Source organism: Pseudoalteromonas luteoviolacea CPMOR-1 (assembly GCF_001625685.1).
GTDB classification, from domain to species: domain Bacteria; phylum Pseudomonadota; class Gammaproteobacteria; order Enterobacterales; family Alteromonadaceae; genus Pseudoalteromonas; species Pseudoalteromonas luteoviolacea_K.
In genome coordinates this window covers 1-57,671 of the sequence record NZ_AUYC01000021.1, presented here as the reverse complement: position 1 = coordinate 57,671, position 57,671 = coordinate 1, and the positions used below count along the sequence as shown (strand labels likewise).

Genomic DNA, 57,671 nt, shown 5'->3' with positions numbered 1-57,671 from the left:
AGGGCCACCTTGCGCTTCATTTGAGGTGTTTGCATTGATGCCAGCTTCTTGCATACCCGCAAGTAAAACTTGATTTCTGCGTGCGATCAAATTGTGCAATTGGTTAAGGAGTTGGCTTTGTGCGTCGTTTAGTTCTGTCGCATGATGATGAAAAGAGTCAGTATGTTCTTCGTGCAGCTTTAATGATTCGGTTTTCACTTCGCTATTTCCATGCGATTCTGATGGGGGAGGGGCTGTGTCACTCACCTCACCTTCAGTCAGCGTATTGGGGAGCGAAGCCATAAGCTCGTTTAGTACTGCATGCTGTGCATCGAGCTGTGCTATGCGTGTTTGCTGTTGGGCAAGTTGCGCTTCAAGTGCGGCCTGCTTACTGAGAAAAGCAGCTTCTTTACTTGAAACTTCATCTGACAGTACAAGTAAATGCGTTTTTTGTGTGAAATATTGTGAGGTTGTAAAGCCAAGCCATGCCAAAGTTGTGATTAGGCATACTATAATCGTGATTTGCACCCAAGCTGGTATAGCCAATAGGCTTACTTCGCCATTTTGACGCAGCATGACTTGTTTGGGTTGGAATAGCTTTAAAACTAGGCTTTTGATAACGCTTAACATAACACTTTAAAAATTAGATAACGACTAACTCTAACAATTTTTATACAAAAATCCAGTATAAAAGCATAAAAAAAAGGCGTGTTTATGCACGCCTTTGATTTGAATGAAATTATTTTATTCAATTATTTTGCAGGAAGCACAGTGCCTTCTACTGAACCGAAGCCGATGCGGTTGAAGCCGTCAGCTTCACACCAGCCGCGCATAATAACCTTGTCACCGTCTTCAAGGAATTTACGCTCTTCGCCGTTGCTTAAAGTAATCGATTCTTTACCGCCGCGAGACAGTTCAAGTAATGAACCTGCTTCTTCATGCTCTGGACCTGACTGTGTGCCTGAACCTAGCATATCACCTGGTAAGAAGTTACAACCGTTGACCGTGTGGTGCGTAACCATTTGTGCAACTGTCCAATAGCTGTGCTTGAAGCTTGACTCAGAAACCTTGCTTGGTGCTGCATTTTCGCTGCGCATCTTATCTGTTTCGATAAGTACGTCCATTTGAATATCAAATGAACCAGTCTCACGGTTCTGTGCAGACTCTAGGTAGCTCATTGGTTGTGGGTCGTTTTCGTCACGGTGCCACGCAGTGCGGTATGGAGCCAACGCTTCTGTTGTCACAACCCACGGTGAGACTGTTGATGCAAAGTTCTTCGCAAGGAATGGACCTAAAGGTTGGTATTCCCATGCTTGTAGGTCACGTGCTGACCAGTCATTAAATAGACAGAAACCGAATACGTGGTCTTCTGCATCTTCAATTGCAATCGCATCACCTAGTTCATTGCCTTTACCAAGGTAAATACCTAGCTCTAGTTCGTAGTCTAGACGTTTACAAGGGCCAAATGATGGTGCTTCTGCATCTGGTGCTTTAGTTTGACCTTTAGGGCGCGGGAAAGTCTGGCCTGATACATCAATTGATGAAGCACGGCCATGGTAGCCGATTGGTACCCACTTGTAGTTAGGTAGAAGAGGGTTATCTGGGCGGAACAAGCTACCTACTGCAGTTGCGTGATAGATTGATGTGTAGAAATCAGTGTAGTCACCGATGTGACACGGAAGTGCATATTCAACGTCATCTTGTGCTACAAGTGCGCTCTCAAGGGCACTTTGGTGCTCAGAGCCTTCTCGTAATGCACGAGAAAGTGCTAAACGTAAGCCTGACCAATGTGCTTTACCAAGACCCATGAATTCGTTTAGTGCTTGTGCATTTGCTGCTTCAACCGCCTCTTGCGCTACACCGTCGAAGATGTTTGCAGCTGCAACAACTGCTAAATCTAGTACTTGATCACCAATGGCTACGCCGCCACGGAATTCTTCATTGCTGCCTTTGCGACGAAATGACGCAAACGGTAAGTTTTGAATTGGGAAATCGTTACCTGCTTGGTTTGCACTTGCAACCCAGCTTTTTAAATTAATATCGTGTGTTTCATTGATAAAAGACATGGTCTTTCCTTTTTTCTACAAGCTGCATATGACTATGCATTTTTATTTGTGCTTTTGCCAGAATATGGCCAAGTTTAAATAGCAAAAGCAGCTTAGAAAAGCTGCTTTTTAATTTGTCTTTACTGGTGGATAATTAAATCACACCACGACGCTCTTGGTCACGTTCAATTGACTCAAATAGAGCCTGGAAGTTACCTTCACCAAAGCCACCGTCATCAACACGTTGGATCATCTCGATGAAGATAGGACCGAACAGGTTTTTGGTAAAGATTTGAAGTAGGTAGCAGTTTTCGCTCTGGCTATCTACTAGGATCTGGTGCTCTTTGATCTTCTGCTTATCTTCAGCAACCCAAGGAACACGGTCGAAAATTGTATCGTAGTAGTGATCAACGATATCTAAAGTCGCGATGTTTGTTTTGTCTAGCTTATCTAGAGAGCCAACAAGGTCGTTTGTTAAGAATGCAAGGTGCTGTACGCCCGGACCATTGTACTCGTCTAGGTACTCATCGATCTGGTTGTTGTTGTCATCTTTACCTTCATTGATTGGAATCGAGAAAGTACCACAAGGTGACTTAAGTGCATAAGAAAGTAGCGCAGTCTTCTGACCTTTGATGTCGAAATAACGTACTTCTTCAAAGCCAAATACGCCTTTATAGAAGTTTGCCCATGTTTCCATTGTGCCTTTGTAAACATTGTTAGTTAGGTGGTCAATGCGAATGAAACCTTTGTCTTCAACAATGTTTTGCTCTTCTAGATCTTCAAAATCATTTTCAAAGATAGAGCCTTTATCACCGAATACATCGATGAAATAAATAAGGCTGTCACCGATACCGTAAATAGCAGGGTATGGTAGGTCTTTGTTGGCAGAATCAGTGGCTGGTTTTGCACCACGCTCTACAGCAATGTCAAACGCTTTTTGTGCGTCTTCTACACGCCAGCCCATTGAACAAATAGCAGGACCGTGTGACTTGGCAAACTCGGCAGAGAAACCGTCACGCTCGTTGTTTAGAAGGAAATGGATCTCGTTCTGATTGTAATGAACGATGTCTTTACCTTTAAACTTTTTAAGTTTAGAGAAACCAAAATCAGCAAAGATTTTGTCCATGTAATCTGCGTCTGGGGTTGCGTATTCAGTAAATTCGATACCTACAAGGCCAAGAGGATTATTTACTTCACTCATTGTCATTCTCCTGCATTAAGCACTGGATTGCTTGTTGTAATTTATGCAGTGGATAATTAATCAAAATGACCTAAAGTGAAAGGTTTCAACATCAATTCACTCATGGCTGTTTTGTAAATTTGATTGCACATTTGGTGCCGTATTAAGACAAAATGAAAACAGACAATTTTTTTAGATTGAAAAGCTGTAATTAAACTGAAAACTAGGTTGTTAATTAGCACGTTTTAGAAAGAAGTTTAATTTTAAGGTTGTGATTTTATTATATTTATTGGTTTTTCATGTGATTGTTCAAGATGTCTACAGTGATACGCGTGATGTGAACCAAATAGGCAATTAAGTAGTAAGGTGTAAATTAAAGTTTACAGTTTTAGGTTGGAACATGAAAAATCCACACTCAGAAGTGCGGATTTTTCATGAATTTTATTTACGGGTTATTGTCTCTCACCAGTCACTTCGAGCTCTTTTTCTAGGTAATGTGCTTGTGTATGTGGCTCATTGTCGCCTTCTGCACCATGCATCCAATCAACTAGTTTGTTACTAAGTAAATACATGGCCAGCGCAGAAAGAAGCGCTGTTGCACCTAAGCCAATAAAGATCCCCATAGCGTTGCCCATCGCTTCTTGGCCTTCACCAATAAACGAACCGACAAAGCCTGCGATTTTGTTTGCGACTGCTGTACATAGGAACCAAATACCCATAAGCAGTGATGCAAGGCGCAGTGGTGCAAGTTTGCTCACCATGGATAGACCTATTGGAGACAAACATAATTCACCCAGAGTATGAAATAGGTAGAAAAGGACTAGCCACATCATGCTGATTTGTAGTGTGTCACCAGGTGCTGCGCCTTCGGTCATTAAAGCGAACATCATGGTTAGGAAGCCAAGCGCTAAAAACACCAAGCCGATGGCAAACTTAACTGGCGAGTTTGGCTCACGTTTGTCCAGTTTTAACCAAATCATGGCAACAATGGGTGCAAAGATGATGATGAAAATGGAGTTTAAAGATTGGAACCAAGACGCTGGGATTTCAAAGCCCATCAGCATGCGGTCTGTATAATCATTTGCGAATAAGTTCATAAGGCCACCGGCTTGTTCAAAGCCCATCCAGAAGATAATACTGAATACAGACATTGTAAAAATGACGCGAATACGGTCTTTTTCAATTTTAGTTAGTGGCTCTTTGGTGCCCGATTCTGATTGTTGCTGTGATAGTTTCGCTGATGGAATAACACCAATATCGCCTAAGTATTTCTTGCTCAGTAACATTTGCATAATTACGGAGATCACCATGCCGATACCTGCCGCCACAAAACCAGCTTGCCAGTTGATTTCAGAAGCGACATAGCCGGCAACGAGCGGGCCTAGTGCACCACCTAAGTTAATGCCCATGTAGAAGATGGTAAATGCGCCATCACGACGCTTGTCACCTTCTTCATATAAATCGCCCACCATGGTAGAGATATTTGGCTTGAATAAACCGTTACCGATACACAGTAGTGTTAGACCAATATAGAAGACATTTTCTTCTTGGCCTGCAACCACACTGTGTGGGATCCCCATGATAAAATGGCCCGCAGCCATTAAAATACCGCCAATGATGATGGCTTTGCGTTGTCCTAGTACGTTATCTGCTAGCCAGCCACCAAACAGCGGGGTCAAGTATACGGCCATGGTAAAAGTACCGTATAAGCTTAGTGCGTCGGCATTGGTCCAGCCGAAACCGCCATTTTGTACCTGAGCTACTAGATAAAGTACTAAAATTGCACGCATCCCGTAGTAGCCAAATCGCTCCCACATTTCCGTGCCGAATAGTAAGAATAGGCCTTTAGGGTGGCCTAAAAACTCACCTCGATTAGGTATTGAATTCATATTTATTACTTCCAGATTTATCACATGTGTGTTGTTTGGCCTTTATAGTAGCGGCAAACTATTTACCCATTTGAGTGTTCGTTTGGACGCGGTTTTTAATGGGAGGCCAGTTCCCAAAAGCTCTACACGCGAAGTCAGTGTTGACTAACTATGCAAGAAAAACGCGTCAGTATACCCAGCACATAGGCGATGGGGAAGCCTTACCAGCTAGGTTTAGATGCTTTGTGGTATAAAAAAACCAGCCAAGGGGCTGGTTTTTCCAGAATAATAATTATTAACGACAGTAATTATCGACAAAAGTGAGATCGTTGATATGTGCTGGACCTTCCATAATTTCAGTCGCCACTGCGGTATTTGGGTTAAGCGAGTAAATTTTTGCGTTCTGTCCGCTTTGTCGGCCTGATACATATAAAGTGCCCGTATCGGAAATCGCTAGGCCAGATGCCCAGTTTACGCCATGTTCGCCAATTTTAGTGAGGCTCATATCTGCTGTATCTAAGGTATAAAGTGCTTTACCTGTTAATACGTATAACGTGTTGTTATCCGCTGAGTATGCAATATCACCATGGCTAAAGTCATCGCCTGAATATTTCAGTTTACCTAATACCGTTTTTTCACCTGTCTGTAGATTATAGTCATACATGTAGGTCTTACTTGTAGCGCGTAGATGAATACCATCGTCGCTGACGGCTGAACGGTAGATAGGCCAGGAAGTTGCATTGGCAACTGCCGTCTCTACATTGCCATCTAAATCAAGTGACCATAGTGTAGATGCTTTGGTTTGCTTGTCATTCTGTTCCATGAAATAAAGCACACCGTCTTTGCTCGCGATATTAGATGCCGTATGAGAAACGCCAGCAACTTTACTGTAGGTCATTGTATCTAAATTGATGTTAAAGATATAACCTTCGCCGGCGTTGCCATAATTGTTGATACCAAACAAGCCGGTCACGCAATCCGCAGTGACAGACACATTATCTAGTAAAGCACCGTATGAATCTGACGTGCCACTGCCTGTAAATGCAAGCGTGCTTTGTGCGCTATTGGCTGTCACAGTAACGGTAACATGTTGCCAGCCTCGGTTAGTGCCATTTAGATTGGCGATAACTTGTCCATCCCAAGTTACCGCTGCTTGATTGGTTTGGTTGTTGTTTCTTACTCGAGGTGAGTAATAAAAGCTGACCACATAACGCTTACCGGCTTCGGTCGCAATGTTTTGGTACGCAGTGTAATTACTGGTTGAGTCTAACTCGAGATACTGAGTGCCATCTTGTGGTGCGATTAAACCTAATCTATCAGTTTGAATTTCAAAACGAGCGCCTGTGCGCTCCCAGCCAGAAAGGTTGTCGAAGAGTTTCCATGTCCCTGAAATATTTCCTGATTGTTCAAATGAACCATTGGCAATTAAATTATTGTCCGCCAGAACACTCTGGCTTGCTGTCAATGCAGTCACTAATAATACAGATGACGTGGATAACTTCATATAATACTCCCAACTTGATTACGCAACATCCATTTGTTAGTAAATTGTTAAAATAAATTGTCTTTGACTAATCTTATTTTCCTAGTTTTAAGTGTTCGGGTCAATTAAAATACAAAAAATGACTGGAATTTATTATTCCTTTAATTTGAATTTAGATTAATTTAATTAAAAAGTATTAGTTTTTTTGATTGAAACGCTTCTTTCGTTTCTGTTGTAGGGCCAGCCAACCCGGTTTCTGGCTTCGATTTAATGCTGCCAAGACTGCAATGGCCTTCTCAAGCGTGATCCGCTGTGAAGCAATGTCTTTATAAACCTGTTGTGCCGTTTTTTTGCGCTTAACAGCTGCGCCTGCATCCAAAAATGATTCGACGACTTGTAGTACAAACCGAGTTACACGGTTCTGCTTTACGTCTTTCGTCTCCTCATTTGATTTAGAATCTTTGCTTTGCAGGCGTTCTTTTAAATGCGCTATTTCAGCTTGGCTAAACTCATTTTGGGCGTGGGGTAATTTGCTTAACTTACTAAGAAAGTCATTGAAGTAGTCGTGTTCGATTACACCAATTCGAGAAGTTTGGGCGAGTTTAAGTAGGCCTTGTCTAAATTGCGCTTGACTAATGTGAGGGGTCAGCAAGTGATCACACGTTTGATGTAGATGGTGCCACTTTTGCCATGCATATACATAATTTAGTCCTGCGCCTTTTATATTTTGCATGCCAATAATGAGTTGATGTTGTCCATCCAGTCCGAGTTTTGCGATCTTTTGTGTGAGTTCATCAGCGCTGATATACGGGTTTTCAATCAGTCGAGTGCGTGTCGAAAGTAGTGAGTTTAGGTGTTCGGAGATCTCTCTTTGGTGTTTTTTTAGTTCTTCTGTCGAGATGATTCTATTGGCAATATGCCAGCTTTCAACTAAGTGATTTAAGTAACGACGTTGTCGCCCACAGCTGACATGCTGCTCAAAAAAGGCAGCCATGTGTTCTGTGTTGTGCAGGGTTTGACAATCCAAACCTGTGTCAGGTAGCAATGCGTTTAGTTTATCGCAGAGCATTTGATCTGAGACTAAGCACTTAAACTGTTCGAGTAATTTTGCAAGGTCTTCTCGATCATTATTGTCAATGATACGCGTTATACGTGCTTGCAAAGCTTGTTTAAAGTATGCGAGGAAGCCGTCAACATTTGTACCAATCACCACAATGTAATCGAACGTTAAATCCTCGATCAGTATTTGAGCAAAAACTTTGGTACGTGCAATTCTGTCGTTACGATTATTAATAAGGGCGATAGTTTGCACTTTAGGCTGCTGGCTTTGACCAAATAAGTTGAGGCGTCTCCAATTTTCTATCGTAGCGAGTCGTTCATTCGCAGACATACTGTTGACAAAAGATTGTGTCACAGCACCGATTGGCGCCTGTTCAAAATGTTGTAAAACACCTATATCAGGTACAATGCGTTCGGCTGTTTCTTTAAAAACATAATCTTTGTTAATCCCTATGTATTGCGCCATTTTGCACACCAGTGCGATATTATCAGGGTGCTCTTCATAGGGATAGAGGGCTCTAATATCGTCCGTAATTTGGAAACCTTCACCCCAGTGAACTTGAATGAGCGTCGAGTCTTTTTGCTCTGCTGATTTATTGAGTACAGGGTACATACTCTGTTCGGCAGTAAATACTTGGGTGTTTGAGCCGATAAATGAGGACATCTCAGTGGCCACGTCTAACCCCGTTGGGCCTAATATATCTTCATGATCAGGGTAGGCGTTGGTGATTGTCGCGAAGTTGTCATTCATCCAGCGGCGCAAGATTCTTACATAGCGAGGGGTTAGCCCCATACACTCCCATAGAAATACATCTGCTTTGACCGCTTTGGCAAATGCCAATACATCGCTTTGTTCCCAAATACTGGCTTTATCGAAAGGTCGAAATAACGGTAGTTCATGCTGATCGCCATTACTGGTGGTGTAGATCATCATGGCTTCACATCCCGTTGTCTTGGTGATGACCTTTAATGCAATGCTGCTAAATAGGGCGGACTTTAAGCGCTCTGTACCAGACTTTCCGCGTGTTCCCCAGCCACCAATTGAGATAGGAATATGTTTACGATTTCGCTGTATAGCTTGACTAATTTTAATATGTCGAGACCAAAAATAGGCCATAAATGTACAGACAAAAAATACCAATTGGCCGATACTATTTTGGTATATTGAGTACAAGTACTCTTTGAAGCCAAGGCCTATATTAATGAGTGCTGTGGTGATAGACGCGCGTGAAAAGAGCTGCCTAATACCAGACTCAACGGGGAATTGTGCTTTAAGTGTCGAACCATATCCGATAAATTCAATTTGAAACCCAAGCTTTCTGATTGCGTCAAGATAATTTTGTTGCTCCAGTTCCCCACCTTTTCTTAGCCTATCCAATGCCGCAAATTTTAAGGAAATATGCCAGTAGGCGCGAATACGCTGAATGAGTTTTGGTGGGCGTGTAATGACTAAAATGCCATCTGGTGTGTAGCTTTTTGCCTGCTTAGGCAGGTGGTCTTGACTCAAGATAGAAAGTAAATAGTCAGGCAGTGGTAAGTAAGGCCTTGCGCTGTGCTCTTTTAAATTGAACAACGCCTCTCCGGGGACATTGGTTTCACTGATCTCTGCTGTTGAGCAACTTGGCACATGCAGCTCTGCGGACGGTTTTTTGGCTTTGGTATGGCTATAACTTTGGCGTTTATCAGTGCTGGGAGTGAAAAACTCATGCCAAAATCGCCAAAATCTTCGGCCCTTTAATGTACCATTGTGGATCTGCCATTGCCCATCTTGCTGATAGCCATTAAAGCCAAGCTCTGACTGGGCAATATAGCTGAGTGCTCTGCCTAAGTCTTGATGATCCACATTACCCGGTACGGTAATGGTGTTTTCGAGTGCGATTTGGTCTTCAATATTAACGATAAGCTCTTGTATATAAAAGCTATTTAGTTGCTCTCGTGTTCGAGATATAAAACGTTTTACCGCAATATTGGGTTCTTGCTCAAGCTGGAGGTTAAGAATGTCAATAAATTGCTCAAAGACCGAATCTGGGTTGTCGGTGTCAAGTTGCATATTGAGCATGAGTCTTGCGCTTTGTTCTAATGTAATGCGCTTTATTTCGAAGCTTTCCTCACTTTGCAAACAAAGCTTCCAGTGTTTAAATGCAAATCCATTTTCGCTAAACCTTGCCGCGGTCAGTTGTTTAACAAGTGTAAAGCGAATGGCGTTTGCAGTTTCATCACGAAATCGGCTTTCCAACAATTTAAGGGCAAAGTTATCCTCATAATTAGGAATGCATTCAATTGTTGCTTGCCTGACCCGTTGATATGGGTGAGCACTGAGCTGTTGAAGCAGTTTAACATCTGAATCAGTTAAAGTACGTTGCTGCACAAGTACTTTGGGCATCGCGACTAAAATAAAAAGTTGGTCATTATTTTTAGGTTTATCAGCAAAGTCATTGACCGATTCAGCAACTTTTGCCCACATAAAGCTGCGAATAAATGTCGGCCTTTGATGGATCAGTATTTCTAAAATATCAATGATAGCAAGGTAGGGTGTGTTGTCAGCTTCGAGGAGTTCAATGAGCTGGGCGACCAGCTCAGCATCTAGTTCAGGATCTGCACTAAATTCATGGATCAAAGAGACTTGATTGACGAGTGCACGGATCATACCGTGACGAATATGCAGGCTATTACTGTGAGCGAGTAAATGAATAAAGAATGGCTGCAAGTCGAGTTTTTGCCAGGCGGTATTTAAATCATCTTTACTGGATCGCAGGTAGCGGTTGGTAAGCGCCCCTAATTTGGCAATTAAGAATTTTAAGTCTTGCTCAATTTCGGACACTTTTGATTGGTATCGAGCTATCACAGCCCCTTCGTCGAACCAACGTGCGAACGCCAATTTGTCTTTTTGCAAATCAAGCCGCGAGGCGCCAAGCTGTTCTGCATATTTTAAAATATGTAATTCTCTTTCTGCTTTCAATTCTGCTTTATTCAATCTCTCTATAAAGCTTTTATAATCAGCATCAATGGCTTGCAAGTTACCGTGATAACTCTCGATTTTATGTCGTAAAAAAGCGATGGTTTGTAGCAACTGCCAGTACGAAGTCTGTTCTTGCTCTGGTTTATTCCTTACTAACTCCCAGTTAGCTAATTCGTCTACGAGTTTTTGATATTTATGCTGATAAAGGTTGAGCCAAAATTGCTCTGTGTCGGCAAACAATAGGTCTTGTAGTTGTCGTTTTAATGTTTTATCTGCCATTGATGTCTTGCTCTAAGAAATGGGTCAATTGTAGAGATTCAAAAATAATTTCGTCATGAGCAAATGGGGCAAAGCCGGTATTTTGCAAGTTGCCTAAAGTGACCTCGAAGCGCACGTTATGGTTGTTTCTAAACCAATCTTGGGTCCAGTTTAAGCTGATCCAACCTGCCGTATGCTCGCTAAAATCAAACAAGGTTTGCCAGCTGATCGACGTTAAATACTGCCAAGTTGCATTTGGGCGATTTTGATCGGCAAATACATAACTACTGCTCAGTCCTAGCGTAAAAATATGCCCTTCATAGTATTGTTGCCAATTACCACTCAAAGTTGCAGTGTCAAGGCTCGTCCAATCCTCGTTAGAAGTCGTGCTGATTTGGGCACTAAACTGACTATCCACCCAAGGTTGATAACGGATACGATAACCGCTTCGCCAGCCATGCATATGGTTGGCACGATAAAAGTTATACATATCTTGGCTGATGAAAGGATCATCTAAATATTCTTGTTTCTCTATGCTGGTGTAGTAATAGTAGGGTTGCCACCACCATTGATGTCTAACAGAGACGTCATCGCGCCAAATTTGTCCGATGGTCGCGTCGATATGACTAGTTAAGTGGCTTTCTTGAGCAAGCTCAGCCTCTTGCCATCGGTTATAGATACCGATTTCACCATACCAAGGTGTATCATGGTCCAACCAATTGTATATGCCGTTTATTGCTAAAGACTCATAACGTAAATTATTGACTCTATAGGCACCCTCTAGCCGGTACCAGTGTTGTCGGTATCGATTTCTAAGCCGGATCCCAAAATCAAGTCGATGGGCTGTATCAATGGGATCATTCGTTTGAAAAATCCCATCTCTGTCATAGCCCATAAATCCTTCAATATGCGTCCAATTACCATTGGCGTTGATCAGCGGCTCATTAAAGTGCTTTGCAAGGCGCTCAAACTTTAACTTTGCTCTGTTTAATTGCAGAGGCGCTACAGGGGGAGCAACCGTCAGCTTTTGACGATTCATATTGAGTCGCCAAGTAAAGAGTCTAGCAAGGCGCGCATAGTCCCTTGGAATTTCGATGTTACCAGCTGGATAAAACCCTATCTCTTCTTGGCGTAGCTTGTTTTTAAAGCGTTCTATTTTAACCAAGGCGTCTTTATCTAGCTGCGCTAAGATTGGCTGTGATTGAGTCGTGTAATAGAATAATTGACGCTGGTCCAGCTCCATACTCTGCCAGGTTCGGCCATTTTTAACCTGTACTTCAACTTGGAGAATTTGCGATAAGTAAGGGTTTAACCAACGGACATTCACAATGCCGTTACCTAACTCATTCTGTGTTAAACCAAAAGGACTCTGCTGATCCGTGATAGGCCAAGCGACCTCGTCATTCCCTGTGTCAATGGCGACCAAAGTTGCAGCATTTGATACTAGTTCTGCATCAGAGAAGTGAAATATCAGCCGGATTTGCATTGTCTTTAGCTCATTTAAATCTAAAGACAACGTATGATATGGACGGATCGTGATCCCTTTGACATCGTCCCTTTTTGCAGTGTGTCGGCTGATCTGCTCTGCAATACTACGTGTCTCAATTGGCGAGAGGTCAATAAGTTGAGTACCTGCGTAATTCAGGTACTTTCTCAGTGGTACCCAATGGCCAAAGCTTTGTACACGGTCGTGCAGTTTCGACAGTGACGCGGGCACGTCTAATCCATTAAGCTTGGAGAATAACGCGGTGAATTCATGTTCAGCGAGCGTGCTGTTTTCAAGTCTATACAAGCTATTATTGAGTAATTTTGTGAATGCAGCAGTATTGTGTGTATTGGTGGTATGTAAGAGCTCCAAAAATGGCGTACCAAGCGCAAACTCACTCATTTGTTGTGTGGAGTAAGGGTTAAAGTGGTGCTCATCAAATATTTGAATTTGTGCAAATGTGGTTTGTTTACTGCTCAATGTCAGCGTCTCTCCCGCGCGCAATGAGATCATACTGTTAGACGCCACAGATAAAGGCGCTTCAATTGGTGTCACGACTGAAGTGGTCGATAATATATCGCTATAAATTGGCATAAAATAAAGGTGGTTGCCTTTGTCAAGGTGTAACCAAGTGAGACTACTTTCACCGGACTGCATACCCAAACTACGAGCACTGACTTGGATATTAATATCTGAATGGGCGGTGATAGATAGGGGCTGTGCACCGACTTGATAAGCTTTATAAGCAGCGGTTTCTGCGATTAATTGGGCTTGTTCGCGATGGACAATATCATATCTAGGTAGTATATCTGGTGACTGCCCGCCATAGCTCGTGTAGCCTAAACGGTCATAGAGAGTATTTGAGACATGCTGTTTATCATGATCAAGCCACAGTGTTTCAAGTAATTTGCCTTGGGATAGTAAAGTACTGCTCAGTAGCTCGGCGCACCCTTTGAGCTGTTGCTTAAGAGCGCATAAACCCTGAATATTAAAGACTTGATTAGTTTGCTGATAACGGCTTAGCAGACCTTCTGCGGCAAAGTGGCTTAGTGCAGGGTTTGGGCTTAGCAGGAGTGCACCAAGGTATCGTAGTACAGCATTGTCTCGGTCTAGTTGTGAAAGTAAGGCTAAACGCAATTGCCAAGCGCGCAGTTGCACATCAGAAAAAGGGCTACTCAATAATGCCTTGAGTTTAGGGAGTGCTTTGGTAGGCGCATGTTTTGCGAGGTATTCAACCTCACCAAGTTGGTACATCCAATGACTTTTTTTGTGTGTCGTCAAAGGAGAATTGTTTGAGCCTGTTTCTAGTTTGAAGTTGGACAAGCTATTGATGTAGCTTTTTACCTTGTCGGATTGTATTCGCGATAAAAGTGCTGAAATTGTTGGGCTTTTCTGTGTGAGTTTACCAGGCTGTGCATAGAGTAGTTCGTTATTGGGTAACGGCAATAACGTGCGAATTTGTAGGGCGATTTCTATTTTTGCATCACTGGCTGAAAAAACACGAATATGATCTGTATCCATAGCGATATCCAAGCTTATGGGGGCAAACCCGTGCCTTGGGGTAACCGCTATTTTATGGCGAACAGCGTTAATATCGAGCACAAGTTCAGCGGGTCGATTAGTTCTGATGTACAACTGCGCATTATTTGTTACCCGTTGCTCTTGACTCAAATCAAAAGTGAGTGACTTGGTTAGGCGGTTATACTGCAACATACTGTTTGTCTGGCTTTGGAATAATTGCTGTTTTGCGGTGCGCGCACTCTGATAAATCGAAACCAGTCTTTTCTGTGTTGTCAGTGGTTTCGAGCCATTGCTAAGTGGGGTTAAAAATGTCCCCGTTGAAATTGTGCTAATAAAGTCTTGGTGGCGCCTTAGTTCAAGGGTGCTGGCTTTTTCAGGTCGAAATTGTGTGAGTTGGTTGATATCATCGTCAAAATAAATTGCATGCAAAGCATTATCTAAATTATTGACCCAATAAGGGTTTAATAGTTTTTCTTGGTGCTTTATGGCAGCGTTTTGATCATAGATAGCACGGTGCATTTGCTCAAGTTTAACCCAAGTTTGAGTGTGACTTGTTAAAGTTAAATAACTATCTGCGGGGACGGCGAGATAATCGACATTACCTACACCGAGTTTGTGTTGGGTGTATTCTTGTGCTTGAGCTTCTGACACGTTGACTATGCTAACCGGTATATCATTCACTAACGCGACGACTCGGCCCCCTTTTTGTAAATCATATAAATCACGATGCACGGTAAGCTTTAATTTTTTAGCCTGTTTGAAATACACCTTGACACTTTGCTGGTTGTGCAAAGGATAGAGAGTGGTGTGCTCTTGTGCAATCGCGACGGTTTTGCCAGGTATAGGGAGTTCAACGGCACGGCGAAACGGGTCTCTATGGGTATGCTGATAGCCTCTCCAAATTTCAAACTTTCCATCTTGCTGGTGGTTGATGACTTTGAAGATGCGTGATCGATTAGAGGCACTGATCTGACACATACTCTGTTGGCATAGCCATTGTTGCTTAGAAACTTGCATTAACGCATTGACGGTTTGCCCCTGCCAAAATGACAGCGACTCAAGGGTGTCATTGGATGTTGAAAGCCATTGACCGGCAGGTAAAAATAAATATTTAGCTTGTTGGTGAGTAAGACTAATATCAGCTGCACTGCGCTCAAGTTCTAACGTCTCTATGTCATACCATTGCACATCGGCTTGCAAGTTGGCGTCTTGTGCAAGGCTGCCGGCACTGAATAAACTGAATAAACTGAATAAACTGAATATCGCAATCAACGTGAGTATGAGAGGCATAAATTAAATTGCTCCATACTGGTTGGTTGAGAGATAAGCTTTTTGCGCATCGGTTTACTGATTTCTATATGAATAAACCGGTGGGGGGCCAGTCCTACTTTATGAAGTACATTTTTTGTACCGCCAAGTTCGAAAATGTCTTTCTGATAAATAAATGTATTACTGCTTAAACCCATTAAACAGCGCTGCAATTTCGCCAGCTTGGCATTATAACTTTTACCTTGGCTGAGAATAAAATCTGCTTTTCTCCCTTCAGGTGACTTGCGCTTTTTTTGATTAAACCCATGTAGTTGAAAAATCGAAGCATTGGGGTGGGCATAGTGAAATGCCTTAACAGCTGCCACATGTATCCCTTGCTTGCGTTTAGAGTAGTCCATCGGTAAATCATCAGGGCTTTGACTATGCCTGTGGTGGGTATTGTATACCATCATACTGCATGAGCTCTCAAACAATGCCTGCCCGATCTTGAGTGTATATTTGTCATGAAATTGATGTGGAACAGAGACAAAGCATGTGGGGGCTGCCACACGGTACGTTAGCGCGCCGCCTCCATGTATAGCAGAGGCGGCAATTAATCTATGTATGGGGCTTCGTACAGTCCCTTGTTGTTGGTAGTTCCAAGGCGCAATGGCCTGAGGCTGTGCTACCCAGCTACGTATCTGCTGCCATTGTAATTGTGTCTGTGCAAAGCTGCTAAAGCTCGCAATACCAATGAGCGCCGAGATAATGTTATGTATTTTCATTTTGCCACCATAATGGAGTAAGTGGTTGCGCGCTATGTTCTTCTAAAATACTTATCCACATGTCATCTTCAGCTGAGATCGCAAATTTTTCAAGTGTTTGCATGTCTGTCCCTATTTTTATTGTAATAGAGGGGTAGCTGACAATGTCGGTTGATTGCGGATGTAACATAAATGCAGGGTTTTGTGACGGCATCAACGCATATCGTTTTGCCGCTACTGTGTATTCATTAGTGATACCAGCTTGATACTGCCCTGTCAGATGCGTATTGATGATGAGCGGGATTTGCTCACTTTTCGCAGCTGGATAAACAAAAGGTTTAATCACAATTGAGAGAGGCTTATGTTTGTCTCGATAATTCATAGATAGCACATCACCACGACTTACCTTGTATAATCTTGTCTTAATAAAGTGGCGGTTATTACCTTGGTTTATAAATAAGGTGTCTGCCATTTTTGCGCTAGCAATTATTTTGTCATCGATGACATTATTTGCCGCGTTAAACTCTATGTATTGCGGTAAATCTTGCATTAAGGCGATGACACTAGGAGGTTTAAGTGTAGAGTGCTCAGTCGGGTTTATTGAATGGATATTATCAATCTGTCGAAAGTGCACAGGAGTCGGTTCACTGAGTGGCTCAAAATAGTTAGCTGGGCTATAAACAAGTGCAGTGTTGGAAATGGGGTGTTGCTCAAACAATGACTCTGATGCGTAGTCTGTTTCTTTAATGACAGGTAATGGCGGCGCTTCAAACAAACGTACCTTAAGAATTTGTTGTAACTCAGTAAAGATAAATTCATTGGTGGCTTTTTGCGCGAACCATGCGCCAATTTCCACAAAGTCAGTTAAAGGGTTGTCACATAACTGTTCACAGACGACATTTTGGTAGTGGAAATCACGGCGTCTACTTTGTAACTTAACTGCGATGCTGCTCTGGCTTGAGATACTGAGTTTAGTTGCACTTTGAGGAAGCCTGAGATAATACTTTTCACTTTCATTGACAGTCTGACGCAGTGTTTCAGGCGTAATTAACCGATCAAATTGCGAAATACGAGACTCTAAGTTGATTTTATGACGGGCGAAAGCCTGGTTTTGTGCATCGTATAAAGTGACTAATGCGTGTGAATCTTCGGTATCTAGGTCTCTGAGGTCTAAAACTACGTCACTGCCGCCTGCCACTGTGTACATGGCAGGCGTATCTGTTGTTAGAACATAATAGTAGCTATGCAACGCCGCAATCGGTTGATCTAATTGAAACCACTGCGTAAGTGCCGGCAGGCTTGATTGAACGGTTAATAACCCTGGACGGACTTGCTCTATCTTATATAAATTGTCACCTAGACTGACGGCTTGAAGTTCAGAGGGGGCATGTTGCTGATTTAGGTCATGCCATGTAAGGCGTAATGTGCTCAGTGGTACATTGGCTGAAAAATGCAGTGGTTCAGTACTTTTAACTCTGAACGTTGCTGTTAAATTTGGTGCGCTATAAAAACTATCCAGATCCCATTGTTGCGCTGAGAAGTCATAGGTAATGACGTTATAAGGCAGGGTTTCGTATAATATGTCACTGACAAAATCAATATTAGGGATCCCCTGAGGTGCTAGCTTCTGCCAATCATAGCGAACGGCATTGGTGAGTTCCCAAGCGGTGAGGGCATTACCACCAAGTGTGTGGTAATTCAGCATTCTTTCTCGCCAATCAAGCGGCAACTTTAGCCAAATTTGTTGACTATCATCGGTATCAGTGGGGGTTTGTGCATGGAGCCGAACAACAACGCCTCTGAGCGTGTCCTCTTCAGGAATTAGCTTTAATTTAATTTGACTCGCAGTGGGGTAGCGAGAAACATCAATATAAAATGATTGCCCTGAGGCAACTGACAGAGCTTTCCTGTCTTCTATGATTTGCTTTACTTGTTGTTCTTGTGCGGCAAGTACAAGCTTAGATGCATGGTGGTAAGTGTGCTTATCTAACAGCGTTCCTTGAGTATCAAGCAGTTGGTACTCAATTGCATAATTAACCGGTTCATCAAATGCTTGTTGTCCTTCAAAGATGGCATTTGATAGCAATCTAACTGAGCGGGTTCTGGATGATGAAAAGTTAAATGCAATATATTTGTCGTTTGGTAACCAATGTACCACTGAACGCGTCTCTTCTTCGCTGCGCTCCTCTAATTGCTCTGCAGAGACAAGCCATAACGCCCCTTTAAAACTGATCCAAAGGATCACTAGAAGTAGTATCGTGGTGGCCGCTAGGCGGAGTAATTTCTTAATCCAATACATGTATTGGCCCCCCTGTAGCGTAATTGAAGTCCTTTATCGTCAATACTTTGTTGCTAGTGGGTGTATAAATCGCAAGTAATTTGTCGTGCAGCTTAATCGTGAGTGCCAATTGCTGTGACTGCTCAATTCGCACCGCTTGCAATCGACACTCAGGATACTTTTGACAAAATTCTGACAGTAGAGGTAAATGTTGGTCTTGTGAGTACTGTTCAGCAAGCTGCAAAATGGTGTGTACAGAAGGGGGACTATGTAATAACCAATCATTTGGGCTTAATACCAATGTATTTAAAGGTTTGACTTCTGGCCGCTCTGATACCGCGAGTAACCGTTGCAATAGGGCCTGCTCAGAAATTGCAAAATGCTGTTTGAAATCAGAGGCAAGCCATAATGTTGCCAGTTCACTGATCGGGCTAAACAATCGATAGCCTGATTGTGGCGAAGTGCCTATCTCTAGCCCTCGGGTCTGTACTTGCCCACCTACAACTTGGGTGTTCACACCTAGGTCATTTAATGTTTTTTGTAGCGCGTTTAATGTATTCGTGTGCTGTGTATCTGGGTGAGTAAACTGAAAAGCGATGGCACTGGGCCTAATATACGAAGGTGCACTGTGGCTGCGTACTTGAAGGCTCAGAAGAGGTTGTTCAGCGAAATATCGCAATGTACTTTGGTGCATCACGTTAAATAGACTTCTCACATTGCCTGGGGCCATTACATTGGCTTGTTCATTTGCATATGGATGTGCCCCTGCGATTAGCAGGGCTTTAGCCTCAGTGCTTGCAAAAAGCCGACCTGAGAATTTCAGCGTGTTACTTTCAAATAACGGTCGCGGAACTTGAATATTAAGCATCGCACTTGGGTGGAGGTTTATGACGTATAGACCTTGTCCCTGCTGTAGGCTTTGCTGGTTGTTTAGAGGTGCCAATATAATATACTGTGCCTGATCGTTATCAATGATTTGCAATTGATAGCCCATCATATTGGCAATGTGGTTTATTCGTGCCAAACGATTAAGCTCGTCTTGGTCAAACGCGCGATCGGTTTGCTGAGCTACCAGCTTGTAGAGCGGACCGAGAATTTCAAATTCCCACAGAGCTGCTTCATTATTAGTGAGCTCTTGATAATGGTTGCTGCCTTTTGCACTGATGTAGGGCGCAAAGCTATCGATGATTTCTTCAAGGTTAGCGTCGGTAAATGTGGCGGCGACATCATTTCCACTATTTGCGCTCAACACCACCTCTGATAGTAAGTTGGAATAACTGGCACCATCAATATACGCCTCAACCATTCTCCCGCCAAAGTCGGGGGTTGGAAGGCTACTGGCGTGTAACATACCAAATTGACCTCGCTCAAACCCCATTAAGTTCGTTAGTTGTCGTTGAGAAAGTGAGGTAGGTAGTTGATTAAAAATCCAGAATTGGCTATTCACGCCGAACGGGCTCAATTGCAGATGAACACGTGTATATTGATTGACTGAGCGTATTTGCAATACCTCTAATTCTTCAAAGACAGAGAAAAATGCACTGTAATAGGGACTTTGTTGTGATACTTGCTGTGTTGCAATAGACGGGGTGAACTGTGTTCCAAGTACGAGAGCATTGCTACCAAGCAGTTCAAATAAGAGCCCCGCTGCATCGCTCGCGACACGTTCACTGGAAGGAAAAGGGACACTGATTATATGAGATTTATCGGACTGCTTGGTTAATGCGAAAAAGCCTCTTACATTACTCGTATCTGTATCTTTGATATATAAGTACTGTTCGTCTTCAGATAGTGAAAACTGTGCCTGAGCTAAAAGGCGTCTTGCTAAGAGAATATTTTCTGGATCTTTTCGATCTCTATTGAGTACGCGAATCGCACTAACAAAATGTTGGATGGATTGCGCTTGCTGATACTGGCTAATTGATACAGGCTCAGTTTGTTGAGTATAAAGATAACTTTTATACGCGCTGATCTGCTGGCTTAAAGCAATTTCAGTATTGTCATTTGAACCAACTTGAGCAGGCTGTGTGGCAAAGATTGCAGGAATAAACATGATTAAAAAGCCGGTGGTGATTGCAATGAGCCCACCGACGATAGATGTTTGAAAAGTCGCACGTATTACTAATCCTAAGGCATTTTTTTGGTATATTTTTAACGCTAACAAGGTAGATAACATGTAGCCGAAAGCAAATGTATCTGTGACTTTCAAGGTAGGGTAATAATGGACGACCACATAGTTCAAAACGATCTTGTATAAAAAACCGATATTGAAAAAGAACAGCAGTAATCTTGCGCCTTCAAAATTTGCATGGCGCAGCCGTGTGAAAGTTAATATTGAACCACCCAGTACGAGGATCACCGCGGTTTCAGCAAATGACGTAAGTAATTTGCTCGGTTGCATCAATTGCAAGGCCAAAAGGGCAGGTAGCATAATGCCATTAAATTCCCAGCCGTATTTAATATTGGCACGAGAAGCAATGAAGGCGGTGATCACTAAGATAATATAGGCTTTTGGCGCGGCGACTATTGAGGCCGCCACCGCTTCATACATGATTGCTAAATTAGCGATGCTGAAATTGGTAAATGGCATCAAGACAAAACGAACCAACAGATATGTCACAAAGAGTTGGATGAGCGTGACACGCATTCCGTATTTAAAGCCGCCATTCCACATAACGTTTGCGGTTAGGGCGATGATCACTAATCCTAAGCTGTATAGTTGGCTAGAGTAATCAAACGTGATGTCCCATTGTGCTAGGTACATCGCTACAAGTGGCCAAAACAGGGTATCCATCACAACCCGGACTAAAATACTGATCAGAATGATGGCAAAAAATCGGTCTCGGCCAAACATTTCACTGAAACCGAAACGCTCCATCATTGTTTTTGCACTAAATAGCATCACAGCATAAACGACGATTGCCTCTATGATGATCACGACAGCGGATACGGGCGTGACAATAAATAGGGGGACTAAATAACCAGGGACGACCAAGCCTGTGAGCGGAAATCCAAACCGAAGGTTCAGCATACAAACCACGGCAATACCTACCCAGACGGTGGTGATAACAGACTGACCTAAGCCACTGCCTGTGGGAAAGAGTTGCAGTACCCACTCCATTAAGTCTGCACCTTGATTTCGTTATCTTCTGGGTCTACAGGTTGCATCATTTCAAGCTGTTTTAATAAAAGAGCTGGGTCTTCTAATTGCTTAATCAGGTAAGAAATATCAATAAATTCAAACAGTATGCCACCGACTTCAAAAGGCTCTCCGATACTGCTGGTGGAGCGAGATGCACGCAACGAGCGAATACTCAAAATAAAAGTGGCTTGACCCAACTGGGCAGGCATGTAAAGTTCGCCTTGCTGTAAGGTGATATAGCGCAACTTTCCTTTGGCTTTTTCACTGTCTAAATGAGTAACACGTTCTAACAAGTCCAATGCGGTCATTTCAAACAATGACATCTCATTGTGTTTTGCTATCTCTTCGATTTTTTGATTAGTTTGTACCACCTGCCCAAATAGGTTAAACATGATCGCGGCAGTGTGGATTTGGTTAAACACGTGTTCAAGCGTTGACAGCTTCTGTTCCATATCACCGATGGAGGATTTTACTTGTTGGCTCAAAGGTTTCTGCAATGCGAGTGTGAGTACTTTTGTTAAAGCACTGGTGTTGGCTTTTTGCTGATTTTCAAATATTCGAAAATGAAACAATAGCTCACCGATTTGATTGGCAAATCGATTGACATTCTGAACGAAACGCTCTTCATCAAAATACTCGTTGGGCTCAACGGTCATAGCCCAAAACCCCCGAATATCACCTGCATACATCAAAGGAACGACATATTGGGCTTCGGCTTCTTTTAAATCATTGAAGAAAGGTCGTGTGATATGCAGTGCGCCAAAAGCTTTGATTGCATCCGAGTAAGGTGGACGCTCGTAGTCTCTTCGCATTTCGTGGATATCAGACAAACTGCAATTTATAGCTCGAATTTCATGGAGCCGGTGGTCACCTTCAGTGCGCGCGAGAAAAATAGACCTATTGAGCGCAAGTTGCTGGTTTACCAGTGTAATAATTGCATCCCAAGGACTGCTTTGTGCACTAAACGCTTGTGGTAAATACCGACCCATCATACGTTGTTGTACGTTACCTATGATGTCATTTAGCTCTATCTCTTCCACCCATTTTCGAGAAAAGAAAATCCATAGCAAAGAAACTAGGTTCGTAAAAATAATCTGTCCGGTTGGTAAAAAGTAGTCAAAAAAGCGCACACTGATGTAAGTAGAAAACACGGAAATCAGGATGACTGCACAGGCAATAAGTAAACCAGTATTAAAGCTTGAGCGTTGATAGGTGATGATTAAGATAGTTAAAATCAATAGTTGTAATGCCGCGGCATAAGAAATGGGCATCAGGGTGACTAGAGTTTGCTCCGCAAAGTTGTCTGCAATATATGCGTGGAGGTAGATAGGGTCTTTAAAAGAGTTTATTTTGGGGGCGCGTACAGGCAACGCAAAGGCTAGCTGGCGCTGCGAAACTAAAACCACTTTGTCTTGCAGTTGAGCTAAAAATACATCATCGGAGAGCAACCGTTGGGCGCTAAATTTAGTTAATGCTTGGGGGGCGAGTGAGAAATCGAGCAATTGGCCCTTTGCACTATATGTGGGGTCAAAAATATTTTGCCAAACATTTTTGCACGTTTGTGGTATATCTTTGATGACAATTTCATAGCCTAGCCAGGACTCTAATTTGGGTAAGCAATACCTTGGATCTGCGTAAGGAAAGTAAACGTTATCAAAGGAAAGCTGCTGACTGCCCGAAACATGACTGAATATGACAATTGCCTTAGCTTGTTGTGCCCTTAACTTTGAGATTATCTCCGATTGCTCCGCTACAAGGTTGTCGGATTCAATCACGACCACTTGTGTGCTCTGTCGATTAAGGTTTTGACTAAGCTCTAGATAAATAAGTGCATTCAGTTTGTCTAAGGTCCCGCTTAGCGTGACCAATAAAATGAGTGCGCACAGCAGCATCGTAGACCAAAAAGTCTTTTGTCGTTTGATAATAAAAAATTGCTGCTTTATCGACACGTGAAATACCTAATTAAATGCCGAAAACTCAAAAGATAAAGTCACATCCTGTTGTGTGGTTACCCGTAAAAAATCCAAGCCATGAATGGATTTGTCTTGCCAAACATTGTCTGACAATGAAATATCTTTTTGCCACGATATTAAGGCTAAATCGTCTAGGATAAGTGTTGCTTCACCACTGTCGGGGGGGGAGTGTAAATACGTCAGCTTAACGGCGCGAGCAGGAAGTTGTTCTGGCCCAAGGGTATTTGTATCATCCGGCAATGAAAAGCTATATTCAAACTTACGCCAATCATATTCCCCCGGCTCTGAAATACGAATTGTCTGTTCAGAAAAGAGCAGGTTATCTTCAGATGTGGTGATTGAGAGTTCGACATCAAGTGCACCCGCATTCATCCCTTTGTTGTAACCATATAGGCTCATTTCGTGATAGGCTTCTGATGTAGACTCGTTGGGCGTAATTGGCATAGTTCTAATCGTATGCTTGAAAGGCATACGTAATGGACGATTGTCGAATTGAGTTCGCACCATGCACATCGCTTGTCTGCCGTTACGCGCGCCGGTTAAGCAAGGTGTGATGTTGTCGCTGTCATTTTCCCAACGTGAAACCTCTCCAAAAGTGTCATCGTTATCCCAATCCTCGAAATCACCAAACAACATTAAATCTCTACCTAGTTTTAGTGATACTGAACTGCTGGATGATACCTTAGTTAAAAAGGCATTGCTCGGTACAAACTCTCTTAAATCAATAATATGCTGGCCTGCACTGAGTGTGATTTGCGCTGTTTCCACTGGGTTTGGAACCTGGGTATTATAAAAGTCGATATCTGCGTATCCGTGTTTGGGGATCACAGAAACTCCCTCTTGTGAGAACTCACCGAGTCGTCTCATTAAATAGTCACTTAAAAAGCCGGTAACTAATTTAGGTTGATAGTCTTCTAGGTAAATAGGATACGCTCTAGCACGTGTGGTTTTTTGTATCGCTTTAGGAGAGACTTCGAGGAGCACGGCGACTCCAAGCAGTGTTTCGATGCGGTTTTGCTCAAATACAAAGTTGCCAAGTCCAAGTAACACAGGCGTGTTATTGAGTAAACTAAACCCCTGGGCAACATGTGGGTGATGCGCAATTAATAGGTCTGGTTGCAGGTTACTCAGTAAATTAAAGCGATTTGAAATATATCGAGTAGGTGCATATGAGTATTCATCACCACCATGCAATTGGGCTATAGCATAATCACTTTGTGCGATTGCTTGCTCGACGGCAGAGATAGCTTGCTGACTTTCTGTGAGATCTGCTGCGCCGCCTTTTTGCGCCTCAGCCACATAGTTGATGGGATTATCATCACCTGTAATAGAAGTTGCGGAAACGAGCCCGATTGACATGCCTTTGACAGCGGTGATGAGCGGTGCATAGGCCTCAGTATTGTTATTGCCGACTCCGCTGAAAAGCAACCCCGCTTCCGACACGTATTTTACGGTGTCTTGCAACCCAGGCTGCAAATAGTCATAAACGTGATTATTACCCAGTGCAACGTAATCGACGCCAATTTCGGTGAGCCCTTGGAGGGTCTCAGGCAATGAGAAGAAAGCAAACTCTTTTGTAGGGTGGACACTTGTTGGGGTATTTAAAATGGGGGTTTCTAGATTAACCGATGAAAAATCAGCATGCTCGACCAAAGGCTTGATATAACGAGTAAGCTCAATGGCGTTTTGCGCTGCCGAGGCAGCTCGGATCAGCGCGCCTTCAACATCAGGCACTGAGTTGCCCATGGTGGTTAAACTAGGATCCATATAACGTCGGCCAAACATGGTATCACCAGCAAAAAATAAAGTCAGTGAATCAGCTGGTTTTGCTGTTAATTGTAATTGGAGTTGAGGGTTATTATTTAATACTTGGATTGTGGTCAATAAAGGTTCAAACCCTTCTTTAATGACTGCAATACTATAATTACCTTGTTTTAAAGTGGGTATTGAAACAACGCCATTTGTATCACTTTGGTAGGTATTGCCGTCGATAACGATTGATGCATTCTCTACACCGTTATTCGTGGTGTCAAAAAGGCTTATTTGCCATTGTACTGACTCTGCTTGCTGCTTATCCTGTTCCGCTTGCTCGGTTTGTTGTGACTCAGTAGGGCCTGTTTCATATGGGTCTTCAACAGAACATGCACTAATAAAAATGGTTGTTAGAACTATGGCTACTATTTTTGCTTTCATTGGCTCTCCCACCATTTATTTAACATTGTTTAGTTATTTAGTATTATAAATTGTAAGATGAATGGCTTGCAATCTTTTATTTTCAATTAAATGCTATGAATATCATGTATTTATTATAGGTCATTATCATTAATTATGACTTATAAAATATCTGTCCAAAAATGTTTACAATTTGCTAGGCTGAAGACTATTCTTAGAGTATGATCCGCCCAGAGGTAAAAAACCGTTTTGAGGAACAGATGCGTTTAGAGATTCATTGCGCCGACCGTATAGGTATTGCACAAGAAATACTCAATATATTGGTGAACTATAGAGTTGATTTAAAGGGGATTGAAGTCGACTCTGTGAATTGCCGTATGTATGTGAGCTTTCCCCCCATTGAATTTGAGCAGTTTCAAAAAATCATGCCTGAAATTAGGCTTATTGATGGTGTTGAAGACGTTCGCACGACGGCTTTCCTGCCATCTGAGCGAGAGCACAATGAATTAAATACGTTATTAAGCGCGTTACCTGATGGGGTGATTTCAATTGATGCTAAAGGTGGTGTTCGGCACTGTAATGATGCGGCGTGCAGAGACTTAAACTTATCCCTTGACGAAGTCATAGGCAGTAGTATTAATTTACTGCTCAAAGGATTTAATTTTACCCGTTGGCTAGAAGGCAGCGAAGTGTTGGGACAAACAACACGGGTGGAAGTTGCGGGCGAAGATTATATTGCTGATATCCTACCGATTTCTGTGCCTCAAGGAACAGAAGGTGATGTGCTGGCAGGTGCGGTAATTAATATCAAGTCGCAAAGCCGTTTAGGGCAACAGGTCAGTGCGTTTAGACGTTATGGTCAAGAAAGTTTCGCGACTATTCACAATCAAAGTACCGCAATGCGACGTGTTGTTCGTGAAGCGCGCAAGATGGCTCAATTAGAAGCCCCAATTTTAATTACGGGTGAAACAGGCACTGGTAAAGAGTTATTAGCCAGAGCATGTCACTATGCATCAAATCGCTCTTTAAAACCTTTTATCGCTTTGTCGTGTGCCTCGCTACCAGATGACGTGGCTGAGTCGGAATTATTTGGGTACGCGAGTTTCGATGAGCAAGTCCCCTCTAAACGCGGCGTATTAGAGCAAGCAGATGGCGGTACCGTATTTCTTGACGAAGTGGGCGAGATGTCTGAACAGCTGCAAACTAAGCTGCTGCGTTTTTTACAAGACGGCACCTTTAGAAAGGTGGGTGATGAGAATGAAGTCAAAGTCAATGTGCGCATTATCGCCGCAACGCAAAAAGACTTACCGGCGATGGTGCAAGAAGGTGGTTTTAGAGAAGATCTTTACTATCGAATTAACGTACTGACGCTAGAAATTGCGCCGCTGAGAGACCGTAAAGCAGATGTCAAACCGTTGGCAGAGCATTTTATTCAGAAATATGCACAGCAAAATGGTCAAGCGGTACCTTCGTTACATCCTGAGTGTTTAGAGTTTTTAGAGCAATATCCTTGGCCTGGTAATGTACGTCAGCTTGAAAATGCCATTTATCGAGCGGTGTCATTATTGGATGATAAAGAGTTGCGCATTGAGAATATGCAGCTACCGACTTTCACGCATGATTTGGGGTATCTTGAGTCAGATTTTGAAGGGACACTTGAGCAAGCTGTGAAGCGATTTGAAGCGACTTTATTGAGAAAGCTCTATCCAGCATATCCCAGCTCTAGGCAGTTAGCTAAGCGCTTGGGTCTGAGTCATACGGCGGTCGCAAATAAACTCAGAGAATACGGCATCAACCGAAAAACCGTAAAAGTCTAGCAATACGTTTAAATGGGTACCTATTTCTTGGTACCCATACTTCTTGTAACCCCTTCCAGCCGCACATGTTTGACACCAGATTCATCAAAATGCACATCAATACTGACATTGTTGCGACTTAGAAAGTAATCAACGTTATTTAGGGTAAGCAGGTAATTTCCTTTTACTGGAACCTTAAAATCTTTTTTGGCTAATTGCAGCTTATTGGTGCCAATTTGCCATTCAAAAGATTCGATGTATCCCGCGTTAAACTCTTGGATCCAAACTCGAGACTCGTCTTTACTTAGTGTTAATGCAATAGAGTAAGACTCAGGTAACTGAGACATAGAGTAGGCTTTTTTGCCGATACGGAATTTTTTATCAGACGATTGCCAGCCAAAACCGAAGTCAAAACTTTTGGTAATCCCAGTTGGGTAAGTCACCATGCCCTTACCTGCTAAATCAAAGTTAGCGAGGGCATGATTGCTAAAGCTTAGGGCTGTGATACAGAAGCCAAGTTTGAATATGTTATTCATAAATAGATACTTATCTTGAAGATAATGAAAACTTAATTCAGTTTATAAAATAAAGCAAGTTGCTCAAAATTTAACATGTCATTAAATATATAACTGAACACGCTTGTTGCAATTAAAGGCTATGATACACTGGCGAGACAAATTACTGGTTAGACCAATTGAAACATGAATCTATACTTTCGACTACTGCTTCTATTTTGGAAAATTAAACAAAATAAAAATTACGAAGGCATGTTGGATCCAACAACGATTGACTTCAGAGCATTACCTACTGACTGCGATATTAATTTACACCTTACTAATTCTCGTTATTTGGCGATGATGGATATTGCTAGAACCTGGATGACAGAGCGATTAGGACTTTTAAATAAAATTCTAAAACGAAAATGGTTTCCAATAGTCAATGCCACGGCCATTACGTATATCCGAGATATTAAGCCGATGCAAAAGTTCTCTGTAACCACACGCGTGGTCGGGTGGGATCATAAATACTTTTACATAGAGCAGAAGTTTCATTCTGAAAAAGGCTTGCATGCGATTGCCTACGTCAGAGGCGTATTCAAAAGTCGACAGGGCATTGTAGCTGTCGAAGATTTACTTGAGTTAGCTGAGTTTAAAGGCGAGCAACCTGAACTCCCAAATGAAATTGTGCATTGGAAGGAAATGCTTGAGCAAAAAAAGGTCAATAATAAAAAGGCCACATAAGTGGCCAAGATTGAGAAAGTTATTCTTAGATTAGAATTTATATTTAGCGCCAATCATTGCAACAAATGGGTCGACCTCAACATCTGATGTTAAAGCCTTTACGCCATTTGCGTATACTGTTGCATCCGTATCAATATCCATTTTTGATACCATCACATGTAAGCCCCACTTGTCATTGATTTCATAATTCAAACCAAGCTGTAAAGCCAATCCAAAGGAGCTGTCTAAGTCAACTTTTACGTCATCAGTACCAAGTGTTTGCTTTAGTGCAGCAGTTGGCTCCTCATCGAAAAATACCGTGTAGTTTAGACCTGCACCGATAAATGGGCGTAGCTTGGCACTTTTATCAAAAAAGTGATATTGCGCTAAAAGTGTTGGTGGTAAGTGTTTAATATTTGCAATGTCATTACCAGCTAAACCACCTGCACCTTCTACGGTGTGAGAAAATGGTGTGGCTGCCACTAATTCGAATACAATGTTGTCGTTATAGTGATAATCGAACGTGATACCAAGCTGCGTGTCTGAATCGGCTGACAGGCCTAATGCCTTGTTTTCATTAATTGCAGACGCCGAGTCGATAGGGTTTACATGGATAGCACCCACGTTAACACTAAATTGTGCATGAGCAAGTGGCGCTGTTACTAATAAAGTTGAAATCAAAGCAGCTGTTAGTTTATTCATTTTCATCTCCTGAACCTAAACAAGGTGGTTCTTTTTAATGACTCCATAGTAAGGGCTTTGATGAAAAAAAAGCTGTTCTAGATCAAATTTGACTTTTCATCTTTCAGAATTTTTTGAAAGTTTGATTTGGATTAAGTTTTAGCACGCAATTATATTGCTAATTGTGCGCAAATATAATTGCGCTTGGCAGGTGAACCTAGCTTAAGTCATAAAGATGCAACTAAGCAGTCATAATCTAGACACCTAACATACGTTTAATGAGAAAAAAGTCAGATAGATGATTGCTCATGCCTTACCCACTTAAAAATAATGCTAAAAGCGTCCCCAGCGTTGCATCGATACTACAACGCTTGATTAAAGCCCGCTCAGTGACCCCAAATGATGCTGGGACAATCACATATCTTGCTGAACGGTTATCTGAACTCGAATTTAACATAGAAGTCATTGAGTCAAATGGTGTCAAAAATTTAATTGCGCATCGGAGGTTTGGTGAAGGTCCTATTTTTTCTTATTCTGGCCATGTAGATGTTGTGCCTGCCACTTCAGAGGGATGGCGAGTTGATCCGTTTTCTGGTGATATTATCGATGGTGTCATTTATGGCAGAGGGGCTGCTGATATGAAAGGTTCAGTGGCGGCTATGCTCAATGCTACAAAGGACTTTTGCAATGCAAACATAGCAAAGCAGGGGACTTTTTATTGGCTGATCACCTCTGATGAAGAAGGGGAGGCAACAGATGGCTCTGTATTGATAGCTGAGTACTTAAAGCAAAGAGGAGTGGTGCTAGACGCGTGTCTCGTTGGTGAGCCTACGTCTCACAAGCATGTCGGTGACACAATAAAAAATGGTCGTCGGGGGGCAATCTCCGGTCGTTTTACCGTGCAGGGTAAATCTGGCCATGTCGCTTATCCTGAATTTACTGTCAACGCAGCACATATTGCAGGTGAGTTAGTGACTCAGTTAGCAAACTTAGCTTGGTCAAAGGATGAACCTGGTTCTAAAACGACGCTTCAGGTTACGGGGTTAACAGTGCCTAACATCGTTGATAACTTGGTACCTGCGACTTGTGAAATCATGTTTAATGTGCGCTACAGCCATGGATATAAAAGCCATGATATTTGTCAAAGGTTGACTGAGGTTGCTCAAACCATTGATACCGATATAAAGGTGACTTGGGAGCGTCCGTGTGAGTCATTTTATACGGGTAAAAAAGTAGATAATTGCTTTTTATCTTTAGTTGAGAATGTGATTTCTCAAGAGTTAGGTCAATATCCATCACTCAGCACTGCAGGCGGAACATCTGACGGTCGCTTTTTTGCTAATGAACTAACACAGGTAGTTGAGTGCGGTGTAAAAAATGACACGATACATCAAGTTAATGAACACGTTGCGATTGCTGATTTATTGGCAATAGAACAGATTTACAAACGTGTCCTATTTAAATACTTGGGATCTGAATAACGGTCATAGCGCTAAGCGTGTTTATATCGTACTAATTCGTGATTGATCCTAAAAAAGAGCCGTGTTGAGAGACACTTAACTGCACCTCGACTTTTTTTGTGAAGTTTATCATGCAGAGCATAAACCCGTAAGTTGAGTAATGTTCAGCTTAATTACAGAGCGAAAATAGCCTAGATACGATATCCTACCTTCAGATTATATTTGACATACGCTTTATCCAAACACTTTCATGGTTAAAGCCTTTGTCAACCGGCTGATTAAATGCAATAACCGATTACAGCCTTTTCAAAGAGAGACAATTTCTTAGCTTCACGATTGGTGGCATCCACAATATGATGTTTTATATAAAATTCATGTACAAATATAGGAATGCTGGTTTTTAATTGTTTTCTTGTTGTATGAGAAATGCTCAGGTATGATCTGTGATTGAATTCGGCACAAACGCGCAATAAAGATAATAAGCAATGAAAAAAATAACGTCCGTGCTTCTCACACTGTATATCATCATTGTGGGTAAAGCATATGCTGAACCTTGGTACGATGAAGATGACTTTGAATGGCAACTCAGTGTTGGGGCCTTCTATGTGAATACTAAGCTACCAAAGTTGATTGGCGCTAAACATGAGTTTTCCTCTCTATCACCTTTGATTGATGCCAAAATCCAATATAAACAGTTTTATCTGAACACACATTCGGGCGACTTTTTTGGTGGCTCTGATTTGGGTTATCAGCTAATTCAAGAAGAAAATTGGGGGTTAGATGCAATTTTTGGCAACTATCAAATTCCATTTTCGGATAAAGGGTATTACTCCAACGAAGAGACTCCAGTTGAAGCGTTAAAAACCATTAAGCAACGTAAAGTTGATCAGTCTTTGGGTTTGGCATATTACCGAACAGTCGGTGACTTTCTAGCTGTAGCAGAATTGGTCTATGATGTATTCGGTGACTCCAATGGCTGGGTTTTCCATATCGAAGCAACGCGTAACTTTGAACTTCGTAATTGGGATCTTTGGTTAAACTTTGGCGCTAATTACTACTCACAAAACTTCAATAATTATTTTTATGGGGTATCGCCGTCTGAGGTCAATGATTATTTGTATGGTTTTACCGCAGGTGATGGCGCGACAGTTTTTGTCCAAACACAGGTTAACTATCCTATTGCACAAGATTGGGTTTACAGTGCTGGCGCTTCAGTATTGATTGGCTCTGGAGGCGTGAAGAGTAGTCCGTTAGTGGACTCGAATTATGCCCGAGTATTTTTTACTGGAGTGAAGTATGTATTTTAGATTCACTTGGGTAATTTGGGCTTCATTAGCAACTCTGGCAACAGAATCTACTGCTAATGATAAACATAAAGGAATATTGAATGCATCACCTACAAAATGTGTTGCACTGAACCAAGGACGTACCTGTTATGCTGATGTTGTTTTCGATATATCGGCACCAACAGCAGGTGATTATTGCCTTAGAGAAAGTGAATCTAAACGCATTTTGCAGTGTTGGGCTAATACTGATAGCTTTTCATATACACTTAATTTTGGCTCTATTGAAAGTGTTAGCTATGAATTGATAGCTAAGGCACGCAGTGATGTTCTCGCTGTGACAACGATAGAAGTCAACTGGGTCCATAAGGTACGCACTAAAAAACGTCGTTGGAGACTGTTTTAGTAGGAAGAACGGTCATGCATTTACGAGGCATGACCGGCAATAGTGTTAGTTACATTGTTCGATCAAACCACGCAGGTGCGTACCGATATCTTCGGTTTTAGTTTGCCCTTGCTCAAGCATTGTACTGAACTGCGTTTGCAGTTCTGCTAAATCATATGTTGACAATAGTGTTTTCAAATAGGTGACGGTTTCAGCGCCCGCTTTTAATAACTCAGGTATACTTTCTAAGCTAATTTCCTGCTCTGTTAAGCTGGCAATTGAATTTGCCAACTCAGCTACGCTAGCGCCGTCTTGAAGCGCACCTTCTACTTCAACTAATGCGCCCATCGGATCGCCATCAAGTTTGCTTGCAACACAGCTTGCCATGGTGCCTGCTTGTGCGCTTTTGGCCATGGCTTCTAGCCCTTGTTCACGGATCTGCTCGATAACGGCTTGTAGCTCTTGATTCTCAGCTAAGTACTGCGCTTCAATTTGGGCTTTGGAGTTCTCAAATACATCACAGCCTGTGGTAAAAAATGCACTTAAACCCAATAAAATAGCGATACGTTTCATAAACTCACCTAATTAACCTAATTTAGGGTCAGTCTACTGATTATGTGTTAAATTGTCATCTTTACTTCAAGAGTGACCAATTTGTTTTTTTTGTCTAATTTGGTCTAAGTAAACAATATTTGACATGCCAAATAGCTCGGCCTTGAGTACGTTTGCGACAATATGTAAAGCACGCTTCCATGCATTTCTTACCGCTAATGTAAACTGTTTACCCAAGTGAACTTTAAGCGTATCTAAAAAACAGTTGCACAGTATTCTTATATCGCAGGCCGAGGGACGGAGCGCTTTAATTGTGGTTATATTTTCAATAATATAACGGCATAACTCTTGCTGATTCGCCATGCGTATCAGGCTTTGTTGAATAAACGCTCGTAGTTGGTATTCGATGGTTAGAATTTGCGATTCACCGTCGGGAATGACCATCGACATTGGGTGCATTTTCAGACGATGGTTGAAACTCACACAGAAGCAGTGAAAGTTTGGCTTGATAGTCGCAAAAGACTGACTCAAAAGTTGATATTGATAAGGTGAAATACTCATAATCGCTCCAATTACGATCAGAGCGGATCCGTGCTCAAGTTTTTAATCAAATCTGTTTCGCCATCACTTAATCTGATACAACAAACAAAACAAAATAAACTTGGGTAACTGCCTACGATGCGACTCGAAATGTTGTATAAAAAAACCGCATCAATCCCAAGTATAGGCATGAGACTTTTATGATTGCAAACTTAATTGTAAATAATGCAGAAATAAAAAGAGTTTATTTCTGCATTAATGTATTCAATTACTTGATAGGTGATAGTAGTTTAGGATCTGTAACTAGCTGTCTAACACCGTGAGCGTGATCTTCTTCAAACACATTGTCTTCGCACCACTGTGCCAAACTATTTATGTCAACTTTGGCACAAGCTGGACGAACGCTCCAAGTCACTTGTAGAGGTGAGCACTGCTTATCATTGTAACTAGGTCCTGTTGTAGAGCCTAGAAACTCGACCGGTTTACCTGTTGTGTTAGGAATATGCTTTGGTTGATGATAGCCATTCACAACGTTTCCATCATAGCTTAAATCATTGAAGTCCAATGCATCTTCGTCATTTACAACGAGGAAAACTTGCGTTTCTACACGTAGATCTGGATTGGCGCATTGGTCATTAAGGCAGGCGCCAAGCCCTTTACCAGGCTTCACATCACACGAACTATGTGCCCAATGTACTTCGATGGTGTCACCAGGCTTAACATTTTTACATACTTTACCTTTTGGTGCTTTTAATTCAGCTGCAGTTAGGCTAGACGTTGCATTACACTGATAGCCGCCGTATTTATTGTCGCCTGCAAATACTGAGAAATCTTTTGCTTTGTGTTCTGCATTTTTATGAAAGTGAATATTACACAGGTTCATCTGTGATGAAGGAGGTGCAAGACTGAAGATACGCTTATTTTCGCCTTCAAGGTTATCTATATCGCGTGGTGTTTGAGGGCCTGCACTTGCACATGAATTTGCGATTGCGACACCACTAAAAACTAAAGTAGATAGCGCAGCAATTGTTGCTTGGAATGACCTTTTATTCATATTATTGTCTCCTAATTGTAAGAAATGTGCAGTATAGAGAAAACCAAAACGGGTACAAGTGCTGTATGTTAATGATTGTTAAAGAACTAATGGATTTAATAGAGGATTGTGTAGCGCTGTCTATTTTATCTAGTTAGCTGTTGCGTATTAATGGAACAATCTCTATAATACACGCCAATTGAGCAGCATACTGCTGCATGTGGACGCGGGATGGAGCAGCCTGGTAGCTCGTCGGGCTCATAACCCGAAGGTCGTCGGTTCAAATCCGGCTCCCGCAACCAATATTAAGAAATTTGATATTTCTTAAAGGTCGCGCATTCATGGTAATGCGCGTTTTGCGTTTAAGCGCAAGCTTAATTTAGGCTGGTACAGTCCGCAACCAAGCACGGCCTTTGGCCACACAGTTTGTTTTTGGTGTGACGCCCCGCTTGGTTCGGGGCGTTGTTGTGTCTGGTGCTAGATATTAGCAATTTAGGCCCAAGAACATGCAGCTGAATTGATGGGGCCATGAGCCCTTTTTTTGTTTGTATGGAGGTAATTTGTGTCAAAACTCGAGCAAGATTTAACCGTAATGCTAGAGCCGGCTGTTGAAGCATGCGGTTTTGAGCTACTCGGTCTAGAGTTTGTGCAAGCGGGTCGTCATTCTACACTTAGAGTGTACATTGAACATGAGAATGGTATTAATGTTGACGATTGTGCAGAAGTAAGTCGCCAAATTAGTGCGATTATGGATGTAGAAGATCCCATTACAAATGAATATAACTTAGAAGTGTCTTCACCGGGTGTGGATAGACCATTATTCAAACAAGCTCATTATGAGGACGCGCAAGGTGAAGAGGTGCGTTTGCGCACTAAACTTCCACAAGATGGTCGCCGTAATTTTAAAGGCGATCTGGTAGCAGTTAAAGGCGATATGATCACGCTGACTGTCGACGGACAAGAGCATCACATTATGCTTAGTAACGTCGAAAGAGCTAATATCATCGCCAAATTTTAAGATTAAGTGCGAAGGACCAGGGCAAGCGAGGCAAAACCTATGGCAAAAGAGATCTTGTTGGTTGCAGAAGCTGTATCCAATGAAAAAGCAGTCCCAAGAGAGAAAATTTTTGAGGCGTTAGAGTTCGCACTGGCGACTGCCACAAAGAAAAAACATGACGGTGAAATTGAAGTACGTGTTTCTATCGATAGAAAAACGGGTGAATATGACACATTCCGTCGTTGGCAGGTAGCAGAGCCGCTAGAAGATGGTTCATTAGAAAATCCATATTCTGAAATTACTATTGAAGCAGCTCAAGTAGAAGAGCCAGAATTACAACTTGGTGATTATGTAGAAGAGCAAATTGAATCTATTCAATTTGACCGCATTACAACTCAGATGGCGAAGCAAGTAATCGTACAAAAAGTACGTGAGGCTGAGCGTGCTTTAGTGGTTGATGCATATAAAGATCAAAAGGGTGAGTTGGTTACAGGTGTAGTTAAAAAGGCGTCACGAGATACTGTTGTGATTGATCTTGGTAACAACGCTGAAGCTGTTATCTACCGCGAAGATATGTTACCACGTGAAAGCTTCCGTCCAGGTGACCGTGTTCGTGGTTTACTTTATGAAGTAAAGCCTGAAGCACGTGGTGCGCAGTTATTTGTAACACGTTCTAAGCCAGAGATGCTAATGGAATTATTCCGCATCGAGGTACCTGAAATTGGTGAAGAGATGATCGAGCTTAAAGGTGCTGCTCGTGATCCTGGTTCACGTGCAAAAATTGCTGTTAAATCAAATGATAAGCGTATAGACCCTGTAGGTGCGTGTGTAGGTATGCGTGGTGCACGTGTACAGGCCGTTTCTACAGAGCTAGGCGGAGAGCGTGTTGATATAGTATTATATGACGACAACCCAGCTCAGTTTGTCATTAATGCGATGGCGCCAGCAGAAGTTGCTTCTATTGTGATGGATGAAGATTCTCGCACGATGGAAATCGCCGTTGAAGCAGACAACCTAGCACAGGCAATTGGTCGTAACGGACAAAACGTTCGTCTTGCTAGCCAGTTAACTGGTTGGGAATTGAACGTAATGACAGTTGAAGATATGGAGCGTAAAAACGCAGAAGAATCTGACAAACTGATCAGTTTATTTACGGACAATTTAGATATTGATGACGACTTTGCAGAGTTCTTAATCAACGAAGGCTTCTCAACACTTGAAGAAGTTGCATATGTTCCAGTTGCTGAATTCCTTGAAATTCAGGGATTAGACGAAGACACAGTTGAAGAGTTACGTAAACGTGCAAAAGATGCTTTAACAACTAAAGCACTTCGTGATGAAGAGTCTTTGGAAGGTGCTGAGCCTGCTCAAGACTTACTAGACCTTGAAGGTTTAGATCGTCACTTAGCGTTTGTGATGGCGAGCAAAGGCGTTATCACCCTTGAAGATTTAGCAGAACAGGGTATCGACGAATTAGTTGAGATCACTGAATTATCTGAACAGCAAGCGGGCGACTTTATTATGGCTGCACGTAACATTTGCTGGTTTAGTGAAGAGTAGTTTATTAACGGGAGGTAACGCATAGCATGGCAGAAGTGAGCATAGAGAAACTAGCCGAGAACATTGGTACAACTGTCGATAAATTACTACAGCAGTTAACAGATGCAGGGATCACCAAAGCCAAAGGCGATCAGGTAAGTGAATCTGAAAAAGCCAAGTTACTTGATCACTTGAGCAAGCAACATGGTGGTACAGGTTCAGACGGCCCTGAGCGCATGACTCTTCAGCGTAAAAGCAAGAGTACATTAAGTGTTACTGGTTCGACTGGTAAAGCTAAATCGGTTCAGGTAGAAGTACGTAAAAAGCGCACTTACGTTAAAAAGAGCGCAATCGAGCAGCAAAAAGAGCAAGAACGCTTAGCTGCAGAGGAAGCTGCGCGCAAAGAAGCAGAATTGAAAGCTCAACAAGAAGCTGAGCAACGAGCGAAAGAAGAAGCTGAACGCAACGCCCAACAGGAGGCAGAGCGAAAAGCCAAAGAGGAAGCTGAGCGCAAAGCTAAAGAAGAAGCCAAACGTAAAGCAGAAGCAGAACGTCAAGCGAAAGAACAGCAGAGTAAAGAAGTGGATAGCGCCCAACAAGAGCAAGAGAAAATCGAAGCAGAACGTCTTCGTACAGAAGCAGAAGCAGCAGCTGTGAAAAAAGCTGAAGAAGAAGCAAAACGTCAAGCAGAAGAAGCTCGTCGTCTAGCGGAAGAGAATGAAGCACGCTGGAAAGCTGAAGAAGAAGAGCGCAAACGTCGCGAAGCTTCTGCAGATCACCACATGACGACTTCTACATACGCACGTGAAGCAGAAGATGAATCTGATGCACGTGAAGAAAAAAGTGCACGTCGTAAGAAAAAGAAAAAGCCACAGGCTAAAGGCGAAAATAACGCACAGTCACGTGGTAAAAAAGGCAAGCTTAAAGCGCCTACTTCTCTTCAGCACGGTTTCCAAAAGCCTGCGGCAGAAGTTAAACAAGAAGTGCGCATCAGTGAAACAATCACCGTATCTGAGCTTGCATCACGCATGGCTGTGAAAGGTGCTGAAGTAGTTAAAACACTGATGAAGCTTGGTGAAATGGTAACGATTAACCAGGTTATTGACCAAGAAACTGCACAGTATGTTGCAGAGGAAATGGGTCATAAAGTTGTTCTTGTTAAAGAGAATGAACTTGAAGAGAAAGTACTTAATGACCGCAGTGACAACGAAAGTGTTGGTCCACGTGCACCGGTTGTTACTGTAATGGGTCACGTTGACCATGGTAAGACATCAACGCTAGATTATATTCGTAAAGCGAAAGTAGCCGATGGCGAAGCGGGCGGTATCACACAGCACATTGGTGCATACCATGTTGAAACTGACGGCAACATGATCACGTTCCTTGATACTCCGGGACACGCAGCGTTTACATCAATGCGTGCACGTGGTGCAAAAGCAACGGATATCGTTGTACTAGTTGTAGCTGCTGATGATGGTGTAATGCCGCAGACTAAAGAAGCTGTACAGCACGCAAAAGCTGCTGAAGTACCGCTTATCATCGCTGTAAATAAAATGGATAAAGAGGGCATTGACCCTGATCGTGTTAAAAACGAACTTGCTCAATTGGATGTTATTCCAGAAGAGTGGGGTGGTGACACGCAGTTTGTTCATATCTCAGCGAAAACAGGTCTAGGTATTGACGACTTACTTGAAGCGATCTTGATGCAAGCTGAGCTATTAGAGCTTACAGCGCCTCAAGAAGGCATGGCACAAGGTGTTGTAATTGAATCTCGTCTAGATAAAGGTCGTGGTCCAGTTGCTACTGTACTTGTACAGGGCGGTACGCTTGAGCAAGGTAACATCGTTCTTTGTGGTCTTGAGTACGGTCGTGTTCGTGCAATGAGAGACGAAAACGGCAAAGAAATTTCACAAGCTGGCCCTTCAATCCCTGTAGAGATCTTAGGTCTTTCAGGTGTACCTGCGGCAGGTGATGAAGCAACGGTTGTTAAAGACGAGCGTAAAGCACGTGAAGTTGCTCTATATCGTCAAGGCAAGTTCCGTGAAGTGAAGCTTGCACGTCAGCAGAAAGCGAAGCTTGAAAACATGTTCACTAACATGACTGACGGCGATATCTCTGAAGTTAACGTTGTACTTAAAGCAGACGTTCAAGGTTCAATTGAAGCAATTTCTGATTCACTAACTAAGTTGTCTACAGACGAAGTAAAAGTGAAGATTGTAGGTAGCGGTGTAGGTGGTATCACTGAAACTGATGCAACACTTGCAGCGGCTTCAAATGCTATCATCGTTGGTTTCAACGTACGTGCTGATGCATCTGCGCGTAAAGTAATTGAAGCTGAAAACCTTGACCTTCGTTACTACAGCGTTATTTACGACCTGATCGAAGAAGTGAAACAAGCAATGGCAGGTATGCTTGCGCCTGAATTCAAACAAGAGATCATTGGTCTTGCTGAAGTACGTGACGTGTTCAAGTCGCCTAAGATTGGTGCTGTTGCTGGTTGTATGGTAACTGAAGGTATCGTTAAGCGTAGCGCGCCAATTCGTGTACTACGTGAAAACGTGGTTATCTACGAAGGTGAGCTTGAGTCACTTCGTCGCTTTAAAGATGACGTACAAGAAGTTCGTAACGGTATGGAATGTGGTATCGGCGTTAAGAACTACAACGACGTTAAAGTTGGCGATCAAATTGAGGTATTCGAAACTGTTGAAGTACAGCGTTCACTGTAATTCTCACAGGGTCTAAACCTTGAAATGGGGGCATTCGCCCCCATTTGTGTTTGTGTTTTTTGGGTTTTTATATTATAAAAATCAATAGTTTAAATTAAGTGGTGACAATGAGAGAATTTTCTCGTACAGATCGCGTTGCACAGCAAATTCAAAAAGAAATTGCGGTTATTTTGCAACGAGAAATAAAAGATCCAAGATTAGGTATGGTGACTGTATCAGCAGTTGAAGTATCTCGTGATTTATCCTACGCAAAAATCTTTGTAACTGTTTTAAGCAGTAAAAGCGATGAGGATACTAAGCAAAACCTAACAATTCTGAATGATGCAACGGGCTATATCCGTTCATTGCTTGGTAAACGTATCCGCGCCCGTATTATGCCAGAGTTAAGATTTGTACTTGATAACTCACTAATGGAAGGTATGCGTATTTCTAACTTGGTTGATGAAGTGATCCGCACTGATAAAGAAAAGCGCGGTGAAGATAATGATTCAGCTGAAGGTGGTGAAGAGTAATGGCCCGTCGTAGTAAAGGTCGCCCAGTTGATGGCATTGTACTTTTACACAAGCCACAAGGGATCTCATCCAACAAAGCTTTGCAACAGGCTAAAGGTATCTACTTTGCACAAAAAGCAGGTCACACTGGTGCGTTAGACCCGCTTGCAACTGGAATGCTTCCTATCTGCTTTGGTGAAGCAACAAAGTTTACGCAGTTTTTATTGGATACTGATAAAACCTACGTTGTTCGTGCACAATTAGGTGAGCGTACAACTACATCGGATTCTGATGGCGAAATTGTTGAAACTCGTCCGGTTGAAATTACGCAACAGCAGTTAGAGCAGGAAGTTGCGAGCTTTTTAGGTGAGTCGGACCAATATCCATCGATGTATTCTGCACTTAAATACCAAGGCCAGCCTTTATATAAGTATGCACGTGAAGGCATTGAAGTGCCGCGCAAATGTCGCAAAATAAACGTATATAGTATTACACTGGATGAATATGACGTTGAGCGTCAGCAGATCCAGATGACAGTGCATGTCTCAAAAGGTACTTATATTCGTACCATCGTTGATGATTTAGGTGAGAAGCTAGGGTGTGGTGCCCATGTTATCATGTTGCATCGCAGTGGCGTTGGTCACTATCCAGCCGAAAAGATGATCACCATCGAAGCGCTAGAAGAAAAGTTACAACAAGCTAAAGCAGAAGGTGTTGAGCCATCTACTTACATTGATGATTTATTACTTCCGATGGATACCGCTCTGGTCGATTTACCGACGATTACTCTAACCAAAGAGCAAGGTATTGCTTTTAGCCACGGACAGACAGTGGTTGTTGGGGAAGTACCTGAGGGGGTTATTAAGGTGATGGCTGAAGAGACGTTTATCGGTATTGGTGAGCGTAACAAACATGGCCATCTAAAGGCAAAAAGAGCACTTTCAAGTGCACAATAATTTTGTCAGCGGCATTAATTACTGATACAATGCCGCCGCTTTGTCGCTTTGGCTGAATTAGTGATCGGCTAAAGCATTAAATTTATTTAAATTGGAGTTTATTATGTCACTAAGCAACAAAGAAAAAGCAGAAATCGTAGCAAAATTCGCACGCGCAGAAGGCGACACTGGTTCTCCAGAAGTTCAAGTTGCACTTCTAACTGCTGATATCAACAAACTACAAGGCCACTTTGCTGACCACAAACACGACTTCCACTCTCGTCGTGGTCTACTACGTAAAGTTAGCCAACGTCGTAACCTTCTTGACTACCTTAAAGGTAAGAACGTTGAGCGTTACGCTGCGTTGATCAAAGAGCTTGGCCTACGTCGCTAAGAATTTGATGAATTGTTGGATTTTTATCCGACAATACAAAAGGGGCGAATTCGCCCCTTTTTTTGTGCGTGTACTAGCAGTATACTTACCCTCGCTCATGCATAGTGCTGAGCAAGCGCCGATACTTCTGCCAATTGTAGTGCTTAAGTAGAACTCTATGAGTAGCCAGTAATTTTGGCTGTTCTATTTAAGACTGTAATTGGTTGTTGTTGGCGTTTTAATATATTTTTTAAGGAATATTTTTGTGCAAGCAATAATTAAAGAATTCCAGTTAGGTCAACACACAGTGACTCTGGAAACAGGTGCAATCGCACGTCAGGCTGACGGTGCGGTTTTAGCAAGCATCGGTGACACATCAGTACTAGTGACTGTTGTTGGTAAGCGTGAAGCAGCGCCTGGTCAGGACTTCTTCCCTCTTACGGTTAACTACCAAGAAAAAATGTACGCAGCTGGCCGTATCCCTGGTGGTTTCTTGAAGCGTGAAGGTCGTCCTTCTGATTCAGAAACACTAACAGCACGTCTAATTGACCGTCCAATTCGTCCACTATTCCCAGACGGTTTCGTGAACGAAGTACAAGTTATCGCGACAGTTGTTTCATCTGATCCAGAAATCCAGCCTGATATGGTTGCGTTGATCGGTACTTCTGCAGCACTAGCAATTTCTGGTGTACCATTCAATGGTCCTATCGGTGCAGCGCGTGTTGGTTACATCAATGGTCAATACGTACTTAACCCAACTGTAACTGAGTTAGCTGAAAGCAAGCTAGATCTAGTGGTAGCGGGTACTGAAAATGCAGTACTGATGGTTGAATCAGAAGCTGAAATCTTAACTGAAGAAGAGATGCTAGGTGCTGTTGTATACGGTCACGATCAGTCTCAAGCTATCATCAAAGCAATTGAAGAGTTCAAAGCTGATGCTGGTAAACCTGCTTGGGATTGGACTGCACCTGAGAAAAACGTTGCACTAGCAGACAAAGTCGCTGCAATTGCAGAAGAAAAAGTAGGCACGGCTTACCTTATTACTGACAAAGTAGCACGTAAAGAATCGCTATCTGAAGCAAAAGCAGAAGTATTTGAAAAACTAACTGCTGAGCTTGCTGAAGGCGAAGAACTAGACGAACAAGAAGTTGGTAAGCTATTCAGCTCTCTAGAGAAGAAAATTGTTCGTGGTCGTATCATTGCAGGTGAGAAACGTATCGATGGTCGTGAACCAGATATGGTACGTGCACTTGACGTAATGACTGGTGTACTTCCACGTACACACGGTTCATCAATTTTCACACGTGGTGAAACTCAGGCATTAGTAACTGCTACTTTAGGTACTGAACGTGATGCACAGATGATGGATGATCTAGTTGGTACGCATAAGCATCACTTCATGCTTCACTATAACTTCCCTCCATTCTGTGTAGGTGAAACTGGTTTCATCGGTTCTCCAAAGCGTCGTGAAATCGGCCACGGTAACCTTGCAAAGCGTGGTGTTCAAGCGGTAATGCCAAGCTTAGAAGAATTCCCTTACTCAGTACGTGTTGTATCTGAAATCACTGAGTCAAATGGTTCATCTTCAATGGCATCTGTATGTGGTACTTCTTTGGCTCTGATGGACGCAGGTGTGCCTGTTAAAGCTTCTGTTGCTGGTATCGCAATGGGTCTAGTTAAAGAAGGCGAAGAGTTCGTTGTTCTTTCAGATATCTTAGGTGATGAAGACCACCTAGGTGACATGGACTTTAAAGTAGCAGGTAGCAGCGCTGGTGTTACTGCACTTCAGATGGATATCAAGATTGAAGGCATCACTAAAGAAATCATGCAAATCGCACTTAGCCAAGCTAAAGCGGCGCGTATGCACATCCTTAGTGTGATGGATCAAGCAATTGCTGCGCCTTCACAAGAACTTTCTGAATTCGCTCCGCGTATTTACACGATGAACATTCCACCGAAGAAGATTGCAGACGTAATCGGTAAAGGTGGTGCAACAATCCGTCAGCTAACTGAAGAAACTGACACAACGATCGAAATCGAAGATGACGGTACTGTTAAGATTGCTGCAACCAACGGTAATAGCGCTAAAGAAGCGATTGCACGTATTGAAGCACTAACAGCTGAGCTAGAAGTTGGCACTATCTACAACGGTAAAGTAAACCGCATCGTTGACTTTGGTGCGTTTGTAAATGTACTACCGGGTAAAGATGGCCTTGTACATATTTCTCAAATCAGCAAAGAGCGTGTTAATAACGTGTCTGATCACCTGAAGGTAGGTCAAGAAGTTAAAGTAAAAGTGCTAGAAGTTGATCGTCAAGGCCGTGTACGCCTGAGCATCAAAGAAGCGCTTGAGCCTTCGGAGCCTGCTGCAGAGCAAGCGCCAAAAGGTGAGTAATTTTTTGTAAAGAAACAATAAGTTTCGTTAAAAGGGGCTGAATGGCCCCTTTTTTTGTGTTTTAATGGCTGACACAATCAATTATCTGGCCCAAAGAGGGATATACCTTGAGATTTTTATTATTACCACTGCTAGGATTGAGCTTAATGGGCTGTCAGAGTTCACAGCAAGATAGCGTTCAAGAAATGCTACAATCAGTGTTACCAGTACCATTTACTGAGCCCTTACAGCCAGATCCTCGAGCTCAAATTGAAGTGGCTAGATACAGTGAGTTATTAAACAGTGCAGAATTGACTCGCAACCAAAGAGCCGAGTTGTACCACATTCGTGGTAAACTATATGATAGCTTAGGCTTGCCTCAGCTAGCGCAAGTTGACTTTAACCGCGCTTTGAAATTGAAGCCGGATTTAGCTGAAACCTATAATTTTTTGGGAATACATCACACCTTGCGCCAAGAATTCACAGAGGCGTACGAAAGCTTTGACTCAGTGCTAGAGCTTGATTCCAGCTATGAGTATGCGTATTTAAATCGTGGTATTGCCCTTTATTATGGCGGAAGAGCGGAACTTGCGGTAGATGATTTCGAGCGTTTCTTATCCAGCGCGCCGGATGATGCCTACAGAATGCTATGGCTGTATATAGCCCACAGTGCACTAGATCCTGTTGCTGCAAAGACGCAGTTAAATCAAAATAGTTTGCAACTGGATAAGGATACTTGGTCCACCCAAATCGTACAGTTTTATCTAAATCAATTAAGTGAAGAACAGTTTCTTGCAGGGATTGCAATAGGTGCTCAGTCACAAGAGGAGTATGCTCAAAGACTTTGTGAAGCATACTTTTATATCGCTAAAATACACCTCAGTGCAGGGCGCTTTATACAGGCGGCAGAGTATTTTAGGCTAACGTTAGCCACTAACGTATATGAGTTTGTCGAGCATAAATATGCTAAGTTAGAGCTGCGCTTACTCAGAGAAGCCTTGTTGCGAGCCAGCACCAGCTAAATGATGTTTCGTCAGTATCTTACTGGCATTGCCTTTATTTTGCTGGCTGTGCCAAGTAGCAGTCAGCAAACGTTATTTCGACACGAATCGATTATCACCCAACTCCCTCATTTGGTAGCCCAAGCTGCTCAAGCATACAACCCGTTGAGCCAAGCCTATTTGACACTGACGAAGATACCTGAGCGGCTCAGCGATAAGCAAGTTTTAACGTTACGTCGCTCAGGTTACGCGGCTTTTGCTTTTGAGTGGAGTATTCGGTTATTTGGGCTTGGCAGAAACGAGCAGGCCTGGTTGTTGTTTGAACAATATTGGCGCAAAGCACCGACTTCTTCACACACCCGCTTGCTGGCATTATTGCAGGAAAAAAAACGCTTTCATGCCATGGAACGAGTGCAAGCGCGAGTTGGGCATATAGAACCGTATGCTTCTATTAGTGCAATGGGGTTAGGCCGTGCTGTTGATGTATTAAATAGAGACAGTATTAGGCACATGGGATTCTCAATATTGGATGAGCAAATGCGAGCAAATGATTGTGAGCATACAATCTTGTTATTAGCAGAAACCTTGAGTGGGCTTGAGCAACTTAAGCGGCTGAAGGCTCAGTACGCTCAAAGTGTGCTATCCGATGTTTTACCCTATTGCTTATCAGAGCCGCTTTATATCGGCGATATAACACAGTGCAACAGTCATGCATCAGTATTCATTCAATGTGATATCAAGCCGTTGGTACAAAAAAGTGCGGTATTACAGGCAAGGCATTTGGTGATTATGACGGAAGAGCAAGGTTTAGCTAACGTGTACAATGGCGTCATGCGTTTGCATCACAAAAGTGAGCTTGAACTGTTTATCCATGAACTGATGCATTTTGCTCATTTTGAAGATGAATATCCCGTACCTGTCAGCAAAGCTAATTGGCTCTGTAAAACTCAGGGGTTTAAAGCTCCTAATTTATATGTGGGAAAAACTGCACCATCAGGTTGGTATCAAAGTGATACGTGTAAATTTGGCCTGCTTCAATCCTATAAACCACAGTACGCAGCATCAAAGATGGAATATCATGAAATCCACTTGTCAAACCAATATTTAGGATTATGGTTAAAGTCTCTAGATAAAACTTTATTAGGACCTAGTGATTATCAAGTTTACCTGAATGAGCTAAGTGCTACACGTTGAACTGGGTTAAATGAGCGTACCTTTTATGAACAGGATCTGAATTGTTTGTTAATCTTGTCTACAATTTGCACAGCCAGTACGTGAAACTCTAGACAAGTCAAACACTAATAAAGTATAACTGGTAGACGTTATGTGTGATAAAAATGCACGTAAAAAATAAACAGAACACGATCGCCATGACGTAATCATAACGTGCATTTAATAGTGATGAACGGCATCGAAGATATAAGGCTTCTTTATGACTTTGCTTTGGATACCATTGATATCCTTGTTAGGTAGTTTACTTTCTTCATTAACAGGTAAGCTCTCTCGCAATCAGTCTACTGCAATCACCTTGATTGCTCCTACTGTGGCTCTTTTATTAGCCATTGATTTAGCTCCCGCAGTGTTTGCTGGGGAAGCTGTTCGCGCAACGTTAGATTGGGTACCAATACTCGATCTGGATGTGTCTTTCCGTTTAGATGGTTTGGCACTGCTATTTGTATTTATGATCTTAGGAATTGGCATATTAGTTATTTTTTATGCACGTTATTACCTGAGTGAAAATGATTCAATGCCCAAGCTTTATGCGTACTTGATGTTATTCATGACAGCGATGCTTGGTATTGTGATGTCTAACAATGTACTGCAGCTTTGGGTATTCTGGGAGTTGACCAGTATTAGCTCATTCTTGTTGATCAGTTACTGGTGGCACAAATCTGAAGCGCGTAAAGGCGCAAAAATGGCGCTGGCTATCACCGGTGGCGGTGGGTTAGCGTTACTTGCTGGCTTACTATTACTTGGCAATATTGTTGGCAGTTATGATTTAGATATTATTCTTGCTAGCCGAGAGTTAATTCAATCACACGATCTTTACGAAGTTGCTTTGGTGTTGGTGTTATTGGGTGCATTTACTAAATCAGCTCAATTTCCTTTCCACTTCTGGCTACCGCACGCTATGGCTGCGCCAACTCCTGTAAGTGCTTACTTACACTCGGCAACTATGGTTAAAGCGGGTATTTTCTTACTTGCACGTTTTTACCCAGCTTTGGCGGGAACAGAAATTTGGTTTATTTTAGTGGGCCTGACAGGTTTGATAACGCTGCTTGTCGGTGCGTATATCGCTTTATTTAAACATGACTTAAAGGGGCTACTGGCATTTTCGACTATCAGTCACCTTGGTCTCATTACCTTGTTACTGGGCTTGGATACAGAGCTTGCTACTGTCGCGGCTATTTTCCATATCATCAACCATGCTACGTTTAAGGCGTCGCTTTTCATGGCGACCGGTATCATTGATCATGAAACAGGCACCCGAGACATGCGTAAGCTCAATGGTATGTGGCGCTTTATGCCTTATACCGCTACATTGGCGATGGTTGCAGCTGCATCGATGGCCGGTGTTCCGTTGTTAAACGGTTTCTTGTCTAAAGAAATGTTTTTTGCAGAAACATTGCATCAGCAGTTACTGGGTTCAATGTCATGGCTTATCCCTATTTTAGCAACTATTGCTGCTGCTTTCTCTGTGGCTTATTCTGCGCGATTCATTCACGATGTTTTCTTTAATGGCGATCCGGTTGATTTACCAAAAGAGCCTCATGAAGCACCGCGTTATATGCGAGTACCTATTGAGATTTTGGTGGCGCTGTGTTTGATTGTGGGCATGTTCCCGAACTTTATTGTCGACGGAATTTTAAGACTGGCTTCTGGCGCTGTTTTAGGTGGCGAGCCACCGGAGTTCTACATCGCAATTTGGCACGGCTTGAATTTACCTCTGCTAATGAGTGCAATTGCTGTTTGTGGTGGTTTACTGATATATACTCAGCGCAAATACCTATTCCAATTCCAAGCATCTCTACCACCGATTAATGCCAAAAAAGGTTTTGAGAAGACCATGCACTCTGTAGTGACTTGGAGTCAGAATAAAATCAGTGCTATCGAGAATGGTTCATTACAGCGTTATTTGATGTTGATGCTGTTGGTTGTGCTTGTCAGTGCAGGTTGGCCATTATTTGAGATGAGCCAGTTAGTTGGTGAAAACGCCTTAACGCCTGTTGATATCCACAATGGCATTGGCGCGGGTTTATTAATGATTGGTGCGATTGGCACCGTTATTTGGCATCGTACGCGTATGGTTGCGTTGTTAATGATATCTGTCGTGGGTCTGATGGTATCTGTTGCATTTACGCGTTTCTCTGCACCAGATCTAGCGTTAACACAGTTAACGGTCGAAGTTGTTACCATTATTCTATTGATGCTCGCGTTGTTCTTCTTACCGCAGAAGACACCAAAAGAGTCTAGCTCGATTAGAACGTTAAGAGACTTGGGTATTGCATCTGCGATAGGTGTCATCATTGGTAGTATTTGTTATGCCCTGATCACACGACCTTTGACCTCGATCTCTGATTTCTTCGTTGCTAATGCAAAAACAGGCGGCGGTGGTACGAATGTTGTTAACGTTATCCTTGTTGATTTTAGGGGCTTTGATACGCTTGGAGAAATCGTTGTCTTGGGTATTGCAGCGCTAGGTATATACAAACTGATTATTCATTTACCGCTGTTTATGCCGGGCAGTGACTCTGAAGGTAGGCCGTGGGCGAAAGAGCGTTATCCGCTTCTGTTAGCTTCTATTTCACAAAGCTTGTTACCGCTTGCATTATTAGTGTCGTTCTACATTTTCTTAAGAGGACACAATCTACCTGGCGGTGGCTTTATCGCAGGCCTAGTCACAGCAATTGCCTTTATTTTGCAATATATCGCACATGGCTCAAATTGGATAGCAGAACGATTTACATTGAACTACAGAAAGATTATCGCGTCAGGTATTGCGATAGCGATGTTATCAGGTTTAGGTAGTTGGGTATTTGGACGACCTTTCTTGACTACGTGGTTTGATTATTTTGATATTCCATTGATTGGTGAGATTGAGCTTGCCAGTGCATTAGTATTTGATTTAGGTGTTTACATCACCGTTGTAGGCGCAACGCTGATGATACTAGCAAGTCTTGGTAAAGTGACTGCAAATGCACCCAAAGAAGAGGTGAATATTTAATGGAGCTTTTGTATTCTTCATGCGTGGGCCTTTTAGTGGCTTGCGGTGTATTTTTGATTTTACGTGCAAGAACGTTTCCGGTAGTACTTGGTTTAACCATGCTCTCGTACGCAGTTAACTTGTTTTTGTTTGCGTCAGGACGTTTGTCAATGAACCAAGCCGCTGTACTTGGTTACAGTGAAAGTTACGCAGATCCGTTGCCACAAGCGTTAGTGTTAACAGCCATTGTAATTGGCTTTGCTATGACTGCGTTTGTGGTGATTTTAGCGATTCGTGGTCGTGCTGATTTGGGTAATGATCACGTCAATGGGGTAGTACCTGATAAATCAAAAACGAATTCTCGTCAGGTGAAGGAGCAGGGTAAAGCATGAGTCAACATTTAACTTCTTTACCTGTGTTACTGCCTATGTTGGCGGCGGTGCTTATGCTGATGCCGCCGTGCGGGAAAAACCTAAAAATTAGACGTTATGTATCTGTTTTTATGGGCTTGATAACGACGGTGGTATCCGTGTCCTTACTGGCTTATGTAAAAGCAAACAGTACGCAAGTGTACGCTATTGGTGATTGGTCTGCGCCATTTGGCATAGTACTAATTGCAGATCCGATTTCAACGTTGTTGGTATCGCTCACATCATTTTTAGGTTTAGTTTGTGCTTTGTATAGCTGTGCTGGCGATGATGAAGAAGGTAGTTTTTTCCACCCCCTGTTACATTTTTTAATTTTAGGTGTGAATGGTGCTTTCTTAACTGGGGATGCATTTAACTTATTCGTATTCTTTGAAGTACTGTTGATTGCGTCTTATTCGTTACTGATGCACGGTGGAGATAAACGCAATACCCGTGCGGCACTGCAGTATGTCATTTTAAACCTTGTAGGGTCGTCTGTGTTCTTAATTGCGCTAGGTATCTTATACGGGACTTTGGGCACATTAAATATGGCCGATATGGCAACTCGTGTCATGGAGTTGCAAGGTGACGATGTATATCTGGCGAAAATTGGCGGGCTATTATTGCTTGTTGTATTCGCATTGAAAGGCGCGTTACTGCCACTTCATTTATGGCTGCCTAATACCTACTCAACGGCTATGCCCGTTGTTGCTGCGCTATTCGCCATTATGACTAAAGTCGGTGTGTACTCAATGATGCGTGTATATACTTTGATTTTTGGAGAGCAAGCTGGTGAATTGAGTCACATGGCACAACATTGGCTTTGGTGGCTAGCATTGGCAACCATTGTAATGGGTGCAATCGGTGTGCTTGCAAGTCAAGACTTACGCAAAATGGTTGCGAACCTAGTTGTCGTTTCTGTTGGTACATTGGTTGCTCTTGTTGCAGCTCAGACTGTAGATAGCAGCGCTGCAGCAATTTATTATTTAGTGCATTCTACGCTGGTTTCGGCAGCTTTATTCTTAATTGCTGATCTAGTGGGTAAGCAAAGAGGCAAAGTGAGCGACCGTATAACAGCGGGTCGTCCTGTTGCACAACCACTGTTCCTTGGTGGTGCCTTTATTTTTGCTGCTGTCACAGTTATTGGCATGCCGCCATTGTCAGGTTTTATTGGTAAAGTCTGGATTTTAGAATCTACTCTAGAATCTGCGCACGGGCATTGGTTTTGGCCAATTTACCTAATAGCGAGCTTGGCAGTACTCGTGTCGGTTTCGAAAGCGGGTAGTACCGTATTTTGGCATCATACGGGTAAAGGTGAAGCGAATACAGAAGAGAAGGCACATCCTGTTCAAATGGTGGCTGTTTTAATGTTAGTGGCGGCATCGCCTCTAATGGTCATTTTTGCAGGTCCGGTAACGGACTATGCGCAGTTTGCAGCAGTTGAGCTACATAACTTTTACGGCCTTATCCAACATGTATTAGGAGGCAAGTAAATGAGACTTGAAGCTAAATATAAATGGTTGCCAACGCCGTTTAGGAGCTTGTTATTATTTTCTGTATGGCTGTTGCTGAACAACACTGTAGCACTTGGCCATATTATTTTAGGTCTAGTTTTGGCGATTGTTATTCCATTGATAACACATCCATTCAGAACTAAGCAGCCACTGGTCGTCAGGCCATTTAGAGCATTGAGCCATTTAATGCTGGTTTTATATGATATATTGACAGCCAATATCGAAGTAGCGATTAAAATTCTTGGTCCAACCAAAAAGCTGAAGCCGGGTTTTGTGAAGGTACCGCTCGATCTTAATGAAGCCATGCCAATTACAATTTTGGCAAGTACGGTATCACTCACGCCGGGTACTGTTAGCGCCGAGGTTTATCCTTGGCCTGAAACCGTCGAAGGTGAAGACCCAAATTGTCAAAAATACTTACTTATCCATGTATTAGACCTGGATGATGAGCAGGCGTTGATCAATACCATTAAATCTCGCTATGAGGCGCCTTTAAAGGAGATCTTTGAATGTTAGACACGATCATCTTAATAGTATTCGCCATGATTGGTTTAGCACTACTGTTAAATTTATGGCGCTTAGTCGTTGGCCCATCAGTCCCAGACAGAATTTTGGCACTGGATACCATGTACATTAATACCATTGCGTTAATTATTCTATATGGAATGAATATGGGAACGTCGCTGTATTTTGAAGCTGCGTTGTTAATTGCTTTACTTGGCTTTGTTAGTACGGTTGCGGTGTGTAAATACCTGCTTCGTGGCGATATTATTGAATAGGAGGCCATGTAAGTGGATATTGTAATTTCAGTTTTGCTCTTAATGGGTGGGGTTTTGGTACTAGTAGGCTCAATCGGTTTGGTAAAAATGCCAGACTTTTTCATGCGCCTACATGGACCGACTAAAGCAACCACTTTAGGCATGGCATGTTTGCTTTTTGCCGCGATGGCACATTACAGTCAATATGGTGATGGGCTTAGTTTAAAAGAGATTCTAATTTCTTTGTTTTTACTTATTACCGCGCCAATCAGTGGTTATATGTTGATTAAGTCGGCAATTCATCACCGAATTGATTCTACTGATAAGACGACAGGCAAAGACAAAATAGAAGAAGATTAAACCCTTATTTTTAGCTGGGTGTGTAGGCACCCAGTTTTATTTCTTACCCCACCATTTGATTCTTAAATATTTATATTCTAATTTAATAATTAATCTAGATTAATTTATTCTTGCACATTTCAATTTAAACACTTATTGTCAATTAATCTTTAATATTTCTGTAGCATAATCAATTTTAGAAATTAAAGAATCAACTTCTAACAGTTCACTCTTCGTGCGTTTTTATACTCACTTGTGGTTAGTCAAAATAGAATTACAAGGTCATTTATGCGACAAATCTCAATCAAATACAAACTCATGTGCTTTGTTATTACGATCATAATGGCAGTAATAGCAATGCTCGTGATAACAACATGGTTGCATCTACAAGATGAAAATAAAAAACAAAGTGAGCAAATACAATCTGTAATTTTATCGGAAATTAATACCCGCTTGACTGCTCAAGGAGATTATTACGCACAGAAAATTGCTGCGTTTTTAAACTCCGCATATCGTGTGCCAAATACATTGGTGGGTGTATTAGAGTCGACATTAACAGCTCCTCTTGCTCGTAGTGATATTCAATCAATGCTTAAAGGTGCCTTACAAGCAAGCCCAGATATTTCTTCTGTATATGTGCATTTTGAAGAAAATGCCTATGATCAAAAAGATGCTCATTTTACTAATGATGCTGCTCACTCGGTTTTAGGAAGTGGCGCACTTGAAATGTATTTTACTCAGGATAGTGTGGGTATTACTCAACATAACGTCATGTCCTCTTCAGCAAAATATTCAGAAGTGCTTAATCGTTATGGTATACGTGAGGCTGAATGGTATTTATGTGCAAAAGAAAGCAAATTGCCATGTATTATGGAGCCGTATCTATACGAAATTTCCAAAGACAATGAAATGCTGATGACATCACTGACCGTGCCTATTACACAACATGGACGATTTAAGGGGATTATTGGTGTGGATGTCAACTTGCCAAATTTACAGCGGTTAGTGCAAGAACTTTCAAATCAGCTTTATCAGGGACAAGGAAAGGTACTATTACTCAGTGAACTTGGTTTGGTTGCTGGTGCTAGTCATCATCATAATAGTTTGGGTAAACCTCTCTCTGAAATTTTAGAAGGTACACTTGCTGAGCAACTAACATCTTTGCATATGAATAAAGGCTATCAAGAAGTTGGCAGCTCTATTTTTGTTGCTAGTCCAATCAAGATTCAATTGGCAAATGCGGTCTGGTCTTTAGTTATTGAAGTCCCAAAGCAAGAAGTTTTATCTTCAGCCTTTATGATTGAGAAGCAGTTGCATCAGTCCACTGAAGACCTTGGGATTTGGATGTTGATACTGGGAATAGTGATTGTATCAGTGGCTTTGGCTTTGAGTATCTTCTTGATTAATACGATCACTAAGCCTATTTCATATATCCAATCACGAGTTTCTAATCTTGCCTCCAATGAAGGGGACTTAACACATAAGCTGGATGTCACTCATCACGCAGAATTAATCTCTTTGGCGAATGGCTTTAATCTATTTACAAATAAATTAAGGCACATGATCGAGGATCTAAAAGGGCTTGCCCAGCAGTCGTATCAGCAGTCATATGTTACGACTGAGGCCGCAATCAATATAAAAAATAAAGTATCAAACCAACATATTGAGATCGATAGTGTTGTGACAGCGATTAATGAGCTTAGCGCGACGGCGAATGAAGTGGCTAGAGCTTGTGAACAAGCAGCGTCTACAACAGATAAAGCTGTTGGAACAGTCAATGAATGTGAGCACAAAATCGTTTCGACAACGAGTAAGGTTGAAGAGATTGCGGATCAAGTTTCGATTGCTCAGACAGCATTTAATAAGGTTGCTAAACGCAGTAATGATATTTCACAAATCTTGGATGTGATCAGAGCGATAGCAGAGCAAACGAACCTATTGGCATTAAATGCAGCGATAGAAGCTGCACGAGCTGGAGAGCAGGGCAGAGGTTTTGCTGTGGTGGCAGATGAAGTACGTTCTTTAGCATCTAAAACACAAGCGTCGACCGATGATATTGCCAAATTGATTGAAAATTTACAAAGTGAAATTAAAGGGGCTGAAGCGATAATCGAACATACGGTAAACAAGGGCCGTGATGCAACACTTTTAAGCCAGGAGGCTGCAAGCTCCATGAAAGGGCTTGTGGCAGAACTACATACTATCTCCCATGAAGTGACTCAAATAGCAACTTCTGCTGAAGAGCAAAGCATGGTAACAGAAGAAGTAAATACAAATACGACGAGTATTGCAGATGCAGCTCGTGAGTTATCACAGTTTGCTGATGAGGTAGAACTGGCAGCAAGTATGATGACTCAATTGGTCGAGCAAAAACATGGGCAATTAAATTTGCTGAAGACATAACTCACACTAATACGGACAGTTATTGATAAAAATAGCAAGTTTCTTATTTAGTAAAAGACGCAATTATTTGCAGACCCTAGATTTGTTTTAATGAGTTGGCTAGAATAACTGTAATTATATACAGTAAATAAACTTTATGAAGCTCTATATCGCAGAAAAACCTTCACTTGGGCGAGCAATTGCCGATGTACTACCAAAACCCCATAAAAAGCAGGATGGGTTCATAGAGTTAGGCAATGGTGATTGCGTGACTTGGTGCATTGGCCATTTGCTAGAGCAAGCTGAACCCGAAGATTATGATGAGCGTTATAAAAAGTGGCTGATCCAAGACCTACCCATTGTACCTTCAGAGTGGAAATTTAAAGCCAAACCGAAAACAAAAAAACAGTTATCTACTGTTAAGCGGTTAATAAAAAAGGCGAGTGTTTTAGTCCACGCTGGAGACCCAGATAGAGAAGGTCAGCTACTTGTTGATGAAGTGATCCAAGAGGCTAAACTTTCACAAGCAAAAAAATCATCAGTTGAGCGTGTATTAATAAGTGATTTAAACCCCAGTGCAGTAAAAAAAGCGCTTAACCAATCTAAATCTAACACTGAATTCATGCCTCTGAGTATCTCTGCGTTAGCTAGGGCAAGAGCAGACTGGTTGTATGGAATGAATTTGACTCGTGCATTTACTTTAGCAGGGCAAAAAGCAGGTATTCAAGGTGTGCTATCAGTTGGACGGGTACAAACACCTGTATTGGGCTTGGTTGTACGCCGAGATGAAGAAATTGAAAACTTTGTCTCAAAACCGTTTTATGAAGTGATAGCAATACTTCAAAAGCAGACTGGTGAGCAGTTTGAAGCTAAGTGGATCCCCAGTGAGGCATGTTTACCTTACATGGATGAAGAAAAGCGGGTGTTATTGAAATCACTAGCAGAGAATGTAGCGAGTAGAATAAAAGATAAACCAGCAGATCTAACTGAACTGGAGCAAATACCAAAAAAGCAAAATCCACCGCTACCATATAACTTATCAGCTTTGCAAATCGATGCAAATAAGCGGTTTGCTATGTCAGCCAAGCAAGTATTAGACATCTGCCAATCCTTATATGAAAAGCATAAATTAATTACTTACCCTAGATCAGATAATCGATATTTACCTAAAGATCATTACAGTGAGCGCAATGACATTTTAGCTGCAATGCTTAACAACAAAGGTGAAGAACAGTCACATATCAACAATGCGGACTTAAGCTTAAAAAGTAAATGCTGGAATGATAAAAAAGTAGAAGCTCATCATGCAATCATACCAACAAAGAAACATCTAAAGACAGCGCAGCTAGGTCATCATGAGCAGCAAGTTTATGGGTTGATCTGTAGGCAGTATCTAGCACAGTTTTACCCTGCTTACTTATATTCTCAAACTAAAGCGCACATACAGATCTCTGGTGGTAAGTTTATAGCCAAAGCAGATACAGTGATTGATATGGGTTTTAAGGTTTTGTATCAATCAAATAAAAAAGAGTCAGAGGATAAAAAGCAACTACCGATGCTTGAAGTTGGTGAACCATTACACTGCACTGATGGTGTAGTAATGGAAAAACATACACAACCCCCAAACTTTTATACAGAGGCTACATTATTAAGTGCCATGACGGGGATTGCTCGTTATGTAAAAGACAGTGATATTAAAAAAGTGCTGAAAGAAACAGACGGCTTAGGAACCGAAGCTACACGTGCAGGTATAATAGAGCTTCTATTTAAAAGGAACTTTTTAAGTAGAGAAGGAAAGTCTATTAAGTCCACAGAGCTAGGACGCGGGCTTATTAACACAATCCCCAATAACCTATCACTGCCTGATAGAACAGCACTGTGGGAATCGCAATTAACAAACATTGCACAAAAAACGGCTTCGTATAATCAGTTTATGTTACCGTTGCAGAATGAGCTATCGGAACTCGTGGGGCTATCTCAAACAATTAATACAGACGCATTAAAAGGGATCTCAACAACAAGTGCTTTCAAAAAGAAAGGCAGTTACCGTAAAACCCGTCGTAAGTCAGCATATACGAAAGGAAAAAGTAAATAGTTAGCGATAATTACCTTGTAAAGTACAAACAAGACACTATATAGCTATTAGAATCTAAATTAAGAATGCCTCATTTATGGAAAACAAAATTACATTAACGCCTGAAAATATCCAACAGGTATTATCATCTTCCTCTGCAGACCACCTTGTATTGTTGAGCTTTTATAGTGCTCAGCACCCTGATTGCTTGGCTCAAGCTGCTATTTTGGATGAATTAGCAACACAGTATAAAAGTAGCATTACCATTGCGACATTAGACTGTGATCTTCAACAGGCGTTAGCAGGGCAATTAGCGCAGCAAGTCGGTTTACAGGCCCTACCTACTATAGTTGTGTTAAAGGCAGGTTCGCCCGTAGATGTGTTGGCTGGCGCTAAAACAAAAGAAGAAATTACGAAAGTACTTACCGAGCATTTACCTTCGCCAGAATTGATTTTGCTAGATCAAGCAAAACAATCTCTAACAGCAGGGGATTTAAATGCTGCGTACTCACATGCAAAGCAGGCATATGATATTGCTAGAGGTAACCCAAGAGTAAATTTAGTTTTTGCAGACATTTGCATTCAAATACAAAAAACAGAAGATGCTGCAGCATTACTTGCGACGATCCCAGAAGATCAACATGACGCTTATTACAATAACTTGCAAGCTAAGCTGATCCAAGCACAAGAGGCGCAGGAATCTCCTGAAATAAAAAGATTGAGACAAGCTGTTGAACAAAACCCTGAAGATTTAGCTTTACTATGCGAGTTAGCTCAAGCACAGGTTGATGCTGGAAAAAAAGAAGATGCTTTAGACTCACTGTTTAAAGTACTGAGTAAAGATTTAGCGTTTGGTGAAGCAAGAAAAGGCTTTTTAGATATTATAGCATCTTTACCGGAAGGTGACGCAGCAGCGGCAAGTTTCCGTAGAAAACTATATAGTCTTCTTTACTAACCTTTTTGATATGTTGGCGTGATGAAGATCGCGCCAATAAATTTCTTGCAACTTCTCAAATATGTACAATACTTAAATTCCTTTTTCGAAAAGTCATGACATTTTGATTAAAAAATGATGACAATTCTTGTTTTTTCAAACGTTTCGGGCGGAATTTTAATCGTTTAAGTGTTTTTTATAAGTTTTCTTTAAAAAACACTTGATCAAAGTTAGGAACTCCCTATAATGCGCACCCAC

40 protein-coding genes and 1 tRNA gene (1 of these 41 running past the window's edge) are annotated in these 57,671 nt (G+C 42.1%); 24 read left to right on the top strand and 17 right to left on the bottom strand.

Annotated features, from left to right (window positions below; all coding sequences use genetic code 11):
• From N473_RS08495 to N473_RS08440, 12 genes are all read right to left on the bottom strand, one after another.
• A protein-coding gene (locus N473_RS08495) for a M23 family metallopeptidase (RefSeq protein ID WP_063367538.1) crosses the window boundary here: on the bottom strand, window positions 1–609 show its 5' portion. The gene continues 507 nt to the left of window position 1, outside the view; 609 of the gene's 1,116 nt are visible here — the first part of the coding sequence; the start codon lies at window positions 607–609; its stop codon lies off the left edge, out of view.
• A gap of 122 nt (window positions 610–731) precedes the next feature.
• Entirely contained in the window at window positions 732–2,045 is a 1,314-nt protein-coding gene (gene fahA / locus N473_RS08490; RefSeq protein ID WP_063367537.1) for a fumarylacetoacetase, read from the bottom strand.
• Window positions 2,046–2,178: 133 nt separating this feature from the next.
• The gene (gene hppD / locus N473_RS08485) at window positions 2,179–3,225 is read right to left on the bottom strand and encodes a 4-hydroxyphenylpyruvate dioxygenase (RefSeq protein WP_063367536.1); all 1,047 of its coding nucleotides are present in this window, start codon (window positions 3,223–3,225) and stop codon (window positions 2,179–2,181) included.
• A gap of 431 nt (window positions 3,226–3,656) precedes the next feature.
• On the bottom strand, window positions 3,657–5,093 hold the full coding sequence (locus N473_RS08480) for a peptide MFS transporter (RefSeq protein WP_063367535.1): 1,437 nt from the start codon (window positions 5,091–5,093) through the stop codon (window positions 3,657–3,659).
• A gap of 274 nt (window positions 5,094–5,367) precedes the next feature.
• Entirely contained in the window at window positions 5,368–6,576 is a 1,209-nt protein-coding gene (locus N473_RS08475; protein ID WP_063367534.1) for a DUF642 domain-containing protein, read from the bottom strand.
• A 175-nt stretch (window positions 6,577–6,751) separates the two neighbouring features.
• Complete coding sequence (locus tag N473_RS08470; protein ID WP_063367533.1) at window positions 6,752–10,852, bottom strand: hypothetical protein; 4,101 nt, start codon at window positions 10,850–10,852, stop codon at window positions 6,752–6,754.
• Window positions 10,842–15,128 (bottom strand): hypothetical protein, encoded by a 4,287-nt coding sequence (locus N473_RS08465; protein WP_063367532.1) that lies wholly within the window; start codon window positions 15,126–15,128, stop codon window positions 10,842–10,844. Before N473_RS08465 ends, N473_RS08470 begins: the two co-directional genes overlap by 11 nt.
• A complete protein-coding gene (locus N473_RS08460) occupies window positions 15,107–15,871 on the bottom strand; it encodes a hypothetical protein (RefSeq protein WP_063367531.1) in 765 nt (254 codons plus the stop codon). The genes N473_RS08465 and N473_RS08460 overlap by 22 nt, the downstream gene beginning before the upstream one ends.
• Window positions 15,858–18,149: a hypothetical protein gene (locus N473_RS08455; RefSeq protein WP_063367530.1), complete on the bottom strand. Its 2,292-nt coding sequence runs from the start codon at window positions 18,147–18,149 to the stop codon at window positions 15,858–15,860. Before N473_RS08455 ends, N473_RS08460 begins: the two co-directional genes overlap by 14 nt.
• The gene (locus N473_RS08450) at window positions 18,136–21,249 is read right to left on the bottom strand and encodes a poly-gamma-glutamate biosynthesis protein PgsC/CapC (RefSeq protein ID WP_063367529.1); all 3,114 of its coding nucleotides are present in this window, start codon (window positions 21,247–21,249) and stop codon (window positions 18,136–18,138) included. Before N473_RS08450 ends, N473_RS08455 begins: the two co-directional genes overlap by 14 nt.
• A complete protein-coding gene (locus N473_RS08445) occupies window positions 21,249–23,219 on the bottom strand; it encodes a hypothetical protein (RefSeq protein ID WP_063367528.1) in 1,971 nt (656 codons plus the stop codon). The genes N473_RS08450 and N473_RS08445 overlap by 1 nt, the downstream gene beginning before the upstream one ends.
• A gap of 9 nt (window positions 23,220–23,228) precedes the next feature.
• On the bottom strand, window positions 23,229–25,436 hold the full coding sequence (locus N473_RS08440; RefSeq protein WP_155735557.1) for a CapA family protein: 2,208 nt from the start codon (window positions 25,434–25,436) through the stop codon (window positions 23,229–23,231).
• 239 nt (window positions 25,437–25,675) lie between these two features.
• On the opposite strand from N473_RS08440, the gene tyrR reads away from it, so the two are divergent.
• Window positions 25,676–27,232, top strand: coding sequence for a transcriptional regulator TyrR (gene tyrR / locus N473_RS08435; RefSeq protein WP_039612134.1), 1,557 nt, complete (start codon window positions 25,676–25,678; stop codon window positions 27,230–27,232).
• 20 nt (window positions 27,233–27,252) lie between these two features.
• Here tyrR and N473_RS08430 read toward each other — a convergent pair whose 3' ends face one another.
• A complete protein-coding gene (locus N473_RS08430) occupies window positions 27,253–27,747 on the bottom strand; it encodes a hypothetical protein (protein WP_063367527.1) in 495 nt (164 codons plus the stop codon).
• Between the two features lie 165 nt (window positions 27,748–27,912).
• Here N473_RS08430 and N473_RS08425 point away from each other — a divergent pair, with 165 nt between their 5' ends.
• Complete coding sequence (locus N473_RS08425; RefSeq protein WP_063367526.1) at window positions 27,913–28,452, top strand: thioesterase family protein; 540 nt, start codon at window positions 27,913–27,915, stop codon at window positions 28,450–28,452.
• Between the two features lie 30 nt (window positions 28,453–28,482).
• Here N473_RS08425 and N473_RS08420 read toward each other — a convergent pair whose 3' ends face one another.
• On the bottom strand, window positions 28,483–29,133 hold the full coding sequence (locus N473_RS08420) for an OmpW/AlkL family protein (protein WP_081221031.1): 651 nt from the start codon (window positions 29,131–29,133) through the stop codon (window positions 28,483–28,485).
• Window positions 29,134–29,420: 287 nt separating this feature from the next.
• On the opposite strand from N473_RS08420, the gene dapE reads away from it, so the two are divergent.
• The 3 genes from dapE to N473_RS08405 all read left to right on the top strand — a co-directional run bounded on the left by dapE (window position 29,421) and on the right by N473_RS08405 (window position 32,261).
• On the top strand, window positions 29,421–30,593 hold the full coding sequence (gene dapE, locus N473_RS08415; protein WP_063367524.1) for a succinyl-diaminopimelate desuccinylase: 1,173 nt from the start codon (window positions 29,421–29,423) through the stop codon (window positions 30,591–30,593).
• 464 nt (window positions 30,594–31,057) lie between these two features.
• Window positions 31,058–31,879, top strand: coding sequence for a MipA/OmpV family protein (locus N473_RS08410; protein ID WP_063367523.1), 822 nt, complete (start codon window positions 31,058–31,060; stop codon window positions 31,877–31,879).
• Window positions 31,869–32,261 (top strand): DUF3019 domain-containing protein, encoded by a 393-nt coding sequence (locus N473_RS08405; RefSeq protein ID WP_063367522.1) that lies wholly within the window; start codon window positions 31,869–31,871, stop codon window positions 32,259–32,261. The genes N473_RS08410 and N473_RS08405 overlap by 11 nt, the downstream gene beginning before the upstream one ends.
• 45 nt (window positions 32,262–32,306) lie before the next feature.
• Here the strand turns inward: N473_RS08405 and N473_RS08400 are convergent, their stop codons facing one another.
• The 3 genes from N473_RS08400 to N473_RS08390 form a co-directional block, all read right to left on the bottom strand.
• Window positions 32,307–32,813, bottom strand: a complete 507-nt coding sequence (locus tag N473_RS08400) for a hypothetical protein (RefSeq protein ID WP_063367521.1) — start codon at window positions 32,811–32,813, stop codon at window positions 32,307–32,309.
• 66 nt (window positions 32,814–32,879) lie between these two features.
• Window positions 32,880–33,353 (bottom strand): globin, encoded by a 474-nt coding sequence (locus N473_RS08395; protein ID WP_063367520.1) that lies wholly within the window; start codon window positions 33,351–33,353, stop codon window positions 32,880–32,882.
• A 247-nt stretch (window positions 33,354–33,600) separates the two neighbouring features.
• Window positions 33,601–34,386 carry a delta-class carbonic anhydrase gene (locus N473_RS08390; RefSeq protein ID WP_063367519.1) on the bottom strand — a complete coding sequence of 262 codons (786 nt, stop codon included), beginning with the start codon at window positions 34,384–34,386 and terminating at the stop codon, window positions 33,601–33,603.
• Window positions 34,387–34,590: 204 nt separating this feature from the next.
• Here N473_RS08390 and N473_RS08385 point away from each other — a divergent pair.
• From N473_RS08385 to N473_RS08295, 19 genes are all read left to right on the top strand, one after another.
• A tRNA-Met gene (locus N473_RS08385) sits at window positions 34,591–34,667 on the top strand.
• 260 nt (window positions 34,668–34,927) lie between these two features.
• A complete protein-coding gene (gene rimP / locus N473_RS08380; RefSeq protein WP_039611540.1) occupies window positions 34,928–35,383 on the top strand; it encodes a ribosome maturation factor RimP in 456 nt (151 codons plus the stop codon).
• 39 nt (window positions 35,384–35,422) lie between these two features.
• Window positions 35,423–36,922 carry a transcription termination factor NusA gene (gene nusA / locus N473_RS08375; RefSeq protein ID WP_039611539.1) on the top strand — a complete coding sequence of 500 codons (1,500 nt, stop codon included), beginning with the start codon at window positions 35,423–35,425 and terminating at the stop codon, window positions 36,920–36,922.
• Between the two features lie 26 nt (window positions 36,923–36,948).
• Window positions 36,949–39,627, top strand: coding sequence for a translation initiation factor IF-2 (gene infB / locus N473_RS08370; RefSeq protein WP_063367518.1), 2,679 nt, complete (start codon window positions 36,949–36,951; stop codon window positions 39,625–39,627).
• Between the two features lie 107 nt (window positions 39,628–39,734).
• On the top strand, window positions 39,735–40,139 hold the full coding sequence (rbfA, locus tag N473_RS08365) for a 30S ribosome-binding factor RbfA (RefSeq protein ID WP_063367517.1): 405 nt from the start codon (window positions 39,735–39,737) through the stop codon (window positions 40,137–40,139).
• On the top strand, window positions 40,139–41,074 hold the full coding sequence (gene truB / locus N473_RS08360; protein ID WP_063367516.1) for a tRNA pseudouridine(55) synthase TruB: 936 nt from the start codon (window positions 40,139–40,141) through the stop codon (window positions 41,072–41,074). Before rbfA ends, truB begins: the two co-directional genes overlap by 1 nt.
• Window positions 41,075–41,177: 103 nt before the next feature.
• Window positions 41,178–41,447, top strand: coding sequence for a 30S ribosomal protein S15 (rpsO, locus tag N473_RS08355; RefSeq protein WP_036975065.1), 270 nt, complete (start codon window positions 41,178–41,180; stop codon window positions 41,445–41,447).
• Between the two features lie 244 nt (window positions 41,448–41,691).
• Window positions 41,692–43,821 (top strand): polyribonucleotide nucleotidyltransferase, encoded by a 2,130-nt coding sequence (pnp, locus tag N473_RS08350; RefSeq protein ID WP_063367515.1) that lies wholly within the window; start codon window positions 41,692–41,694, stop codon window positions 43,819–43,821.
• 107 nt (window positions 43,822–43,928) lie between these two features.
• Window positions 43,929–44,822: a lipoprotein NlpI gene (gene nlpI, locus N473_RS08345; protein WP_231099542.1), complete on the top strand. Its 894-nt coding sequence runs from the start codon at window positions 43,929–43,931 to the stop codon at window positions 44,820–44,822.
• Entirely contained in the window at window positions 44,823–45,995 is a 1,173-nt protein-coding gene (locus tag N473_RS08340; RefSeq protein ID WP_063367513.1) for a hypothetical protein, read from the top strand. It abuts the gene before it with no gap.
• Window positions 45,996–46,233: 238 nt separating this feature from the next.
• Entirely contained in the window at window positions 46,234–49,026 is a 2,793-nt protein-coding gene (locus tag N473_RS08335; RefSeq protein ID WP_063367512.1) for a monovalent cation/H+ antiporter subunit A, read from the top strand.
• Entirely contained in the window at window positions 49,026–49,397 is a 372-nt protein-coding gene (locus tag N473_RS08330; protein WP_046356586.1) for a Na+/H+ antiporter subunit C, read from the top strand. The genes N473_RS08335 and N473_RS08330 overlap by 1 nt, the downstream gene beginning before the upstream one ends.
• The gene (locus N473_RS08325; RefSeq protein ID WP_063367511.1) at window positions 49,394–50,905 is read left to right on the top strand and encodes a monovalent cation/H+ antiporter subunit D; all 1,512 of its coding nucleotides are present in this window, start codon (window positions 49,394–49,396) and stop codon (window positions 50,903–50,905) included. Before N473_RS08330 ends, N473_RS08325 begins: the two co-directional genes overlap by 4 nt.
• Window positions 50,906–51,442 (top strand): Na+/H+ antiporter subunit E, encoded by a 537-nt coding sequence (locus tag N473_RS08320; protein ID WP_039611530.1) that lies wholly within the window; start codon window positions 50,906–50,908, stop codon window positions 51,440–51,442.
• Window positions 51,436–51,705, top strand: coding sequence for a K+/H+ antiporter subunit F (locus tag N473_RS08315; RefSeq protein ID WP_023397675.1), 270 nt, complete (start codon window positions 51,436–51,438; stop codon window positions 51,703–51,705). Before N473_RS08320 ends, N473_RS08315 begins: the two co-directional genes overlap by 7 nt.
• Window positions 51,706–51,717: 12 nt before the next feature.
• Complete coding sequence (locus N473_RS08310; RefSeq protein WP_268747841.1) at window positions 51,718–52,044, top strand: Na+/H+ antiporter subunit G; 327 nt, start codon at window positions 51,718–51,720, stop codon at window positions 52,042–52,044.
• 321 nt (window positions 52,045–52,365) lie between these two features.
• Window positions 52,366–54,426, top strand: coding sequence for a methyl-accepting chemotaxis protein (locus N473_RS08305; protein WP_231099541.1), 2,061 nt, complete (start codon window positions 52,366–52,368; stop codon window positions 54,424–54,426).
• 136 nt (window positions 54,427–54,562) lie between these two features.
• Window positions 54,563–56,500 (top strand): DNA topoisomerase III, encoded by a 1,938-nt coding sequence (locus N473_RS08300; protein ID WP_063367509.1) that lies wholly within the window; start codon window positions 54,563–54,565, stop codon window positions 56,498–56,500.
• Window positions 56,501–56,576: 76 nt separating this feature from the next.
• Window positions 56,577–57,434 (top strand): tetratricopeptide repeat protein, encoded by an 858-nt coding sequence (locus N473_RS08295; protein ID WP_063367508.1) that lies wholly within the window; start codon window positions 56,577–56,579, stop codon window positions 57,432–57,434.
• Window positions 57,435–57,671: the final 237 nt, after the last annotated feature.

What these genes read in the sequence shown, in the direction of transcription:
- N473_RS08330 (WP_046356586.1), top strand. Translation starts at nt 49,026, where the DNA reads ATGGAGCTTTTGTATTCTTCATGCGTGGGCCTTTTAGTGGCTTGCGGT.
- N473_RS08480 (WP_063367535.1), bottom strand. Translation starts at nt 5,093, where the DNA reads ATGAATTCAATACCTAATCGAGGTGAGTTTTTAGGCCACCCTAAAGGC.
- dapE (WP_063367524.1), top strand. Translation starts at nt 29,421, where the DNA reads ATGCCTTACCCACTTAAAAATAATGCTAAAAGCGTCCCCAGCGTTGCA.
- N473_RS08455 (WP_063367530.1), bottom strand. Translation starts at nt 18,149, where the DNA reads ATGTATTGGATTAAGAAATTACTCCGCCTAGCGGCCACCACGATACTA.
- N473_RS08420 (WP_081221031.1), bottom strand. Translation starts at nt 29,133, where the DNA reads ATGAATAAACTAACAGCTGCTTTGATTTCAACTTTATTAGTAACAGCG.
- infB (WP_063367518.1), top strand. Translation starts at nt 36,949, where the DNA reads ATGGCAGAAGTGAGCATAGAGAAACTAGCCGAGAACATTGGTACAACT.
- N473_RS08440 (WP_155735557.1), bottom strand. Translation starts at nt 25,436, where the DNA reads ATGAAAGCAAAAATAGTAGCCATAGTTCTAACAACCATTTTTATTAGT.
- rpsO (WP_036975065.1), top strand. Translation starts at nt 41,178, where the DNA reads ATGTCACTAAGCAACAAAGAAAAAGCAGAAATCGTAGCAAAATTCGCA.
- N473_RS08465 (WP_063367532.1), bottom strand. Translation starts at nt 15,128, where the DNA reads ATGCCTCTCATACTCACGTTGATTGCGATATTCAGTTTATTCAGTTTA.
- N473_RS08425 (WP_063367526.1), top strand. Translation starts at nt 27,913, where the DNA reads ATGAATCTATACTTTCGACTACTGCTTCTATTTTGGAAAATTAAACAA.
- N473_RS08460 (WP_063367531.1), bottom strand. Translation starts at nt 15,871, where the DNA reads ATGAAAATACATAACATTATCTCGGCGCTCATTGGTATTGCGAGCTTT.
- N473_RS08325 (WP_063367511.1), top strand. Translation starts at nt 49,394, where the DNA reads ATGAGTCAACATTTAACTTCTTTACCTGTGTTACTGCCTATGTTGGCG.
- N473_RS08305 (WP_231099541.1), top strand. Translation starts at nt 52,366, where the DNA reads ATGGCAGTAATAGCAATGCTCGTGATAACAACATGGTTGCATCTACAA.
- N473_RS08450 (WP_063367529.1), bottom strand. Translation starts at nt 21,249, where the DNA reads ATGGAGTGGGTACTGCAACTCTTTCCCACAGGCAGTGGCTTAGGTCAG.
- nusA (WP_039611539.1), top strand. Translation starts at nt 35,423, where the DNA reads ATGGCAAAAGAGATCTTGTTGGTTGCAGAAGCTGTATCCAATGAAAAA.
- N473_RS08295 (WP_063367508.1), top strand. Translation starts at nt 56,577, where the DNA reads ATGGAAAACAAAATTACATTAACGCCTGAAAATATCCAACAGGTATTA.
- N473_RS08430 (WP_063367527.1), bottom strand. Translation starts at nt 27,747, where the DNA reads ATGAATAACATATTCAAACTTGGCTTCTGTATCACAGCCCTAAGCTTT.
- truB (WP_063367516.1), top strand. Translation starts at nt 40,139, where the DNA reads ATGGCCCGTCGTAGTAAAGGTCGCCCAGTTGATGGCATTGTACTTTTA.
- N473_RS08395 (WP_063367520.1), bottom strand. Translation starts at nt 33,353, where the DNA reads ATGAGTATTTCACCTTATCAATATCAACTTTTGAGTCAGTCTTTTGCG.
- N473_RS08315 (WP_023397675.1), top strand. Translation starts at nt 51,436, where the DNA reads ATGTTAGACACGATCATCTTAATAGTATTCGCCATGATTGGTTTAGCA.
- N473_RS08390 (WP_063367519.1), bottom strand. Translation starts at nt 34,386, where the DNA reads ATGAATAAAAGGTCATTCCAAGCAACAATTGCTGCGCTATCTACTTTA.
- rbfA (WP_063367517.1), top strand. Translation starts at nt 39,735, where the DNA reads ATGAGAGAATTTTCTCGTACAGATCGCGTTGCACAGCAAATTCAAAAA.
- fahA (WP_063367537.1), bottom strand. Translation starts at nt 2,045, where the DNA reads ATGTCTTTTATCAATGAAACACACGATATTAATTTAAAAAGCTGGGTT.
- N473_RS08470 (WP_063367533.1), bottom strand. Translation starts at nt 10,852, where the DNA reads ATGGCAGATAAAACATTAAAACGACAACTACAAGACCTATTGTTTGCC.
- N473_RS08300 (WP_063367509.1), top strand. Translation starts at nt 54,563, where the DNA reads ATGAAGCTCTATATCGCAGAAAAACCTTCACTTGGGCGAGCAATTGCC.
- N473_RS08400 (WP_063367521.1), bottom strand. Translation starts at nt 32,813, where the DNA reads ATGAAACGTATCGCTATTTTATTGGGTTTAAGTGCATTTTTTACCACA.
- N473_RS08475 (WP_063367534.1), bottom strand. Translation starts at nt 6,576, where the DNA reads ATGAAGTTATCCACGTCATCTGTATTATTAGTGACTGCATTGACAGCA.
- N473_RS08340 (WP_063367513.1), top strand. Translation starts at nt 44,823, where the DNA reads ATGATGTTTCGTCAGTATCTTACTGGCATTGCCTTTATTTTGCTGGCT.
- hppD (WP_063367536.1), bottom strand. Translation starts at nt 3,225, where the DNA reads ATGAGTGAAGTAAATAATCCTCTTGGCCTTGTAGGTATCGAATTTACT.
- N473_RS08320 (WP_039611530.1), top strand. Translation starts at nt 50,906, where the DNA reads ATGAGACTTGAAGCTAAATATAAATGGTTGCCAACGCCGTTTAGGAGC.
- N473_RS08410 (WP_063367523.1), top strand. Translation starts at nt 31,058, where the DNA reads ATGAAAAAAATAACGTCCGTGCTTCTCACACTGTATATCATCATTGTG.
- N473_RS08335 (WP_063367512.1), top strand. Translation starts at nt 46,234, where the DNA reads ATGACTTTGCTTTGGATACCATTGATATCCTTGTTAGGTAGTTTACTT.
- N473_RS08405 (WP_063367522.1), top strand. Translation starts at nt 31,869, where the DNA reads ATGTATTTTAGATTCACTTGGGTAATTTGGGCTTCATTAGCAACTCTG.
- tyrR (WP_039612134.1), top strand. Translation starts at nt 25,676, where the DNA reads ATGCGTTTAGAGATTCATTGCGCCGACCGTATAGGTATTGCACAAGAA.